General features: G+C 70.1%; 49 protein-coding genes and 2 pseudogenes (1 of these 51 running past the window's edge). 35 read left to right on the top strand and 16 right to left on the bottom strand.

Features of this window, described 5'->3' with window-relative positions:
- On the bottom strand, positions 1-670 hold the 5' portion of the coding sequence (locus ACZ60M_RS19205; protein WP_465419872.1) for a GNAT family N-acetyltransferase. The gene continues 80 nt to the left of window position 1, outside the view; only the first 670 of its 750 coding nucleotides appear in the window; its start codon is at positions 668-670; its stop codon lies beyond the left edge, outside the window.
- Positions 671-673: 3 nt separating this feature from the next.
- Positions 674-2578, bottom strand: a complete 1905-nt coding sequence (locus ACZ60M_RS19200) for a GTP-binding protein (RefSeq protein ID WP_465419870.1) — start codon at positions 2576-2578, stop codon at positions 674-676.
- A 180-nt stretch (positions 2579-2758) separates the two neighbouring features.
- Here ACZ60M_RS19200 and ACZ60M_RS19195 point away from each other — a divergent pair, with 180 nt between their 5' ends.
- The 3 genes from ACZ60M_RS19195 (at position 2759) to ACZ60M_RS19185 (ending at position 6066) form a co-directional block, all read left to right on the top strand.
- The gene (locus ACZ60M_RS19195) at positions 2759-3943 is read left to right on the top strand and encodes a serpin family protein (protein ID WP_465419868.1); all 1185 of its coding nucleotides are present in this window, start codon (positions 2759-2761) and stop codon (positions 3941-3943) included.
- 83 nt (positions 3944-4026) lie between these two features.
- On the top strand, positions 4027-5223 hold the full coding sequence (locus tag ACZ60M_RS19190) for a serpin family protein (RefSeq protein ID WP_465419867.1): 1197 nt from the start codon (positions 4027-4029) through the stop codon (positions 5221-5223).
- A 102-nt stretch (positions 5224-5325) separates the two neighbouring features.
- Positions 5326-6066 (top strand): class I SAM-dependent DNA methyltransferase, encoded by a 741-nt coding sequence (locus ACZ60M_RS19185; RefSeq protein ID WP_465419865.1) that lies wholly within the window; start codon positions 5326-5328, stop codon positions 6064-6066.
- A gap of 3 nt (positions 6067-6069) precedes the next feature.
- Here the strand turns inward: ACZ60M_RS19185 and ACZ60M_RS19180 are convergent, their stop codons facing one another.
- Both ACZ60M_RS19180 and ACZ60M_RS19175 read right to left on the bottom strand, forming a co-directional pair.
- On the bottom strand, positions 6070-7809 hold the full coding sequence (locus tag ACZ60M_RS19180; protein ID WP_465419863.1) for an ABC transporter ATP-binding protein: 1740 nt from the start codon (positions 7807-7809) through the stop codon (positions 6070-6072).
- Positions 7806-9470: an ABC transporter transmembrane domain-containing protein gene (locus tag ACZ60M_RS19175; RefSeq protein ID WP_465419861.1), complete on the bottom strand. Its 1665-nt coding sequence runs from the start codon at positions 9468-9470 to the stop codon at positions 7806-7808. The genes ACZ60M_RS19180 and ACZ60M_RS19175 overlap by 4 nt, the downstream gene beginning before the upstream one ends.
- 179 nt (positions 9471-9649) lie before the next feature.
- Between ACZ60M_RS19175 and ACZ60M_RS19170 the strand changes: the two genes are divergently transcribed.
- The 6 genes from ACZ60M_RS19170 (at position 9650) to ACZ60M_RS19145 (ending at position 15998) form a co-directional block, all read left to right on the top strand.
- Positions 9650-10678, top strand: coding sequence for a FecCD family ABC transporter permease (locus ACZ60M_RS19170; RefSeq protein ID WP_465419860.1), 1029 nt, complete (start codon positions 9650-9652; stop codon positions 10676-10678).
- Positions 10675-11739 (top strand): FecCD family ABC transporter permease, encoded by a 1065-nt coding sequence (locus tag ACZ60M_RS19165; RefSeq protein ID WP_465419859.1) that lies wholly within the window; start codon positions 10675-10677, stop codon positions 11737-11739. The genes ACZ60M_RS19170 and ACZ60M_RS19165 overlap by 4 nt, the downstream gene beginning before the upstream one ends.
- Positions 11736-12545, top strand: coding sequence for an ABC transporter ATP-binding protein (locus tag ACZ60M_RS19160; protein WP_465419857.1), 810 nt, complete (start codon positions 11736-11738; stop codon positions 12543-12545). The genes ACZ60M_RS19165 and ACZ60M_RS19160 overlap by 4 nt, the downstream gene beginning before the upstream one ends.
- Positions 12546-12577: 32 nt before the next feature.
- On the top strand, positions 12578-13564 hold the full coding sequence (locus ACZ60M_RS19155; RefSeq protein WP_465419856.1) for an ABC transporter substrate-binding protein: 987 nt from the start codon (positions 12578-12580) through the stop codon (positions 13562-13564).
- A gap of 98 nt (positions 13565-13662) precedes the next feature.
- Positions 13663-14271, top strand: coding sequence for a phosphotransferase (locus tag ACZ60M_RS19150; RefSeq protein ID WP_465419854.1), 609 nt, complete (start codon positions 13663-13665; stop codon positions 14269-14271).
- 152 nt (positions 14272-14423) lie between these two features.
- Entirely contained in the window at positions 14424-15998 is a 1575-nt protein-coding gene (locus ACZ60M_RS19145) for an FAD-dependent monooxygenase (RefSeq protein ID WP_465419852.1), read from the top strand.
- 167 nt (positions 15999-16165) lie between these two features.
- On the opposite strand, the gene ACZ60M_RS19140 is transcribed toward ACZ60M_RS19145, so the two are convergent.
- From ACZ60M_RS19140 to ACZ60M_RS19130, 3 genes are read right to left on the bottom strand one after another with little or no spacing between them, the layout of a single operon-like run.
- Positions 16166-16687 (bottom strand): isochorismatase family protein, encoded by a 522-nt coding sequence (locus ACZ60M_RS19140; RefSeq protein ID WP_465419850.1) that lies wholly within the window; start codon positions 16685-16687, stop codon positions 16166-16168.
- Between the two features lie 13 nt (positions 16688-16700).
- Positions 16701-17540, bottom strand: coding sequence for a beta-keto acid cleavage family enzyme (locus tag ACZ60M_RS19135; protein WP_465419848.1), 840 nt, complete (start codon positions 17538-17540; stop codon positions 16701-16703).
- On the bottom strand, positions 17537-18979 hold the full coding sequence (locus ACZ60M_RS19130; protein WP_465419846.1) for a KamA family radical SAM protein: 1443 nt from the start codon (positions 18977-18979) through the stop codon (positions 17537-17539). Before ACZ60M_RS19130 ends, ACZ60M_RS19135 begins: the two co-directional genes overlap by 4 nt.
- Positions 18980-19166: 187 nt before the next feature.
- Between ACZ60M_RS19130 and kdd the strand changes: the two genes are divergently transcribed.
- The 13 genes from kdd to ACZ60M_RS19065 all read left to right on the top strand — a co-directional run bounded on the left by kdd (position 19167) and on the right by ACZ60M_RS19065 (position 34083).
- Positions 19167-20216 (top strand): L-erythro-3,5-diaminohexanoate dehydrogenase, encoded by a 1050-nt coding sequence (gene kdd / locus ACZ60M_RS19125; protein WP_465419844.1) that lies wholly within the window; start codon positions 19167-19169, stop codon positions 20214-20216.
- Entirely contained in the window at positions 20213-21769 is a 1557-nt protein-coding gene (gene kamD, locus ACZ60M_RS19120; protein ID WP_465419842.1) for a lysine 5,6-aminomutase subunit alpha, read from the top strand. Before kdd ends, kamD begins: the two co-directional genes overlap by 4 nt.
- Positions 21766-22509 (top strand): lysine 5,6-aminomutase subunit beta, encoded by a 744-nt coding sequence (kamE, locus tag ACZ60M_RS19115; RefSeq protein ID WP_465419840.1) that lies wholly within the window; start codon positions 21766-21768, stop codon positions 22507-22509. The genes kamD and kamE overlap by 4 nt, the downstream gene beginning before the upstream one ends.
- Positions 22506-22889, top strand: coding sequence for a 3-aminobutyryl-CoA ammonia lyase (gene kal, locus ACZ60M_RS19110; protein ID WP_465419838.1), 384 nt, complete (start codon positions 22506-22508; stop codon positions 22887-22889). The genes kamE and kal overlap by 4 nt, the downstream gene beginning before the upstream one ends.
- Positions 22886-24211, top strand: coding sequence for a glutamate mutase L (locus tag ACZ60M_RS19105; RefSeq protein WP_465419836.1), 1326 nt, complete (start codon positions 22886-22888; stop codon positions 24209-24211). Before kal ends, ACZ60M_RS19105 begins: the two co-directional genes overlap by 4 nt.
- Positions 24212-24292: 81 nt before the next feature.
- Positions 24293-25300 (top strand): serine hydrolase, encoded by a 1008-nt coding sequence (locus ACZ60M_RS19100; protein WP_465419834.1) that lies wholly within the window; start codon positions 24293-24295, stop codon positions 25298-25300.
- A 191-nt stretch (positions 25301-25491) separates the two neighbouring features.
- Positions 25492-27441: a phosphatase PAP2 family protein gene (locus ACZ60M_RS19095; RefSeq protein ID WP_465419832.1), complete on the top strand. Its 1950-nt coding sequence runs from the start codon at positions 25492-25494 to the stop codon at positions 27439-27441.
- 141 nt (positions 27442-27582) lie between these two features.
- Positions 27583-28476: a transglutaminase domain-containing protein gene (locus ACZ60M_RS19090; protein WP_465419831.1), complete on the top strand. Its 894-nt coding sequence runs from the start codon at positions 27583-27585 to the stop codon at positions 28474-28476.
- 53 nt (positions 28477-28529) lie between these two features.
- Complete coding sequence (locus ACZ60M_RS19085) at positions 28530-29015, top strand: cation:proton antiporter regulatory subunit (protein ID WP_465419830.1); 486 nt, start codon at positions 28530-28532, stop codon at positions 29013-29015.
- A complete protein-coding gene (locus tag ACZ60M_RS19080; protein ID WP_465419828.1) occupies positions 29015-30205 on the top strand; it encodes a cation:proton antiporter in 1191 nt (396 codons plus the stop codon). The genes ACZ60M_RS19085 and ACZ60M_RS19080 overlap by 1 nt, the downstream gene beginning before the upstream one ends.
- An 81-nt stretch (positions 30206-30286) precedes the next feature.
- Entirely contained in the window at positions 30287-31609 is a 1323-nt protein-coding gene (locus ACZ60M_RS19075) for a M20/M25/M40 family metallo-hydrolase (protein WP_465419826.1), read from the top strand.
- A 251-nt stretch (positions 31610-31860) separates the two neighbouring features.
- Positions 31861-33480, top strand: coding sequence for a ribosomal protection-like ABC-F family protein (abc-f, locus tag ACZ60M_RS19070; protein WP_465419824.1), 1620 nt, complete (start codon positions 31861-31863; stop codon positions 33478-33480).
- 57 nt (positions 33481-33537) lie between these two features.
- Positions 33538-34083 (top strand): histidine phosphatase family protein, encoded by a 546-nt coding sequence (locus ACZ60M_RS19065; RefSeq protein ID WP_465419822.1) that lies wholly within the window; start codon positions 33538-33540, stop codon positions 34081-34083.
- 89 nt (positions 34084-34172) lie between these two features.
- Here ACZ60M_RS19065 and ACZ60M_RS19060 read toward each other — a convergent pair whose 3' ends face one another.
- Positions 34173-35024 (bottom strand): AraC family transcriptional regulator, encoded by an 852-nt coding sequence (locus tag ACZ60M_RS19060; RefSeq protein ID WP_465419820.1) that lies wholly within the window; start codon positions 35022-35024, stop codon positions 34173-34175.
- Positions 35025-35096: 72 nt separating this feature from the next.
- On the opposite strand from ACZ60M_RS19060, the gene ACZ60M_RS19055 reads away from it, so the two are divergent.
- Entirely contained in the window at positions 35097-35579 is a 483-nt protein-coding gene (locus tag ACZ60M_RS19055; protein WP_465419818.1) for a VOC family protein, read from the top strand.
- Between the two features lie 41 nt (positions 35580-35620).
- Here ACZ60M_RS19055 and ACZ60M_RS19050 read toward each other — a convergent pair whose 3' ends face one another.
- Positions 35621-36595: an aldo/keto reductase gene (locus ACZ60M_RS19050; RefSeq protein ID WP_465419816.1), complete on the bottom strand. Its 975-nt coding sequence runs from the start codon at positions 36593-36595 to the stop codon at positions 35621-35623.
- Between the two features lie 130 nt (positions 36596-36725).
- Between ACZ60M_RS19050 and mshC the strand changes: the two genes are divergently transcribed.
- From mshC to ACZ60M_RS19035, 3 genes are all read left to right on the top strand, one after another.
- Positions 36726-37967: a cysteine--1-D-myo-inosityl 2-amino-2-deoxy-alpha-D-glucopyranoside ligase gene (gene mshC / locus ACZ60M_RS19045; RefSeq protein WP_465419815.1), complete on the top strand. Its 1242-nt coding sequence runs from the start codon at positions 36726-36728 to the stop codon at positions 37965-37967.
- A gap of 71 nt (positions 37968-38038) precedes the next feature.
- On the top strand, positions 38039-39694 hold the full coding sequence (locus tag ACZ60M_RS19040; RefSeq protein ID WP_465419813.1) for an enoyl-CoA hydratase-related protein: 1656 nt from the start codon (positions 38039-38041) through the stop codon (positions 39692-39694).
- Positions 39695-39757: 63 nt separating this feature from the next.
- Positions 39758-40645: a phenylalanine 4-monooxygenase gene (locus ACZ60M_RS19035; RefSeq protein ID WP_465419811.1), complete on the top strand. Its 888-nt coding sequence runs from the start codon at positions 39758-39760 to the stop codon at positions 40643-40645.
- Between the two features lie 53 nt (positions 40646-40698).
- Here ACZ60M_RS19035 and ACZ60M_RS19030 read toward each other — a convergent pair whose 3' ends face one another.
- The 3 genes from ACZ60M_RS19030 to ACZ60M_RS19020 form a co-directional block, all read right to left on the bottom strand.
- Positions 40699-41415: a PspA/IM30 family protein gene (locus ACZ60M_RS19030; protein ID WP_465419809.1), complete on the bottom strand. Its 717-nt coding sequence runs from the start codon at positions 41413-41415 to the stop codon at positions 40699-40701.
- Between the two features lie 52 nt (positions 41416-41467).
- Entirely contained in the window at positions 41468-43447 is a 1980-nt protein-coding gene (locus ACZ60M_RS19025; protein ID WP_465419807.1) for a TPM domain-containing protein, read from the bottom strand.
- Positions 43448-43563: 116 nt separating this feature from the next.
- Positions 43564-44199 carry an MSMEG_1061 family FMN-dependent PPOX-type flavoprotein gene (locus ACZ60M_RS19020; protein WP_465419805.1) on the bottom strand — a complete coding sequence of 212 codons (636 nt, stop codon included), beginning with the start codon at positions 44197-44199 and terminating at the stop codon, positions 43564-43566.
- 144 nt (positions 44200-44343) lie between these two features.
- On the opposite strand from ACZ60M_RS19020, the gene metH reads away from it, so the two are divergent.
- The 4 genes from metH to ACZ60M_RS19000 all read left to right on the top strand — a co-directional run bounded on the left by metH (position 44344) and on the right by ACZ60M_RS19000 (position 49854).
- Complete coding sequence (metH, locus tag ACZ60M_RS19015) at positions 44344-47898, top strand: methionine synthase (protein ID WP_465419803.1); 3555 nt, start codon at positions 44344-44346, stop codon at positions 47896-47898.
- 90 nt (positions 47899-47988) lie between these two features.
- Entirely contained in the window at positions 47989-48546 is a 558-nt protein-coding gene (locus ACZ60M_RS19010) for a thymidine kinase (protein ID WP_270114491.1), read from the top strand.
- Between the two features lie 74 nt (positions 48547-48620).
- Entirely contained in the window at positions 48621-49289 is a 669-nt protein-coding gene (locus ACZ60M_RS19005; protein WP_465419801.1) for an HAD family hydrolase, read from the top strand.
- A gap of 40 nt (positions 49290-49329) precedes the next feature.
- Positions 49330-49854 carry a DUF2087 domain-containing protein gene (locus tag ACZ60M_RS19000; RefSeq protein ID WP_465419799.1) on the top strand — a complete coding sequence of 175 codons (525 nt, stop codon included), beginning with the start codon at positions 49330-49332 and terminating at the stop codon, positions 49852-49854.
- A 56-nt stretch (positions 49855-49910) separates the two neighbouring features.
- Here the strand turns inward: ACZ60M_RS19000 and ACZ60M_RS18995 are convergent, their stop codons facing one another.
- Entirely contained in the window at positions 49911-50228 is a 318-nt protein-coding gene (locus ACZ60M_RS18995; protein WP_465419797.1) for a winged helix-turn-helix transcriptional regulator, read from the bottom strand.
- Positions 50229-50404: 176 nt separating this feature from the next.
- Between ACZ60M_RS18995 and ACZ60M_RS18990 the strand changes: the two genes are divergently transcribed.
- The 4 genes and pseudogenes from ACZ60M_RS18990 (at position 50405) to ACZ60M_RS18975 (ending at position 53084) form a co-directional block, all read left to right on the top strand.
- Positions 50405-51268 (top strand): NAD(P)-dependent oxidoreductase, encoded by an 864-nt coding sequence (locus ACZ60M_RS18990; protein ID WP_465419796.1) that lies wholly within the window; start codon positions 50405-50407, stop codon positions 51266-51268.
- Between the two features lie 19 nt (positions 51269-51287).
- Positions 51288-52190: pseudogene (locus ACZ60M_RS18985) on the top strand (NAD(P)-dependent oxidoreductase); the annotation flags it as partial.
- A 21-nt stretch (positions 52191-52211) separates the two neighbouring features.
- Positions 52212-52664: pseudogene (locus ACZ60M_RS18980) on the top strand (NAD(P)-dependent oxidoreductase); the annotation flags it as partial.
- A complete protein-coding gene (locus ACZ60M_RS18975; RefSeq protein WP_465419879.1) occupies positions 52644-53084 on the top strand; it encodes an imine reductase family protein in 441 nt (146 codons plus the stop codon). The pseudogene ACZ60M_RS18980 and the gene ACZ60M_RS18975, both read left to right, overlap by 21 nt.
- 24 nt (positions 53085-53108) lie before the next feature.
- Here ACZ60M_RS18975 and ACZ60M_RS18970 read toward each other — a convergent pair whose 3' ends face one another.
- Complete coding sequence (locus ACZ60M_RS18970) at positions 53109-53975, bottom strand: helix-turn-helix transcriptional regulator (protein WP_465419794.1); 867 nt, start codon at positions 53973-53975, stop codon at positions 53109-53111.
- 131 nt (positions 53976-54106) lie between these two features.
- Here ACZ60M_RS18970 and ACZ60M_RS18965 point away from each other — a divergent pair, with 131 nt between their 5' ends.
- Positions 54107-54850: an NAD(P)H-dependent oxidoreductase gene (locus tag ACZ60M_RS18965; RefSeq protein ID WP_465419792.1), complete on the top strand. Its 744-nt coding sequence runs from the start codon at positions 54107-54109 to the stop codon at positions 54848-54850.
- Between the two features lie 53 nt (positions 54851-54903).
- On the opposite strand, the gene ACZ60M_RS18960 is transcribed toward ACZ60M_RS18965, so the two are convergent.
- Complete coding sequence (locus ACZ60M_RS18960; RefSeq protein ID WP_465419790.1) at positions 54904-56196, bottom strand: KamA family radical SAM protein; 1293 nt, start codon at positions 56194-56196, stop codon at positions 54904-54906.
- 205 nt (positions 56197-56401) lie between these two features.
- Complete coding sequence (locus ACZ60M_RS18955; RefSeq protein WP_465419788.1) at positions 56402-56827, bottom strand: OsmC family protein; 426 nt, start codon at positions 56825-56827, stop codon at positions 56402-56404.
- Positions 56828-57374 lie beyond the last annotated feature (547 nt).

The following is a 57374-nucleotide window of genomic DNA, read 5'->3' as shown; positions in this document are numbered from 1 at the left end:
TCGCCGCGTCGCACTCGGTCGCCACCGCCGCATACCCGCGCTCGCGCAGCACCCGGAACACCGTGCCCAGCAGCGCCGCCGCGACCCCGCGCCCCCGGTACGGCCGCGCCGCCGCGACCGAGCCGAGGCGCGGACCGGACTCCTCCATCCAGACCCGCGCCATCCCGACGAACCGCTCAGCGGCCGGGTCCCACACCACCGGATAGACCGCGGGATCGTAGGCCGCCCCGGCGTGCTCGTTCACCCAGAACCCGTTGTCCGACCACCAGCCCCGCAGCCCCGGGATGTCGGCGCGCAACTCGGAGTCGAACAGCCGCACCCGGTGCATCCCGAAATCCTCGGGCGAACCGACTTGGAACCCGGCCAGCGCCGTATCGTCCCAGGCGGCCGCCGTCGCGACCGGCAGCGACCACCGGTGCTCGTACCGCTCGCCCACGAACCCGGCCTGCGCGAGCTCCCGGTGCTGGTCCTTCGCATCGGCGTCGGCCTCGGTGTACACCGGACATTCAGCGCCGATCACCTCGCAGAGCGCGGCGACCGCGCCCGCTTCGACCGGCTCGAACCACGCGAACCGCTTGAAGTCCGGGCGGTCCCACACGTACGCGGTCACGACCCGGCCCGCGCCGTCGCGGGCCTCCCAGCGGTACTCCTCGACCTGACTGACTTCCAAGACCTAACCTCTCCGGGGCGGCGTGCCGTAGACCGGCCGGTACTCGGCGAACTCGGTCGTGAACAGCGCCAGGCCCTCCGTGATGCCCGGCAGGCGCCGCTCGACGCCGTGCACGGCCTCGGTCGGCATGAACCCCGAGACATAACCTGTCGTCTCGGTCGAGAACTGGCCCTTGATGTTCGACCGGGCCTCGCCGAGCGTCTTCAGGACCGCGTTGCCGGTCCCGGCCGGGAACTCCACATTGAAGCTGTTCACCGGCTCGCAGACCTCGGTCCCGGCCTCCTTGAGCATCAGGTCCAGCAGGAACGCCGTGACCGCCCGGAAGTCGTTCGCCGTGCTCGCCTTGCCGATGTACCCGGTCGCGGTCAGCAGCACCCGGCAGTCGGTGACGGCCCACCCGTACAGGCCCCGCTTCAGGACCTTGTGGACGGTCTCCTCGACCGCGTTCCGCAGCGCCCGCGTCAGCGAGCCCCGCTCGACCTCCAGGCCGTAGCGCAGGCCCGAACCCGGCTCGCCCGGCTCCAGGCGCAGCCCCACGGTCGCGAGGTGCGGCGTCTGCTGCCAAGGCCCCATCTCGTGCAGCGCCTCGACCGTGCGGACCGGCCGCTCTATGTGGATCGCCCGCGTCTCCTCGAACTCGACGGCGATGCCGAACTCCTCGTCGAGCAGCGAGGCCACGACCTCCTTCTGCACCTCCCCGTAGAGCCGCACCGCCATCTCCTCTGACAGCTCGTCCAAGTGCGGGTCGACGAGCGGATCGCGCTCGGCCAGACTCAGCAGCGCCCGGTTCAGCCGGATGCGGTCGTGCGGATCGGCCGGGCGCACCACCGTCTCCAGCGTCGGCGGCGTGAAGAACCCGCCGCCCGCCAGCGCCTCCTCCGACCCGATCGCGTCGCCGATCCGGACCTCGGTGAGGCCCTTGACCTTCGCGATACTCCCGGGCTCGGCCACGGCCATCACCGTCTCCGTGCCCTGCGCGAACACCTCGACGCCGGTCACCTTGCCCTCGAACGACGCCACGGTCCCGTCGACCCGCCGGAACGTCCGCAACTGCTCGCGCGGCGCGATCCGCCCGCGATGCAACCGGACGTACGCGACCTTCTGACCCGCCGCGCCGTGCTCGACCTTGAACACCGTCCCGACCGGCTCGCCTTCCGAGTCCCGTTGCGGCACCGGCAGATACCGCCGGATGCCCTCGGTCAGGGCCGCCACGCCAGCGCCGGTCACGGCCGACCCGAAGAACACCGGGTGCGCCTTCCCCGACCGCACCTGCGCGGCCAATTCCGACTCGCAGTCGAGCGAGTCAGGACCGTCCAGGTACGCGGCCAGGAACTCGTCCGACCCGGCCGTCAGCATCTCGACCGCCCGCTCGGCGAACACCGCATCGCCGAACGCGAACGGCTCCACGGCGGCGTCCCCGCCGCCGATGCCGCGCACCGTGCCCATCGGCAGCAGCCGCGGGCTCAGCATCGCGGCCAGGTCGTCCAGCAGGTCCGCCTCGCGCGCACCGCGCCGGTCGACCTTGTTGACGAACAGGAGCGTCGGCACCCCGAGCCGCTCCAACGTGCGGAACAGGACGCGGGTCTGCGCCTGCACGCCCTCCACGGCCGAGACCACCAGCACCGCGCCGTCGAGCACGCGCAGGGCCCGCTCCACCTCGGCGATGAAGTCGGTGTGGCCGGGAGTGTCGATGAGGTTGACGGTGAGGTCGTCCAGCTGGAACGCCACGACCGCCGACTGGATGGTGATCCCGCGCCGCCGCTCCAGGTCCATGGAGTCGGTCTGCGTACTGCCGGAGTCGACGCTGCCGACGCGGTCGATGATGCCCGCGTTGAACAGCAGCCGCTCGGTCAGGCTGGTCTTACCGGCGTCGACGTGGGCGAGAATCCCCAGATTGAGATACGGCAAAGCAAGTCCTCGAGAGTGAGATCGTCTGGAATCGGCTGAAGCACTCCGAGGTTTGGCGCATGGCGATCTCCTGCAACGACGAGGACTGACACGTCTGAACCGACGATGAGCCCGAGGGTAGGACCGGTGAGGGGACCTCGCAAGCGAATTAGCGCGCAAGCGGCCGCTAGCATCCGGGGCATGGAGCAGACCACCCTGCAAGACGCGCTCAACGCCGACGAGATCGCGGCCGCCAACGAACTCACCCGCCGCTGGCTCACCGGCCGCACCGAGGTCCCCGCCGTCGCCTCCGGCCTCGGCATCTGGCCCCTCCTCGCCGTGCTCGCGACCGGCGCCGTCGAAGCCACCCTCGACGAACTCCTGGAAGCCGCCGGGCTCGACATCGGCCAGGCCGCCGACGTCCCGGCCGCCCTCCTCGACGCCGTCCACGCCGCGCCCGCCCTCCACCTCGCCCTGGCGGCCTGGTCCGGGCCCCGCGTCACCCTCGACCCCGACTGGGTCGCGGGCCTGCCCGTCGACGCCATCGGCTCGCTCACCGACGACGCCGCCGCCGACAAAGCGGCCCTCGACGAATGGGCCTCGCGCAACACCGGCGGCCTCATCGAGCAGATGCCGGTCAACCTGGACGAACCGATCGAACTGCTCCTCGCCAGCGCCCTGTCAGTGCGCACCAAATGGCGCACTGCATTCGACGAACGCGCGCCCTTCCGAAGCGGCCCTTGGAAAGACCGGGGCAAGGTCCTCACCGGCTCCTACGACTACGAGGTCCTGAGAGTCAGGCCCGACACCGCCGTGCTCACCTTCCAAGGCGACAACGATATCGACGTCCTCCTCGCCCTCGGCCGCGAGGACGCGCTGCCCCAAGAGGTCATGTCCACCCTCATCGACGCCGCCGCCGACCCGAACTGGGGCCGCCCCGCCACCGAAAGCAACGCGGACCTGGCCGCGATCGGCGTCACCTTCCTCAAGTACCAGGGCCCCACGCCGCAGACCTCGCCCGAGACCAACGCGGTTGTGCCCGCCTTCAACCTCAACAGCGACCTCGACCTCCTCGAAGACGCCGCCTCGCTCGGCCTCGAACTCGCCTCGGACGACGAGTACGCCCAGTTCGACCGCCTTGCGGCCCAACCCCTCTACGTCAGCCAGGCCAAACAGACGGCCACGGCGACGTTCAGCGCCACCGGCTTCGAAGCCGCCGCCGTCACCGCCTTCGGCATGGACTGGATGGGCGCCGCACCGCCTCAGAAACTCCACCCGCACCGGCGCGCGGTCGCCACCTTCGACCGCCCCTTCGCCTACCTCGCCCGCCACCGCCCCTCAGGCCTCATCATCATCGCAGGCTGGGTCAACGACCCGGGGGAGTAGCGCGCGGCCAAGCACGATCGCCCGGAGCTGCTGGGTCGCCGATCCGATGGAGACAGCGGCTCGGGCCCGCTAGCATCCAGGGGATGGGCACCGAGACGACACTGCAAGGCGCGCTGACCGCAAGCGAGATCGACGCCGCCAACGAACTCACCCGGCGGTGGTTCGCCTCGCGCGCCTCGATTCCGGCCGTCGCCTCCGGGCTCGGCATATGGCCGCTGCTCACCGCGCTGGCCACCGGCGCCGTCGGCGAGACCCGCGACGAGCTGCTCGCCGCCACGGGCATCGATGGCAAGCAGGCCGCGAAAGTCCCTGCCGCACTGCTCGAAGCGGTCCGCTCGACCCCGGCGATCAAGCTCGCCCTCGCCGTCTGGGCCGGAGCCCGCGTCACCCTCGACCCCCAATGGACCGCGAACCTGCCCGTAGACGCGGTCGGCTCACTCACCGGCGATCCCGCTGCGGACAAGGCGGCCCTCGACGCATGGGCCTCCCGGAACACCGACGGGCTCATCGACCGGATGCCGCTCGACTTCGGCCAACCCATCGACCTCGTCCTCGCCAGCGCCCTGTCCGTACGCACCACCTGGGCCACGCCCTTCGAAGACACCAGCCGCGCCTTCCCGAAAGGCCCCTGGGCGGGACTCGGACGCTGCCGAGCACTCACGACAACCCTCCACGATGACCTCCTCCGCGTCACCCCCGACGCCTCGGTCCTCACCGTCCCCGGCGACAGCGACATCGACGTGCTCCTCGGCCTCGGCCGCGAAGACCTTGCGCCGCAGGCGGTCATGAGCGCCCTCCTCGACGCCGCCACCGACCCCGCCTGGGGCCGCTCATCCACCGAACTCGCGGTGGGGGAGCGGGCCGCCGGAGTCGAAGTCACCGAGACCGCGGCCATGCAACCGCAGACCGGCCCCGAGATCGACGTCCAAGCCGTGCGCTTCAAGCTCGACAACGACCTCGACTTGATCGACGACGTCGCCGCCCTCGGCCTCCTCACCGCCTCAGACGAGGACCGCGCCCGCTTCGACCGCCTTGCCGCCGAACCGGTCTACGTCAGCCAGGCCAAGCAGACGGCCACCGCGATCTTCAGCGCCACCGGCTTCGAAGCCGCCGCCGTCACCGCCATCGCGATGCTCCGCACCGCAGCCTTCAGCAAGCCGCAGCACAAGCACGTCCGCGCCTCGATCCGTTTCGACCGGCCCTTCGCCTACCTGGCCCGCCACCGCCCCTCCGGCCTGATCCTGATCGCCGGATGGGTGGCACGCCCCGAACTCGACTGACCTTGCAGCAGCGCGGTAGCAGCAGTGCGGTACAGGTCCTCACAGGTGTGTCCATCCCGCAAACCGCTCGACACGGCTGCGGGCCTGAGGAATCCTGGGTCGATGGAATCGAACGACTACTGGGACGCCGAGGCAGCCCGCGGCTATGACACTCCTGGCGAGGGCATGTTCGCGCCGGAGGTCCTCGACCCGACCGTCGACCGGCTCGCCGAACTCGCCGAAGGCGGCCGCGCCCTCGAGTTCGCGATCGGTACCGGACGCGTGGGCGTACCGCTCACCGAGCGCGGCGTGCCGGTGACCGGCATCGAGCTGTCCCCCGACATGATCGCCGTGCTCCGCACCAAAGCCGATGAAGCAGCGCTCCCGGTGCTCGAAGGCGACATGACCACCGTCCAGGCCCCCGGCGAGTTCCGCCTGGCCTACCTGGTGTTCAACACCATCTCGAACCTGCTCACCCAGGACCAGCAGATCGAGTGCTTCCAGAACGCGGCCCGCCACCTCGCCCCGGGCGGGCGGTTCGTGATCGAGCTGTGGGTGCCCGAACTGCGCGCGCTCCCTCCGGGCCGCAAAGCCACGGTCGGCGTCGTCGAGGACGGGTACGTCCTGCTCGACACCTACGACACCCTCAACCAGCACGTGGTCTCCCACCACTTCACCTTCGACGAGACCCGGCAGGCCCGCCTCGGCCGCACCCCGCACCGGTACATCTGGCCCTCCGAACTGGACCTCATGGCCCGCCTCGCCGGCTTCGAACTCGAATCCCGCCATGCCGACTGGCAGGGCGGCGAGTTCACCGCCGACTCCCCGTACCACGTCTCGGTCTACCGGCTCCCCACCGTTTGACGGTCAGGCGCCCTGCCAGGCGTGCCAGAGTCCCGCGTACACCCCGCCCGCCGCGAGCAGCGCGTCGTGCGGGCCCTCTTCCGCGATGCGGCCGTCCTCGACCACCGCGATCCGGTCGGCCGAGGCCGCGGCCTGCAGCTGGTGGGCGATCGCGATGACCGTGCGGCCCGCCAGCGCCGCAGCCAGCGCGGCCTCCACATTCCCGGCGCTAGCAGGGTCGATGCCGGCCGTGGCCTCGTCGAGGATGACGATCGGCGGGTCGGCGATGACGACGCGCGCGAGCGCGATCTGCTGCGCCTCAGCCGTAGTGAGTGCGCGGTGCTCGGGGCCGACCATCGTGTCGAGCCCGGCCGCGACGGCCCATCCGGCGTCGACGCGGCGCAGGGCCGCGAGCAGGTGCGCGTCATCGGCGTCAGGCGCGGCGAGGATCAGGTTCTCCCGCAAGGTCGCCGTGAACACGTAGTGCTCCTGGGTCACGAGCACGACGCGGCGGCGCAGGTCCTCGACTGCGATGTCGCACACCGGGACCCCGCCGAGCAGCGCGGTCCCGGACCGGGGCCGGTCGATTCCGGCGAGGAGCCGTGCGATCGTCGATTTCCCTGCGCCCGAGGGGCCGACGACGACCAGCCGTTCGCCCGCGCGCGGGTGCAGGCTCAGGCCGTGCAGCACGTCGGGTCCGTCGCCGTACCCGAACGTCACGTTCTCGAGGACCAGGTCGGTCCCGTCCGGAGAGGCCTCGCGCGGCGCGGACTCGATGAGCCCGACTCCGGCGATGCGCGCGAGCGCCGCCGATCCCTGCTGGAACTCGCTGAGGTGGATCATGACCCCGTTGGTGGGGTTGGCGATGCGCACGACCACGGTGATCGCCGCGATCGCGGTACCGATGGTCAGGCCGCCGTCGAGGTACCACAGCCCGGCGGCGATGATCGTGAGCAGGAGCTGGACCCGGTTGAGCCACAGCAGGAGGAAGAAGAACTCCATCTGGAGCCGGATGAGCCGCTTGAACCGCTCGTACAGGGTCTCGGCCCGCGCGTAGCCGAGGTCGCGCCGTTCCGACTGCATCGCGAGCGCCGCCACCGTGCGGGCGCCGCTCCCGGAGGCCGCGAGCGTCTCGGCCGCTTCGCTCATGGCGGCGCGCTGCGCGGTGAACACGAGGCCCGCGCTCCGCAGGTACCGGCGCGCAGCGAGGATCAGCGGCGGCAGCGTCAGCAGCGAGACCAGGCCCAGCAGCGGGTTGACGACGAACAGCGCGAGGTACAGCACCAGCACTTCGATGAGGGAGGTGACGATCGTGGGTCCGTTGTCGCGCAGTAGATCAGCGACGGTGTTCACGTCGGTCGCGGTCCGCGTCCCGAGGTCGCCCCGGCCCGCCTGCTCGACGCGGTCGAGCGGCAGCCCGAGCACCCGGGTGATGACTTCTTCGCGCAGCCGCGCGGCGGCGCGCTCCCCGAACCGGTACCCGGCCCTGCGGCCCAGGCGGCTAAGCACGAACTGCACTGCGACGCAAGCGAGGATGATGCCGCAGACGAGGTTGACGTCGCCCGCGCCCCAGCCCGCGCCGATCCCGTCGACGACCCGTCCCAGCAGGACCGGGATGGCGACGCTGAACCCGGCCGCGAGCGTGTACATGACGAGGACCTGCGCGGCGGAGGCCTTGTCGGCGGCGAGCAGGCCCCGGAAGGCCCGCCGCACCTGCGCGGGGCTCGCAATCGGCAGTCGCGCTCGTGTGTCGTGGGCGCTCATGCGGACGCTCCGTGTGCGGTGAGGAGTCGGTATTCGGGCTCGGCCTGCAGTTCGGCGTGGGTCCCGGTGGCGTGGACCTTGCCTTCGACCATCCACACCACGCGGTCGGCGCGGGCCAGCCACAGCGGCGATGCGGTCACCACGAGGGTCGACAGCGCCGCGCGCGTCTCGGCGACGCGCGTGGCGATCAGCGATTCGGTGTGCGAGTCGACCGCAGAGGTCGGCTCGACGGCCAGGAGCGTCTGCGGTCCGGCGGCGAGGGCGCGGGCGAGGCGCAGCCGCTGGCGCTGGCCGCCGGAGAGGTTGCGTCCGCCTTCGGCGATGTGCCCGTCGAAGGTAGCGCCGAGCCCGGTGTACACGTCTGCGGCGCAGGCGGTCGCGATCGCGGCGCTAGCGGTTTCGGGTGCGGCCCTGAGCGTGTCGCCGAGGGTCGCTTCGAAGAGGTAGTCCTCGTCGGTGAGCAGCATGATCCGTTCGCGCACGTCGGCGAGGGCGTACGCCTCCAACGGCCGCGACCCCCACACCGCTTCGGAGTCGCGGTAGCGGGCCAGGCGCTCGCAGGCGTCCGCGGCCGGGGCGGTCTCGGCGGTGACGAGCACGGTGAGCCCGGCGGCGGGGACGGTGAGGCCCGAGTCGGGGTCGTGCAGCTCGCCGCTTTCGCCGGGCAGCGTTCCCTGGTCGTCGACATCCGTTGCGATGGCGAGGAACCGGGTGAGGCGGCCGGCGGCGACCCAGCTGGCGACCAGGTAGTTCGCGGAGATGATGAAGTTCCCGGAGACGGCGATGAAGATGGTCGCGAAGCTGAACGCGGAGGCGAGGCCGCCGATGGTGAGCGCGCCGTCCACGACGAGGAGCGCGCCGGCCCAGGTGATGGCGGCGACGAACACGATCGGCATGGAGCCGCGCAGGGCGTGAATCCACGAGCTGGAGTTGGCGACCGCGTAGCCGCGTTCGCGCAGCGCCGTCGACTGCTCCCGGTACCGCGCCGTGAACAGCAGGTCGCCGCCGATGCCGCGCAGGACCCGCAGACCGCCGACGATGTCGGCCGCCTGCGCGGTGAGCGAGCCGATCATGTCGCGGTAGTCGGCCTGGCGCCGCTGGAGGCTCTTGAGGAGCGGCCCGGCGACGAGGGCGGTGACGACGCTCCCTGCGATCACGATCCCGCCCAGCAGCGGGTGGATGGACCACACGAGTGCCGAGCCGATGGCGAACATCGCGAAGTTGTTGGTGAGGAAACCGATCTCGGTGACGGTGTGGGCCGCCTTGCGCATGTCCTCGCTCGGGAGGTTCACCAGCTCACCGGCGGAGACGCGCCCGCGCACGCCGGTCCCGGCCGCGTTCAGGTGGTCGGTGAGCCGCCGGACGATGACCCGCTGGCTCGCGGCGTCGGCGGTGTTGAACTGCCGGTAGCCGAGCACCCAGGACGCCGGCTGCACCGTGACCGCGATCGCCATGAGCGTCAGCCAGAACGCGAGGGCGCGGCCGTCGCGGGCGACGAGGCCGTCGTCGACGACCTGGCCGAGCATCCACAGCTGCGACATGGAGGCGCCGCCCGCGAGGAGGAAGAACAGCGTGCCGAGCGCGATGCGGCCTGACTGCGGCCGCGCGAGGTCGGTGAGGAACCGCAGCTGGGGTGCGCGCGGCCGTTGTCTGGAGGGCATGGGACCCAAGCTTACCGGCCGACCGGTATCTCGGAAACCGCTTAAACTGTCGCATTCCCGCCTGTGCCGGGTTCCGCGCGTCAGCCCTCTTGAATTGAAGTTTCAAGTTTATGTGCGCAGGGCCACGTTCCCAGGTGGCGCGCGCTAGCCATTAGGCATGCCTTACCTAATCTGCTCGCGTGTCCGACGCCCACCACCCGACCACCGCCCCGGTCCGCCGCCGCACCCCGGCGCGCACCACGACGGTATTCGCCATAGGCATTGCGGCCCTTGCCGTCTGCGTCGCACTCAGCCTCGCCCTCGGCACCCGACCCGTACCCCTGGACACCGTCGTCGACGCGCTCCTCGGCCGCGACGCGAGCCGCGACGCCCTCGCCGTCACCGGCATCCGCCTGCCCCGCACCGTCATCGGCATCGTCGTCGGTGCCGCACTCGGCCTCGCCGGAGCCGTCTGCCAAGGCGTCACCCGCAACCCCCTCGCCTCACCCACCACCCTCGGCGTCAACGCCGGAGCGGCGCTCGCCGTCGTCACCGCCATCCACCTCCTCGGCCTCACCCGCCCCGCCGAGTTCCTGCCCTTCGCCCTCGCCGGAGCCGCGCTCGCCTCCATCGCCGTCTTCGCCCTCGCCCGCGGCGCGGGCGACCTCGACCCGGTCCGCCTGGCGCTCAGCGGCACCGTGCTCGCCTCCGTCCTCGCCGCCTGGACCTCCGCGGTCCTCCTCACCTCCGAGCAGACCCTCGACGAAGCCCGCTTCTGGCTCGTCGGCTCCCTCGCCGCCCGCGACCTCGACATGCTCGCCCCCGTCGCCGCCCCGCTCGCCGCCGGGACGCTCCTCGCGTTCCTCGTCGCCCCCGCTATGAACGCCCTCAGCCTCGGCGACGACGCCGCCTCCGCCCTCGGCGTCCCCGTCGCCCGCACCCGGCTCCTCGGCGGCATCGCCGTCGTCCTTCTCGCCGCGTCCGCCGTCGCCGTCGCCGGACCCATCGCCTTCATCGGCCTCGCCGCACCCCACCTCGTCCGCGCCGTCATCGGCACCGACCACCGGCTCCTCCTGCCCGGCTGCCTCCTCGGCGGCCCGATCCTGCTCCTCGCCGCCGACGTCCTCGGACGCATGATCCTGCGCCCCACCGAGATCGAAGTCGGCATCGTCACCGCCTTCCTCGGCGCGCCCCTCCTCGCCGTCCTCGCCAGGAAGGCCGCCCGATGACCGCGCTCCCGAGGGCCATCGCCGCCCCGGCTCCCCGCCGCCTCGGCGCGATCGCCCGCCAGCGCCGCCGCACCGCGCTCCTCGCGCTGGCCGGACTCGCCCTCCTCGCCGCCCTGATGCTCGCCGGGATCTGCCTGGGGGAGAACGCGATCGGCCCCGCCCGCGCCCTGAACGCGCTCTTCCTCGGCACCGGCGACCGGGGGGACGTGCTGCTCGTCGGCCGCTTCCGCACCCCGCGCGTCCTCAGCGCCGTCGTCGCCGGTGCCGGGCTCGCCGTCGCCGGAGCGGTCCTGCAGCGCGTGGCCCGCAACCCGCTCGCCAGCCCCGACGTCGTCGGCATCACCGGCGGCGCGTCCCTCGGCGCGACCGCCGCGGTCGCCCTCGGCCTCGCCGCGCCGCTCACCCCGCTCGCGGCCCTCGGCGGAGGCCTCTGCGCCGCAACGATCCTCGGCCTCCTCAGCTGGAAAGCCGGAATCAGCCCGACCCGTCTCGTCCTCGTCGGCCTCGCCGTCCAAGCGGGCCTCACCGCCGCCGTGAACCTCTTCATCGTCCGCTTCCCGGCCGAACTCGCCTCCTCCGCGCTGCACTGGACGACCGGTTCCCTTTACGGCCGCAACTGGAACGAGACGATCATCGGCGCGATCGCAACGGGCGTCGCCATGGCCTTCGTCTTCGCGCTCGGCCGCCGCGCCGCCGTCCTCGACCTCGGCGACGACGCCGCCGGAGCCCTCGGCGTCCGGCCCGGCGCCGCCCGCCTCCAGCTCCTCGCGGCCGCCGTCGTGCTCGCCTCGCTCGCGGTCGCGCTCACCGGCCCGGTCGGGTTCGTCGCCCTCGCCGTCCCGCACCTAGTCCGCCGCCTCGCCGGACCCCCGACCGCCGGAACCCTCGCCCTCAACGCCCTCGCCGGGGCGCTCCTGCTGCTCACCGCCGACCTCGTCGCCCAGCACGCGCTGCCGCTCGACGGCCTGCCCGTCGGCGTCGTCACCGCCACCCTGGGCGCGCCGTTCCTGCTCGCGCTCCTGGCCCGCCAGAACCGACCCGACCCGAGGACCGCCCGATGACGCATGCCCCCAACGCGATCACCGCCGAGAACCTGCGTATCGGATACGGCCGCAACACGATCGTCGCCGACCTCGACCTCACGCTCCCCGGCGGCCAGGTCACCGCCATCGTCGGCCCCAACGCCTGCGGCAAGTCCACGCTCCTGCGCGGCCTCGCCCGCCTCATCGCCCCCGAGGCCGGGACCGTGGCCATCGACGGCGACGACATCCACCGCATGAGCGCCCGCGCCCTCGCCCGCCGCCTGGGCCTCCTCCCGCAGCAGCCCGTCGCCCCCGAAGGCATCAGCGTCGAAGCGCTCGTCCGCCTCGGCCGCTACCCCCACCAGCGGGCACTGCGCCCCTGGTCCGAAGCCGACAGCGCCGCCGTCGAGACCGCCTTGGCGCGCACCGGGACCACCGCGCTGCGCGACCTCCCCGTCGACCACCTCTCCGGCGGTCAGCGCCAGCGGGCCTGGATCGCGCTCGCGCTCGCCCAGGACACGCCGCTGCTCCTGCTCGACGAGCCGACCACGTTCCTCGACCTGCGGCACCAGCTCGACGTGCTCGACCTCGTCTCCGAGCTCAACGCCACCGCCGACCGCACCGTCGTCATGGTCCTCCACGACCTCGGCCAGGCCGCCCGGTACGCCGACCACCTCGTGGTCATGCGCGACGGCGCCCCTGCCGCAGTCGGCGCGCCCGCCGACGTGCTCACCGCCGAGCTCGTCGAAGACGTCTTCGGCGTCCCCTGCCGCGTCGTCCCCGACCCCGAGACCGGCACCCCCCTGGTGGTCCCGCGCGCGAGCGCCCGGCACCGCCGCCCCTGACACCCCCTGCACCCGAAAGGAACCCACCCAGAATGAAGACCACGATCCGAGCTGCCGCCGCCCTCCTGGCGGCCGCCGCACTGGCCGCCACGGCCGCCTGCGGCGCGGCGACCGCCACCGGCGACGCCGCCGAGCAGCAGGCCGACGCGACCGGCGCGTTCCCGCGCACCATCGCGCACGCCATGGGCGAGACCGAGATCCCGGCCCAGCCCGAGCGGGTCGTCGTCCTCGACTCCGGCGAACTCGACGACGTCACGCTTCTCGGCATCGAGCCGGTCGGCGCGGTCGCCCCGCACTTCAACAACGCGGGCGGGTTCCCCGACTACCTGGCCTCCATGACTGAGAACACTGTGGACGTCGGCCCGATGGAGGAGCCCGACCTCGAGAAGATCGCCGAGCTCGCGCCCGACCTGATCCTCTCCTCGAAGATCCGACACGAGGCCATCTATGCCGACCTCGCCGCGATCGCCCCGACCGTGTTCACCGAGACCACCGGTGTGGCTTGGAAAGAGAACCTCGCCGTCCACGCCGAGGCCCTCGGCCTCGAAGACGAGGCCGCCGCGGCCCTCGACGCCTACGAGACCCAGGCCGCCGACCTCGGCGCCGCCATCGAAGCCGCCTACGGCGAGATGCCCACCGTCTCGGTCGTCCGCTTCGTCGCGGGCCCGACCCGCCTGTACCAGAAGGCCACCTTCTCCGGCGTGATCCTCCAGGACGTCGGCGTCGCCCGCCCCGAATCCCAGGACGTCGACGACTTCGCCCTCGAAGTCGGCCCCGAGCAGATCGACCTCGCCGACGCCGACCTCGTATTCGTCTGCGCCGCCGACATCCCCGAGAACACCGAGCAGGAAGCGGCCCAGGACAACCCGCTCTGGACCGAGATGGAGGCCGTGAAGAACGGCAAGGTCTTCAACGTCAAGGACGAGATCTGGATGAGCGGCATCGGCATCCAGGCCGCCCGCCTGGTCCTCGCCGACCTCGCCACCGCCGCGGGCGTCGAACTCCCCAGCGCCGAATAGCAGCCCCGGCCGCTCCCCGCTCGAACAGGGGAGCGGCCGGTCACCATCGCGGCGAAACGGCGTTGCCTCACCGCAGCCCAGGTGACAGGCTTGCCTCCATGAACGACCCGATCGCCGAACTCCGCACCCGCTACCGGACCCACACCTGGACCCCGGTCGGCATCGGTCACTCCGACGCCCACGTCTGGCGCCTCGACGGGCCGACCCCGCTCTTCCTCAAAGCCGGCACCGACATCGCACGGGAGGCGAAGGCCCTCGCCTGGCTCGCCGGATTCGACCTCGGCACCCCCGAAGTGGTCGACGCGGGCACCACCCCCGACGGTCGCGACTACCTCGTCACCACGGCCGTACCCGGCCGCTCCGGCGCCGAGCCCTGGCCCGAACCGGACCGCAACACGGTGGTCGACGCGATCGCGAGCTACCTCCACCGCTTCCACGCCCTACCGGTCGACCAGTGCCCGTTCCCCGCACCCGAACCGGTCGACGACCCGGTCGTCTGCCACGGCGACTACATGCTCCCCAACGTCATCCTCGACCCCAACACCCTCGAAGTGATCGGCGCAGTAGACATCGGCACCCTCACCATCGGCCCCCGCGCCCGCGACATCGACGACATGGTCTGGAGCCTCACCGCCGCCGACCTCAACCCCCAATACGGCCCCGAATACGCGGACCGCTTCCGCCTCGCCGCGACCCGCAGGCCGTAGCCGACTGAGTGGGCAGGCCCCTGGGACTGGGGGCTCGGGGACCGGCACCGTCCACACGGTTGCGTGCAGCAGCTCGCATTGACAAGTGGGCACTTGCCCATTAATAATGGGCAAGTGCCCACTCGCGGGTTGTTGTGAAGGAGCAGAAGTCCATGGAATCTCCAACGATGACCGATGTCCTCATCGTCGGCGCCGGACCAGTGGGTCTCGCGCTGGCGTGCGACCTTGCCCGCCGCGGCGTGGGAGTGCGAATCATCGACCGCACCACCGCCTTCCCGGTTGGAACGCGGGCTCGAGGCGTCCGCGCCCGGACGCAGGAGGTGTTCGATGACCTCGGAGTGCTCGACCGTCTGACCGGGCACGCAGAGATTCCGCTGCCCACGCGCTTCTACGACGCCGACGGGAACGTGGTGCGCGAGGCGGTGATGTACGACGCGCCCCCGGTTCCGGGAGCGCCTTACCCAGGCAGCCTGATGGTGGGGCAGCAGTTCACCGAGGCGGCCCTGCGCGAACGGCTCGGGTCCCTCGGGACCCGGGTCGAGCTCGGTTGCGAACTCGTCGGTCTCGCCCAAGGCCGCGACCAGGTCACGGCGACCGTCCAAACAGGTGGACGCCGCGAAGACCTCCGGGCCCGGTATCTGGTCGGATGCGACGGCGGTGGCAGCAGCGTGCGCAAGCTGACGGGAATCAGCTTCCTGGGCGAGACATGGGAGCGGCAGCGGATGCTGTTCGGAAACCTTCGCGTCGACGGCCTGGACGGCTCGGTCGCGCACATGTGGGCGCAAGGTCCCGGCGGGATGCTGACCCTGGCGCCGATGCCCAAGAGCGGCACCTGGTTCTTCACCGCGCCGCTGCCCGAGGACGGCGACCAGCGCCCGTCCCCGGTCTCGGTGGAGACGTTCGCCGCCATCTTCGATGCGCGTGTCGGGCTGCCGCGGGTGCGGTTCTCCGACCCGGTCTATCTGTCCGTGTACCAGGTCAACATCCGCATGGTGGACCGCTACCGGGACGGCCACGTCCTGCTGGCGGGGGACGCCGCCCATGTGCACACCCCCGCTGGCGGCCAGGGCATGAACACCGGCGTGCAGGACGCCTACAACCTCGGCTGGAAACTCGCGCACGTCCTACGCGGCGCACCTGAGGCGCTACTGGACACCTACGAGGAGGAACGCCTCCCGATCGCCGAGCACGTGCTCGCCTCCACCACCGCTCGAGGCCGCCACTGGAGCGGTTCGGACACTGCGCGCGTGGCCGAACGCATCGTCGGCACGTTCCAAGGGCGGGACCCGTTCAGCGATGTCAGTCAGTTGAGCATCTCCTACCGAGGCAGCCGCTTGGCCCGCGACCTGGACGGGGCGATAGGCATTCGCGCCGGCGACCGCGCCCCGGACGCCTACGTCACCGACTCGGCGACCGGAGCGGAAGTGCGGCTGTTCGACGTGTTCCGCGGCCCGCATTTCACCCTGCTCGTTTTCGGCTCACGGCCCGTGCCGCGAACGGATGGGAGCCGGTTCGGTGAGGTCCGCGTCCACCGCATCCACGCAGAACCTCTCCATGGGGACAGTGAACATGCGCTTTTGGACACTACCGGGGAAGTGCACAAGCGCTACGGTGTCGACCAGGATGGACTCGTGCTGATCCGACCGGACGGCTACGTCGCCCTCACCGGCGGCACCTGGGACTACCAGTCCGTGTCCGCCTACCTGCAGCAGCTGGTCGGCGGCTAGGAGAAGGAAGCGGCGGAAGGCTGAACGACGCTCGGCAGAAGCAGCGCTTCGGTACGGCTGCGAGGAGGAGCAGATCCAGCGCTGGGCTGCTGAAGGCAGCGGGCCGCAGCTAACCAGACATGCGAAGGGACCGGCCGCAATGCGGCCGGTCCCTTCGCTCGCTTCTATCAGGAAGCGTTGCGCCAGTTGAGGTCAGCCGCGCTGACTACCTCGCCGAAGCGGGGGAGGTTGTGCTTCAGCGTCGCGGCGTGTTCGACCTCGAAGCGGGTGCTCATGGCGTCCTCCACGAAGACCAGCTCGTACCCGTGGTCTGAGGCCGCCCGTGCGGTCGATTCCACGCCGATGTTGGTTCTGATCCCGGCCATTACCAGCGTCTCGGCTCCGTAGCCCCGCAGGATCGCGTCGAGGTCGGTGCCGTAGAAGCCGCCGATGGTGCGTTTCACGACCACCGCGTCCGCGAGATCCGCAATAGCCTCGGCGAGTTCGCTGCCCGGGGGTTGCTCGGTGATGTTCGGTCGTTCCACACGGATCGCCACGACCGGGACGCCCGCCTTGCGGGCGTCCTCGGCCAGGGCGATCGAGGACTCGAGGACCTCGGCTCCCGAATGCGGCTCCAACGGCTGGGTGAGGAGCCGGGGCATGAGGTCGACAAGTACGAGTGCAGTCCTTTGGGGGTCAAGGGGAGTCATACCCTCACCCTACTCAGTCGGCGTCGCGCATCCGCAGGAGCTTTCGGGCCTCCACAGTCGAGATCGCCGGGCGCTGCGCCAGCGCTGCCGCCTCGGCGGCCCGCTCCACCAGCTGGTCGTTGCCCGTCACCGGCTGCCGCCGCGCGAACGAGACCGTGTCCTCCATGCCCACCCGCAGATGCCCGCCGTGGGCCAGCGAGGCGAACATGACCGGCAGCGTGGTCCGCCCGATGCCCGTGGCGGAGAACGTAGTCCCCTCCGGCAGGTACCGGCGCACGCCCTCCGCGAACGCGGACACGGTCGAGGCGTCACCGGCCGCGCCGCCAGGCACGCCCAGCACGAAGTCGACGTGCACATGCCCGCCGAACGGCAGGCCCTCCTTGTCGAGGAGCCGTTCCAGCCCCGCCAAGTGCCCTAGGTCGAAGAGCTCGTACTCCGGCACGACCGCCTTGTCCTGCATGCGGTTGTGCAGCTCGACGATGAACTCCCAGCGGTTCATGAACACGTCGTCGCCGAAGTTCACGGTGCCCATCGTGCAGGAGGCCATGTCCGGTTCGGCGTCGAGCACCGCGAGTCGGGCGGCCTCGCCGTCGTGGACCGAGCCGCCCGTGGAGAGCTGCACGATGAGATCCGTGGTGTCGCGAAGGGCCGCAACGGTGTCCCGCAGCCGCACCGGGTCGAGCGTGGGCTTGAAGGCATCGTCCCGCAGGTGCACGTGGATGATCGAGGCCCCGGCCTGCTCGCACCGCTTCGCGGTGTCGACCAGCTCGTCGAGCGTTACCGGAAGCGCCGGGACCTCGGCCTTGTCGACCTCGGCCCCGGTGGGCGCCACGGTGATCAGGGTGCCGGTCATGCGACCTCAGCCGCCTCGTCGTGGCGGGCGACGGCCTGGCGGGACTTCGCGGCCGCCGCGTTCCCGGCCTCCATCGCGTGCACCGGCGGGTGCATGTTGCGCCACCACTCCTGCCCGGCCTTCGGGAGCGTGTCGATCGGGTCGTAGAACGGGTACCGGCGCGTCAGAGCGTCGGGGTCGTCGGCTTCGATCGAGGTCCGGTAGTTCTTGGTCCAGTAGGAGATCCCGAGTTCGCGGTCGTACGCCTCGAGCTGGTGGACCCAGCGCTTGCCGACCATCGGCACGTCGCAGATGATGCGCGGCGTCGCGTACCCGGGCAGGTATCCCATGATCGCGGTCTGGAGCTCCTGCGCCTGGGTTACCGAGGTGCGCCAGTGCTCGGCGTTGGGGATCATGTCGCACATGTAGAAGTAGTACGGCAGGATGTTCGCTTCGCCTTGCAGCGCAAAGCAAAGGTCAAGGAGATCCGCTTGGGAGTCGTTGACGCCGCGCATGAGCACACCCTGGTTGCGCACGTCGCGCACGCCAGCGTCGAGCATCGCCGCCGCCGCTCGCGCCACGGCCGGGGTCACCGAGTTGACGTGGTTGATGTGGGTGTGGATCGCGAGGTTGACGCCCTGACCGGCCGCGCGTTTGGCGATGCGGGCCATGCCCTCGACGATCTCGTCCTGCAGCCAGTGCTGGGGGAGCCCCATCAGCGCCTTGGTCGCGAGGCGGATGTCGCGGATGGTCTCGACGTCCAGGAGCCGGTCGAGGAACCGCTCGAGCTGCTTCCAAGGCAGGTTCGCCACGTCGCCGCCCGAGACGACCACGTCCCGCACGCCCGGATGGGAGTCGAGGTAGTCGAGGATCGCCGTCTGCCGGTCGACGGGCTTCAGGGCGAGCCGCCGCTTGTCCACTGTGGGCGTCGAGTTGCCGACGAGGTCCATGCGGGTGCAGTGCCCGCAGTACTGGGGGCAGGTCGAGAGGAGTTCGGCGAGCACCTTCGTCGGGTACCGGTGGGTGAGTCCTTCGACGGCCCACATGTCGTGCTCGTGCAGGGAGTCGCGGGTCGCGAACGGGTGGGAGGGCCAGTCGGCGTGCCGGTCGGAGGCGACCGGGAGCATGTAGCGGCGCACAGGGTCGGCGTAGAACGCGTCGGTCCAGGAACCGGGGGCGGTCTCCTCGATCGCGGGCGCCATCGTGTTGAGCATCTGCGGGGGCAGCAGCATCGACATGGTCGCCGAGCGCTCCATGTCGGTCGCCAGGTCCTCGTAGAACGACTCGTGGAGCCGGTCGCCCACGACGTCGCGGAGCTGCTTGACGTTCTTGACGCAGTGCACGCGCTGCCACTGCGCCGAGGCCCAGTCGGCCTCGGTCACGTCCGCCCAGCCGGGGAACCGCGTCCAGTCCGGCTCGACCAGCCTGCGGCGCCGGTACTGGTAGGGCTGTTCGATCACGGGCGCTGTGTCTCCCGTTGGTCGATCCGACACCTTCTCACCTCCATGTCCGGGCTGTTGGCCCGGGGAAACCTCCCAGACGGGGATGACCGTCCTTGTGACGAGGATAACCTTCCGTTACTGTAGTGCGCTAGGTCCCGCATATTGAGACTCTATAAACACACTGCTACCAGGAAGGGCGGCAACGATGTCGACAGGCTCACCGGTCGGATCGCACCGAGTCGTCAGCCCCGCCGGGGCGCTGCCACAAGCGGCCGACCGGCTCGACCCCGACCCCGATATCGCCGAGGACGAAGTGCGCATCAGCGTCGAACGCCTCAACCTCGACGCGGCCTCGTTTCGGCAGCTCCACACGGCCCACCACGGCGATGGCGACGCCATCAGGGCCGAAGTGCGCGCCATCATCGAGCGTCGCGGCAAGATGCACAACCCCGTCACCGGCTCCGGCGGCATGCTCATCGGGACCGTCGACGAGGTCGGCCCGCGCTCCCCGCTCGGCCTCAAAGCCGGGCAGAAGGTCGCCACCCTCGTCTCGCTCACCCTCACCCCGCTGCACATTGATGATCAGCTGGTGCGCTGGGACGGCCGATCCGAGCAGGTTCCGACCAGCGGCCACGCGATCCTCTTCGGCCGCTCCATCGCCGCCGTCCTCCCCGACGACCTGCCGGAACACCTCGCACTAGCGGTCCTTGACGTCTGCGGCGCGCCCGCGCTCGTCCGCAGGGTCGTCGAGCGACGCGGCGAAGGCACCACCGTCGCCGTACTCGGCGCCGCCGGGAAGTCCGGCTCGCTCTCGCTCGCCGCCGCCCGCGACGCAGGCGCAGCCACGGTCGTCGCCGTCGTCCGCGACGAGATCGAGGACGCCCAGCTGCGCGGCTCCCACCTCGCCGACGAGATCGTCATCGCCGACGCCACCGACCCGCTCCGCCTCGCGAAGAAAGTGGGCCACGCCCTCGACGGACGCGGCGCCGACGTCACCGTCGTCTGCGTCGACGTCCCCGGCTGCGAACACGGCGCGATCCTCTCCACCGCCACCGGCGGCACCGTCGTCTTCTTCTCCATGGCCACCTCCTTCACGGCCGCCGCGCTCGGCGCCGAAGGCCTCGCCGCCGACGTCGAGATGCTCATCGGCAACGGCTACGTCCCCGGCCACGCCGACTACGCCCTCCACCTCCTCAGAGAGAACCGGCACCTCAAGGACCTCTTCATCGACCGCGTAGGGAAGGAAGCCGCGTGACCGCCGAACTCCCGCTCGACCCCGCCGTCGTCGCCCAGGCCCGCCGCCTCGCCGCCAAAGCCGCGCAGCCCGTCGTCGACCTGGCCCGCAGCCACACCACCGTCTCCGTCGAACGCGCCACCCTCCGCCTCGCCGGACTCACCGGCGCCGACCCCGACGGCATCCCCTGGGTCAACCGCCTCGCCGACGCCGTCCAGGAACAGGTCGGCATCGAACACGGCATCGCCCTCCCGGTCTTCCACGCACTCAAGGACTTCCCCGACCTCGAACGCCTCGCCCACGCCGCCGCAGCGGACGGCGCCAGATTCACCCTCCCCACGGGCGGTGACGCCGACACCGCCCGCCAGAGGGCCCAAACCGCCGTCCAGCACGGCTTCGACCGCATCGACCAGTCCCGAAGCAGGAGAGACGAACTCGTCGCCGAGATCGGCGACCCGCCGCAGCGCCCCTGGATCTACCTCATCGTCGCCACCGGCGACATCTACGAGGACATCCCGCAGGCCCAAGCGGCCGCCAAGGCCGGAGCCGACGTCATCGCCGTCATCCGCTCCACCGGTCAGTCCCTTCTGGACTACGTCCCCGAAGGCGCCACCCGCGAGGGCTTCGCGGGCACCTACGCCACCGGCGAGAACTTCCGGCTCATGCGCGCCGCCCTCGACGAGACCTCCCGCGAGGTCGGCCGCTACATCCGCCTCACCAACTACGCCTCGGGCCTGTGCATGCCCGAGATCGCCGCGCTGGCGGGAATGCACCGGCTCGACATGATGCTCAACGACTCGATGTACGGCATCCTGTTCCGCGACATCAACCCGATCCGCACCTTTGTGGACCAGCGGTTCAGCCGCCAGGTGCACGCCCGCGCCGGGATCATCATCAACACCGGCGAGGACAACTACCTGACCACGGCCGACGCGGTCGAGGCCGCCCACACCGTGACCGTCTCGCAGCTGCTCAACGAGCGGTTCGCGCACGAGGCCGGGCTCCCGGACCCGCTGCTCGGCCTCGGGCACGCGTTCGAGATCAACCCCGAAGTCCCCGAGTCGTTCCGGCTCGAACTCGCGCACGCGCTCCTGGCCCGCCAGCTGTTCCCCGATGCTCCTCTGAAGTGGATGCCGCCCACGAAGCACATGACCGGGGACGTCTTCCGGGGCAACCTCTTGGACGGGTTCTTCAACCTCGCCGGGGTCATGACCGGGCAGTCGATCCTGCTGGTGGGCATGATGACCGAAGCGGTCGTCACGCCCTGGCTCTCCGACCGCGACATCGCGCTGCAGAACGTGCGGTACGTGCTCAACGCGTGCGCCGGGCTCGCCGAGGACTTCCATCCGCCGAAGGACGGCTTCATCGCCAACCGCGCCAACCAGGTCCTCGGCGAGGCCGTCGACCTCCTCGGCCGGATCGTGGACGACGGCCTGCTCAACGCCATCGCCGACGGCACGTTCGGCATCATGAAGCGCCCCGCCGACGGCGGCCGCGGCCTCGACGGCGTCGCGAAACGCGCCGAGGACTACTGGAACCCCGCATCGGACATTCTGGACGGAGGCGAGCAGTGAGCCGCATCATCAGGCCCTACGGGGACACCACGGGCGACGGCATGGTGCAGCTCTCCTTCACCCTGCCCGTCCCGCACGACAAGCGCGCCGAAGGCGCGGCCCTCCAGCTCGCCGCGAAAATGGGCCTCGACGGCGCGATGCTCGTGCACGCCAAGCCCATCGGCGACGGCTACACCTTCTTCGTCGTCTACGGCGCCTCCACCCACCTCGTCAACCTCGACGAGGTCAAAGTGGTCGAGAAGGACTACCCGCACCTGAGCCCCAAAGACGTCAACGACGCCATCCGCGAGAAGCTCGGCCGCAAGCTCTGCGTCGTGGGCGCCTGCATCGGCACCGACGCGCACACCGTCGGCATCGACGCGATCCTCAACATCAAGGGCGTCGCGGGGGAGAAGGGCCTCGAGTACTACCGCGAGCTGCGGGTCGTCAACCTCGGCGCGCAGGTCGCCGTGCCCGACCTCGTCAACCGCGCGGTCGACGAAGAGGCCGACGCGGTGCTCGTGAGCCAGGTCGTCACGCAGAAGGACGCCCACCTCCACAACACCCGCGAGATGGCCGCCGCCTTCCGCGAGGCCCTGCCTCCCGGCAAACGCCCGCTGCTCGTCGTCGGCGGCCCCCGCTTCGACGAGGGCGCCGCCCACGAACTCGGCGTCGACCGCATCTTCACGCGCGGCACCACACCGTCCGATGTGGCCTCCTACCTCGTCCACCGGCTCGTCACTATGAAGGAGTCCGCATGAGCGCCAACCACGACGGCGTCTCGGTGACCCACCGCCGCTACATCTCCTACGGCCACGCCCACTACGGCGGGAACCTCGTCGACGGCGCCTACGGGCTCGGCCTGTTCGGCGACGTCGCCACCGAGCTGTGCATCCTCACCGACGGCGACGAGGGACTGTTCGCGTCCTATGCGGACGTGCAGTTCAAAGCCCCGGTGAAGGCCGGGGACGTCGTGGAGGCCACGGCCACCGTGGTCCGCACCGGCCGCCGCAGCCGCACGATCGAGTTCACGCTCAAAGTGGTCTGCCGGGCCGAACCGGAACGCGGCGACTCGGCCGCGGCCGTGCTCGACGAGCCGATCATCGCCACGACCGCGACAGGCACCGTGGTAGTCCCGTGACGAGGGCCGTCGTCTGCGTCGACGTCGGTTCGACCTACACCAAGGCCGCCGCCGTCGACGCGGACACCGGCGACCTCCTCGGCACCGCCTCGTGCCCCACCACGATCGGCACCGACGTGATGGACGGCCTGCGCGCCGCCGCCGGTGAAGCGACGCCGAAGGGCGCCAACGTCATCGACACCCTCGTCTGCTCCTCGGCGGGCGGGGGGCTGCGCCTCGCCGTCATCGGCAACGAGCCCCTGGTGACCGCCCGCGCGGCCTACCGGGCCGGGCTCAGCGCCGGGGCGCGGGTCGTCGACGTGCGCGCCGGGGACCTCGACGCCGGGGACTTCGTCGAGCTCGCCGCGTCCCGTCCCGACGTGATCCTCCTGGCCGGAGGCACCGACGGCGGCGACGAGACCGCACTGCGGGCGCACGCCGGAGCGCTGGCCGAGTCCGGCCTGCGCACGCCGGTCGTGCTGGCGGGCAACGCGAACGCCGCCGACCTCGCCGGGATGCTCGGTGCGGCGGGGATCGACACGACCACCGTGGCGAACGTCCTGCCGCGCATCGGGGTCCTCAACCCCGTCCCCGCCCGCACCGCGCTGCGCGAGGTGTTCCTGCGCCACGTGATCGCCGGGAAGCACCTCTCCGCCAGCGCCGACTTCACCCGCATGGTCAAGGCCGCCACCCCTGACGCCGTGCTCACCGGGGTGGAACTCCTCGCCGAGACCACCGGCGCGGACCTCCTCGTCATCGACGTGGGCGGCGCGACCACCGACGTGTACTCGGTGCTCACGCCTGACGCCGAACGCGAGGGCCCGCGCGCCGATGTCGCCGGGACCGCCTGGCGCTCAAGGACCGTCGAAGGCGACCTCGGGGTCCGGCACACCGCTGTCGGCATCGTCGAGGCCGCCGACGAGGAAGACCTCGCCACGAGCTGGGACCTCCCAGAGGCGGCGCGGCTGCGCGCCGCGAACCCCGCGTTCCGGGCGAGCGACCCGGCCGACGACGCCGAGCTGAGCGGCCTCGCCGCCCGCATCGCCGTGCGCCGCCACGCCCGGGGCGAGCGGATCGGCGGCCCCACGGAACCGCTGCGCGGCGGCAAAGACCTTGCGGCCGTGAGTCTCGTCGTCGGTTCGGGCGGCATCCTCCGCCGTGATCCCGACGCCGCGACCTGGCTGCGCGAGGCGGTAGGGGAGGACACCTCAGGGGGCGTGCGTCCCCCGAAAGACGCCCGCTTCGCGATCGACACGGACTACCGGCTCGCCCCGGCCGGGCTCCTCGCCGCGAACGGCCGCCGCGCCGCCGCGATCGGACTCCTGTCGTCCACTTCGTTCTGAAACAAGGCAACCGCTTGAACCCCGTTCGGCGTACATCCGGAGGACATCCATCAACACCTTGCACGCCAACGGAAGGCGACCATGGAACGACGCGATGTAATCAAGCTCGGCGCCGCGGTGACCGCAGGCGGGGCCGTCCTCGGCTCCGCCTCCGCCGCGCACGCGGAGCAGGCGACCGCGCAGGCCGCCGTCACCACCGCCTCGCAGATCAAGGCGGTCTGGGACACCGAGACCGCCAAGGCCGGCGGCACCTGGCAGGGGTACGTGACCCTCCTCAACGGCACCAGCGCGCCGGTGGTGGCCGTGAACAAGAACTCGAAGACCATCGGGACGGCCGCGAGCATCAACAAGCTCGGGATCGCGCTGGGCGTGCTCGACAAGATCGACCGCGGCGAACTCGCCCTGGACGACCGGATCACGCTGACCTCGGACATCATCCTCACCGGTTCGGGCTTCTACTTCCACCAGACGGCGTACGGCGACGAGATCACCGTCGCGAACGTCCTGGTCGCGATGCTCCTGACCTCGGACAACACCTCGGTGCGCCTGTGCGGCCTCGTCTGCCCGCCCGCCGAGATCAACGAGACCCTGGCGGCGAAGGGCTTCACTGACACGCGCGTGATCCCCAACCCGGCCAACCCGAACCGCATGTGGCTGGGCGACACGACCACCTTCGAGACGAACGACCTGCTCACGCGCCTGGCGAAGGGCGAACTGCTCTCGGTGGGCAGCACGAGCTTCTTCCTGAACGTCCTGAAGGGGCTCAACGGCTACCACGACGGGTTCCGCCGCAACATGTCCTCGCTCGAGCGCGCGCGCATCGCCATGAAGTACGGCGCGGACGACGCCACCCGCAGCGAGTCCGGCGTGGTCTACAGCGCCGCGGGCGCTCCGGCCCTCGTGTACTCGTTCATGGCCCAGTACACCGACCACTGGGGCAACTACGGCGCCACGCACCCGGCCGTGCAGGCCCACGCGGCCATGGGCCGCAAGATGTTCGACATCGTGAACGCGGCGGGGGTAGCCGCGACCGACGCGGTGACGCTCGAGGTGGAGCAGGAAGCCCTCAACGGCGGCCTGACCCAGTAGATCCAGGTCGAAGGCCCGGTCGCGACCTGCGGCCGGGCCTTCGTCTGCAAACGTTAGCCATCGTGCAGCCCCCGCTCACCGGCTCGCTACGATCCGTTCACCGCGCGCCGCGAGAGTGTTGCTCGCCAGCAGTAGCGCGGCGCCGCCCCCGAGCCGCGAGGCTTGCCCCACCGCACCGAATCGAGCACAACATGCCAGGACAACAGCACACGATCGGCCGCCGCGCGCTCCTCGCGGGCTCCGCCGGGATCGTCGCCGCCGCAGTCGCCAGCGAGCCCGCCGCAGCAGGCGAGTCCACTAGCGCGCTCCAGTCCACAGTAGACACTGTCGACACTCCCCGCATCGCCGCGCAGTGGGCCCAGTACGACGGGCCCGCGTTCGTGGACACGTACGCCACCAACATCACCGCGAACACCACGGCCGAGACGAACGCGGCGGTGCGCGCCCTCAGCGGCATGCAGGACCTCTGGCAGACCGGATCGGCCTGGAACAACGGCACCGTCCTCGACGAGGACGTCCTCGGCGACAACGTCGAGCACTGCGTCGAGGTCACCTCGAACCGCACCGACGCCGAAGCCAAGCAGGCCTTCATCTTCGACCGCCAGCACCAGAGCTACAGCGCCATCGGCGGCCTCGGCCCCCTCGAAGCCCTGTACAAGACCGGCGCGAAGGCCGTCACCGCGATAACCAGCGCCCCCGACGGCATCCCGGCCGGCCCGGTCAGCGACTCCGTCCCCGCCGGCGCCCCCGCCGGATCGGCCAACGGCTCGGGCGCGACCGACTCCGCCCTCGGGAAGGTCGCCCAGCTCGTCAACGCCGTTCGCGGCGACTTCACCTCCTCCAACCCCAGCAAGTTCGCCTTCCAGTACCCGCGGCCCTGGCGCATGAACGAAGACAGCGCGATCGTCGAGACCGGCGCCATCCCGGTCCTCGGCGTCCCCGCCTACGAGTCCGAGGTCAAGGTCGCCCCGCAGCTGCTGCGCCAGCGCTCCACCAAGCCCGCCGACGACGGCGGGTTCCCCTCCGGCCACACCAACGCCGCCTGGCTCGCCGCGATCGCCCTCGCCTACGCGGTGCCCGAGCGCTACCAGGAGCTCATCGCCCGCGCCTCCGAAGTGGGCGACTCGCGCATCGCCGCCGGAATGCACTCCCCGGTCGACGTCGTCGGCGGCCGCGTCCTCGGCACGGCCCTCGCGGCCGCGACCCTCTACAACCCGGTCAACGCCGAGCTCAAGGCCGCCGCCCGCGCGCAGGCCGTCGAGTACTTCACCTCGGTCACCGGCGTCTCGGCCGACGAGCTGTTCTCCTACGCGCACCGGGAAGGCGTCGACACCGACCAGTACGCCGACCGCGAGGCCAACCGCGCCGCGCACACCCCGCGCCTGACCTACATCCTCGAACGCGGCCGCTCCGACGCGGCCATGACCGTTCCCAAAGGCGCCGAAGTGCTCTTGGAGACGCGACTGCCCTACCTGGACGCCGAGCAGCGCCGCGAGGTCCTGCGCACCACCGCCCTCAAAGCCGGGTACCCGATCCTCGACGGCCCCGAGAACTGGGGCCGCCTCGACCTGTTCACCGCCGCAGACGGATTCGGCCGCTTCGACGGCGACCTCGTTGTCGCCATGGACGCCGCGAAGCACGGCTTCAACGTCGCCGACACCTGGCGCAACGCCATCGGCGGCACCGGCAAGCTCACCAAGGCGGGCACCGGCACCCTGACCCTCACCGGCGACAACTCCTTCTCCGGCGGCGTGCTCGTGAACGAGGGCGTGCTGCGCGCGGCCTCCGGGAACGCCCTCGGCCGCGGCGGCGCCACCGTCACCGGCGGCACGCTCGCCGTCGACACCGCCCAGCTCGAACTGCGCGCCCTCGCCGTCGCGAACGCCACCGTCCAAGTGGTCCTGAACGACGGCGGCGAACCCGCCCTCGACGTCGACAAGCAGGTCACCCTCGACGCGGGCGCGGTCCTGAAGATCGCCCTCGACCCGCAGCGCCCGCCCGCCGCGGGCGTCGACCTCCCGGTCATCAAGGCCAAGGAAGTCAAGGGCACGTTCGCCGAAGTCGTGCTCGACCTCCCCGGCTACACCGCCACCCTCGAGTACGAGAAGAAGCGCGTCAACGTCAAGATCGACGCCGCCTAGGCCGGGCGGGCCCGGCCCGGCGAGGGGCCGGGCCCGCCCAAAATCCCCACAAATTCAAGCCCGCACATTTGTACGATTGAATTTGGGCAATAGGGCCGAAATCTCCATAGGCTTCATGGCACCTCCCGAGAAAGGAACGCCATGAGCGCCAACGAAACCCTCGCCTACTACACCCAGCCCGGCCCGCTCACCGACGCCGGCATCCACCACGAAGCCCTGCTTGCCCTCCCCAAAGAGGTACCCGCCCTCCTCGCCGCCGTCCAAGGCAACCTCGTCCACCAGGACCTCACCCGCCTCTACGGCTTCGAACTCGCCGAAACCCAGCGCGAGACCGCCCACGTCCGGGCCGCCGACCGCATCCTCGGCCGGATCCTCGCCGACGACCAACGGCCCCTTGCCCAACCGCGTGAACCGCAGGACCGCTTCGCCTGCACCTGCCGCACCTTCACGCTCATCGCCGTCGCCGCCCTCCGCGCCCACGGCATCCCCGCCCGCGCCCGCTGCGGGTTCTGGCACTACGACCAGGACGCCGAGTGGTACGTCGACCACTGGGTCGCCGAGCACTGGAACGGCGAACGCTGGATCCTCTCCGACGCCCAGATGGACCCCGTCCAGGTCCAGGAGTTCAAACTCGACTTCGACCCTGTTGACGTGCCCCGCGACCGGTTCATCGTCGCCGGGCAGGCCTGGATCGCCTACCGCGCCGGCGAACTCGACGCCGACAAGTGCGGCCTCCCGCACCTCCCCGGCGAGTCCGGGCCCTGGTGGATCGCCGGGAACCTCGTCCGCGACGCCGCCGCCCTCGCCAACCTCGAACTCCTGCCCTGGGACGTATGGGGCCGCATGCCCGAACCCGAGGACGCGATCGACGCCGACCTGATCGCCCTCCTCGACGACCTCGCTGCCGTCACCGCCGACCCCGGCACGGCCGCCGACGTGCGCGCCCGCTACGAGGCCGACGACCGCATCCGCGTCCCCGAGCAGGTCCGCAACCACCTCCGCAGCCGCCTGGAGACCGTCATCCCGGTCGACTGACCGGTCCGTGCTGTACGGTTCGGTGCGTATCCCACACAAAAGGAGTCAGAAAAGTGGACGTGGAGCGCACCGAGCTGCCCGGAATCGGAGTGCGGTTCGAATTCGAGACCAAACGCCATGTGCGCCTAGGCATCGTCGCCCACCGCGAGGGCCGCCGCGACTTCATCATCTACGACCCCGACGACCCCGACTCGATGCTCGACTGCATCGTCTTCTCCGCCGACGAATCCGCCGCCATCGGCGAGCTCCTCGGCGGCGCCCGCATCGTCGAGAAGCTCAACCGCCTCCACCACGAGATCGACAACCTCGTCTCGCGACAGCTCAAAGTGGACGCCACCAGCCCGTACGCCGAACGGCCCCTCGCCGACACCCGCGCCCGCACCCGCACCGGCGCCTCCGTCGTCGCGATCGTCCGGTCCGACAGCGTCGAGACCGGCCCGGCCCCCTCCTCGATCCTGCACGTCGGCGACCGCCTGGTCACCATCGGCACCCAGGAGGCCGTCGACGAAGTCGACCGGATCCTGCGCGGTTCCGCCTAATGCACGGGACCGTCGAGCTCCTCCTCGAACTCGGCCTCCTCATCGGAGCCCTCGGCCTGCTCGGAGCCTTCGCAGGCAAGTTCGGCATCTCCGCGATCCCGCTCTACCTCCTCGCCGGGCTCGCCTTCGGGCACGGCGGCATCTACGAGATGCACGCCATCACCGGCTTCCTCGACGTCGGCGCCGAAGTGGGCGTCGTCCTCCTCCTGTTCACCCTCGGCCTGGAGTACACGCCGCGCGAACTGCTCGGCACCATGAAGACCTCCTGGCTCGGGGCCGTCGTCGACCTCGTCCTCAACGCCACGCCCGGCGTCGTCTGCGCGCTCCTGCTCGGCTGGGGACCCGTCGCCGCCGTCGTCTTCGGCGGCGTCACCTACGTGTCCTCCTCCGGCATCATCGCGAAGGTCCTCTCCGACCTCGGCTGGCTCGGCAACCGCGAGACGCCCACGATCCTCGCCCTCCTCGTCGCCGAGGACATGATCATGGCGCTCTACCTGCCGATCCTCACCACGATCCTCGCCGGGCTCGCGTTCGCGCAGGCCGCCATCGGCCTCGGCGTCGCCCTCCTGGCCGTCGCCGCCGCGTTCGTCGTCGCCTCCCGCTTCGGCGGACTGCTCTCGCGCTTCCTCGCCTCACCCAACGACGAGATCCTCATGCTCAAAGTCATGGGCATCGTCCTCGTCGTGGCCGGACTCGCCGAGCAGGTCCACGTCTCGGCCGCCGTCGGCGCGTTCATCGTCGGCATGGCCCTCTCCGGCGAGGTCTCACGCCAAGCCGAAGAGACACTGGAACCGCTCAAGAACCTGTTCGCGGCGGTCTTCTTCGTCAACTTCGGGCTCGAAACCGACCCGACAGCGCTGCCGCCGGTGCTCCCGGTCGCCATCGCGCTGGCGGTCTGCACGATCGCGACGAAGTTCGCCACCGGCTGGTGGGCCGCGGGCCGCACCGGCTCGGCGTTCACCGGCAAGCTCCGCGCCGGGCTCGTGCTCCTGCCGCGCGGCGAGTTCTCGATCGTCATCGCCGGGCTCGGCGTCACGGCCGGGCTCGACCCCGCGCTCGGGTCCGTCTCCGCTGCGTACGTGCTGATCCTGGCCGCCATCGGCCCGCTCGCGCCGCGCCTGGCCGGCCCGATCGTCGCCAAGCGCCGCAAGAAGAACCGGGCGAAACGCCTCGCGCAGTCAGCCGCCTAGCGCTGCGGTGGCGGGAGTGAACATTGCGACTCCCGCCACCGCAGCGAGCGAACCGTTATACGGGCTTGATAGAACTCTGGGATGGCTGAAACCGCGAACCCGCCCCGCCCGCAAGACGAGGTCGTCGACATCGCCCGCGACCTCATCCGCATCGACACCACCAACACCGGCGACAACGCGACCGCCAAAGGCGAGCGCGCCGCCGCCGAGTACGTCGCGGAAAAGCTCGCCGAAGTCGGCCTCGAACCCAAGATCTACGAGTCCGCGCCCGGCCGAGCCTCCGTCGCCTGCCGCTACCCCGGCGCCGACTCCAGCCGCGGGGCCCTCCTCCTCCACGGCCACCTCGACGTCGTCCCCGCCGAACCCGGCGAGTGGACCGTCCACCCCTTCTCCGGCGAGATCAAGGACGGCTACCTCTACGGCCGCGGCGCCGTCGACATGAAGGACTTCGACGCGATGCTCCTCGCCCTCGTGCGCGACTGGAAGCGCCGCGGCAAGGTCCCCCCGCGCGACCTCGTCCTCCTCTTCACCGCCGATGAAGAGGCGGGCTCCGACTACGGCGCCCGCTTCATGGTCGAAGAGCACCCCGAGGTCTTCGAAGGCGTCACCGAAGCGGTCGGCGAGGTCGGCGGCTTCTCCATGACCCTCCCCAACGACCTGCGCGTCTACGTGGTCCAGACCGCCGAGAAGGGCCTCGACTGGCTGCGCCTGCGCGCCACCGGCCGCCCCGGCCACGGCTCGATGCTCCACGACGACAACGCCGTCACCCGCCTGGCCCGCGCCGTCGCCAACATCGGCCAGCACGAGTTCCCGGTCGAGATCACCCCCACGGTGCGGCAGTTCCTCGAGTCCGTCTCCGAGCTCACCGGGATCGAGTTCGACCCGAACAACCCCGACGAGACGGTCGCCAAGCTCGGCCCGGTCGCCCGCCTCATCGGCGCGACCCTCCGCAACACCGCGAACCCGACCCGCCTCAACGCCGGTTACAAGACCAACGTCATCCCCTCCACCGCCGACGCGGTCCTCGACTGCCGTTCCCTCCCGGGCCGCAACGACGAGCTCGAAGCCACGCTCCGCCAGCTCGCGGGCGAGGGCATCGAGTTCGAGTACGAGATCCGCCAGCCCGGCTACGAGACCTCCTTCGACGGAGTCCTCGTGGACGCGATGGCCGAGGCGATCCGCCAGGCCGACCCGGGCGCCCGCACCGTCCCGTACATGCTCTCGGGCGGCACCGACGCCAAGGCCTTCGCGACCCTCGGCATCCGCTGCTTCGGCTTCGCGCCCCTGAAGCTCCCCGCCGACCTCGACTTCACCGCGCTCTTCCACGGCATCGACGAGCGCGTCCCGCTCGACGGCCTCAAGTTCGGCGTGGACGTCATGGACCGGTTCATTTCGCAGTCATAGAACCCAACGGGCCCTAGGCCAGTGAGCGCACTCACCGGCTTAGGGCCCGTCAATTCCTGGACACCCCGCCCCGATCGCAGCTAGAATCGGTGGCGATGTTGATTTTCCTTTAGAAAGCAGCCAGGTCCCGCGTAGAGCCGAGCTCCGCGAGACCGCCAAGGCACGCATCGCAATCCACTGAGCCAACGGGCTTCTCCTTGCGCGTGCCGTTCCCTTCCTTCCCCGAACGACTGCTTTCTGGAGGCGCGCATATGTTCCGCCATGCCCAACAACTCTCCCTTGTAGACGTCACCAAGCGCTACGCGGACAACCTCGTCCTCGACCGCGTCAGCTTCACCGTCAGGCCCGGCGAACGACTCGGCGTCATCGGCGACAACGGCTCCGGCAAGTCCACTCTGCTCCGGCTCCTCGCCGCCGTCGAGGAACCCGACAACGGCGACCTCACTGTCGCCTCGCCGGGAGGCATCGGCTACCTGCCGCAAAGCCTCGACCTGCCTGGACACGACACGGTCGCCGACGCGATCGACCTTGCCCTCGCCGACCTGCGTGACATCGAGCAGGCCATGCGCGAGGCCGAACAGCAGATCGCCGACGGCAACGAAGCCGCGGGCGACCAGTACTCGGAGCTATTGGCCCGCTTCGAAGCCCGCGAAGGCTGGGACGCGGACCTCCGAGTCGACCGGGCGCTGGCGGCCCTGGGCCTGCCGGGCCTCGACCGTGACCGTCCCCTGGGGACGCTCTCAGGCGGTGAACGCTCAAGGCTCATGCTCGCTGCGACCCTCGCCTCGAAACCCGCCCTGCTGCTCCTCGACGAACCGTCGAACGACCTGGACGACAACGCCGTCACCTGGCTCGAATCAGAACTGCGCGAATGGAAGGGCATGGTCGTCGCCGTGACGCACGACCGCGCCTTCCTGGAGGCCATCACCACGACCATGCTCGAAGTCGCCGACCGCAAGGCCCGCCGCTACGGCAACGGCTACGCGGGATACCTGGGCGCTAAGGAGATCCAACGCCAGCAAGCAGCAGAGGCCTACGAGGTCTGGAAGAGCGAACTCGACCGCCACCAGGGCATCGTCGACCACAACGTCGACCGCATGGGGGCGATCCCACGCAAGCTGGAGAAGCCCGGTTCAGGCGCAGGTGCTTTCCGCGCGCGGAGCCGTACGCACGGCGCTGGCAGCCGCATCAAGGTCGCGAAGCAGATGCTCGAACGGCTGAGGGCCAACCCGGTCCCGCAGCCGCCGGAGCCGATGCGCTTCGAGTCCGCCCTGGCGACCACTGGCGCGGCAACCGAAGCCCCCGCATTGGTGCTCAAAGGCATCCGAGTGGGGGACCGGCTCAAGGTCCATGACCTGTCGATCTCGCAAGGCGAGCGCATCCTGATCACCGGCCCGAACGGCGCGGGCAAGACCACGCTGATGCGGGTCCTCGCTGGTGAACTCGAGCCCGACGAGGGCACGGTCGAACGCAATGGCGCGATCGGCCACCTGCGTCAACTCGCGGGCCCCGGCTCGGACCGGAAGTCGGTGCTGCGAGCCTTCGCCGAAGGCCGGGTCGGCACCCTTGAGGAACACGCCGAAGCGCTCAACCGCCTGGGCCTGTTCGCCCACGAGGACTTCGGCAAGCCGGTCGCTTCCCTCTCGGTCGGCCAGCGCCGCCGCCTCGAACTCGCGAGGCTGGTGACAAGGCCGGTGGACGTGCTGCTCCTCGACGAGCCGACCAACCACCTGTCCCCGGTCCTGGCCGAAGAACTCCAAGAGGCATTGAAAGGGTACGAGGGAACCGTGGTCCTGGTCAGCCACGACCGCCGCCTCCGAGGCTCCTTCCAAGGCCGCCACCTGCACATGGACGCGGGCGCCATCCTCTGAATGGGCCGGGCCCGAGGTCTACACTCGGGCCCGCCCCGACATGAAAGCGAACCCCTTATGGCCGTAGCGATCACCTTCGAAACCCACTCGATCACCGAGGACAACGAGAACGGCATCGCGACCGGGCACCTGCCCGGCCGCCTCTCCGCCCGTGGCCGCGAGGTCGCCGCTGAACTCGGCCTCCGCCACCGCGCACCTGCTCCCGACGCGGTGTTCACCTCCGATCTCCACCGCGCGGTCGAGACCGCCCGCATCGCCTTCGGCGACACCGGCATCCCGGTCCACCAGGACCGCCGCCTGCGCGAATGCGACTACGGTGACCTCAACGGCCACCCGGTCAGCAAGATTGCCGAGCTCCGCGCCGCCTGCATCGACCAGCCGTTCCCCGGCGGCCAAAGCTACCGCCAGGTCATCGAGGCGACTCTCGAATTCCTCAACGAAATCGCGGCCGAACGCGACGGCCAGAGGATCGTTATCGTCGCCCACTCCGCCAACCGCTGGGCCCTCCAAGTACTCCTCGGCGGCGCCCGCATCGAAGACCTTGTCGACGAGTCGTTCCAATGGCAGCCCGGTTGGCGCTACCTCCTCGGCAGGAAGCTGTAGGAAAGGAACGGCGGGCCGCGTTGCGCGGCCCGCCGTTCCCCGCCATTCCCATGGAGGGACCAAAGCGAGTCCTTAGGTCCCTCAATGAGTTAGCGGCGGGCGAGGACGAGTTCCCTTCCTGCCGTGGCGCACTGGGCCGCGTACTCGGAGGGCGGGAAGCCGATGAGGTTCTTGAAGTCGTGGGTGAAGTGGGCGTGGTCGGACCAGCCGAGCTCGGCAGCGAGGCGGGCGAGGTCGGTCTGCGGGTCCTCGGCGAGGCGGTCGGCGGCGTCGTGGAGGCGGTAGCGCTGGATGAGGGTCTTCGGGCCGAGCCCGAGGTAGTCCTGGAAGAGCCGCTGGAGTGTCTTGGGGGACATGGCGAACCGGGACGCGAGCTGGTCCACGCGAGTGATCGAACGGTCCTCCAGCATCGCCCGCACCACCGCCAGGACCCGCCCGTACCGCTGGTCGGGATGATCGGGCACGCGCTCGGCGAGGAACCGCGAGACCACCTGGATCGCTTCGATGTCGTTGCGGCTCATCACGATCGCGTTCAACTCGTCGACCTCGGGCCCGAACACCGTCCCAGCGCCCGCCGACCAGTCCGCCAGCGCCGCCCCCTCGACCCCGGTGAAGGCGGTGAACCCGCCGGGCCGGAACTTCACCCCGAACACCCGGCCGCGGCCAGTGAGCGGGTGCCGCGAGACCGCGACCCCGGGCCCGTGCAGCTCCGCCCCGATGACGGGCATGAAGCTCAGGTTCACGCACGGGTGGGGGATCACCACCGACTCGTACGAGGCGCCCTCAGGCAGGTCCCAGTGGACCGTCCAGTACCGCTCCACGTACTGCCCGAGGAGCCCCGTCTCGCGGTATCGCCGCAGGTCGATGAAGTTCACGGCCTCCTGCGGTCGCAGCAGGCCCTTTTCGCTGGCGGTATCGCCGCGCGCGGTAGCTCCGTTCACGCCCTGAAACTACCTCCGGGGTGTGACGCTTTTTTACAAGCGCGCCCGGCCGGGCCCGGCGAGACTGGCCTCATGAGTGAGAACGAAGTCAACCCGATCCCCGACGGCTACCACTCGATCACGCCGTTCATCGTCGTCAACGAGGGCGCCAAGGCCGTCGAGTTCTACAAGGAAGTATTCGGTGCGGAGGTCCTCATGCGCAACGACATGCCGGACGGCACCGTCGCGCACTGCGAGCTGCTCATCGGCAACTCGATCCTGCAGCTGGGCGACGCGAACCCGGCGTGGGGCCTCGAAGCGCCCGACCCCGAGCACATCACCGCGTCCCTGGTCCTCTACGTCGAGGACTGCGACGCGGTGTGCGCCAAGGCCGTCGAGGCCGGTGCCAGGGTCAGGGAGGAGCCGAGCGTGTTCCTCACCGGCGACCGCTACGCCTCGATCGCCGACCCGTTCGGGCGCCGCTGGTCGATCATGACGCGCGTGAAGGACGTCCCGCGCAAAGAGGCCGAGCGCCGCATCGACGAGTGGATGGCCTCCATGGGCGGAAGCGAATAGCCGCAACAGGAAACCACAGGGCGGGCCGCACGGCCCGCCCTTCAGTAGCTCTCCGGGTACCCCACTGTCGGCGCCGACACGTCGTCCAGTGCGAGCCGGATCTCCGGCGGCAGGAACAGCTGCTCCGCCGCGAGCGAGGCCCGCAGCTGCGTCGCGTTCCGCGCGCCCACGATCGCCGAGGCCACCCCGGGCTGGTCGCGCACCCACGCCAGCGCCACTTCGAGCGGGCTCACCCCGAGCCCCTCAGCGGCCGTCGCGCACGCCTCGACGATCCCCGCCGAGCGCTCGTCCAGGTACACCCCGGCGAACCGCGACCACTGCGCCGAGACTGCCCGCGAATCGGCGGGCCGCCCGAACCGGTACTTGCCCGTCAGGACCCCGCGCCCCAGCGGCGACCACGCGAGCACGCCCATCTCCAGCGCCAGGCACGCCGGGAGCACTTCGCGCTCGACCCCGCGCTGCAGCAGCGAGTACTCGACCTGGTTCGCCACGATCGGCGTCCGCCCCGGCCACGCCGACTGCCACGCGAACGCCCGCGCCGTCTGCCACCCGGTGTGGTTCGACAGGCCCACATAGCGGACCTTCCCGCTCGACACCGCCGCGTCGAGCACCGACATGGTCTCCTCCAGCGGCGTGTCCGGGTCGTACACGTGCAGAATCCACAAGTCGATGTAGTCGGTCCCGAGCCGCCGCAGCGACCCTTCGAGCGACCGCATCAGCCACCCGCGCGAGGTGTCCCGCTTGCGCGGCGCCCCGTCCGTGCGCACCCCCGCCTTCGTCGCGATGTGCAGCTCCGAGCGGGCCACGATCTTGCCCATGAGCTGCCCGATCACCGCTTCGGCCGCGCCCTGCCCGAACACGTCGGCGGTGTCCACGAGCGTGCCGCCGGCCTCCACGAACGTCTGCAGCTGCGCTGCGGCGTCCTCGAGCCCGGCCTCGTCGGTGGTCCACGTCATCGTCCCCAGGCCTAGCGAGGAGACTTCGATGCCGCTGCGTCCAAGTGGTCGGCGTTCCATGACCACACAAGTTACATCGAGCAACCTTCGCATGAAAGCCTCAGGTGCGCTTGGAAGGACAACAAGTGCGTCTCGGTCGCGAATCACCGGCACTGGCCGCCCGGCCGGTATTCGAAATAAGATCGCGGGCATGGATTCCTGGACCGCACCGCACCTGCCCGCCCTCCCCGGCCACGGCCCCGCCCTGCGACTGCACGACACCGCCTCGGCGGACCTGCTGGAGACGGTCAAGCCCGGCGCCGAGCGCGCCTCGATGTACGTCTGCGGCATCACCCCCTACGACGCCACCCACCTCGGCCACGCCGCGACGATGATCACCTTCGACCTCGTGCACCGCTACTGGCTCGACCAGGGCATCGACGTCCACTACGCCCAGAACGTCACCGACGTCGACGAGCCCCTCTTCGAACGCGCCGAACGCGACGGCACCGACTGGCAGGTCCTCGGCCTGCGCGAGACCGCCCTCTACCGCGAGGACATGGAGGCCCTCCAGGTCCTCCCGCCCCGCCACTACATCGGCGCCGTCGAGTCCATCCCCTCCGTCGGCCGCGCCATCGCCCGCCTCCTGGAGACCGGCGCCGCCTACCGCCACGAATCCGGTGACGTCTACTACGCCGTCGAGGCCCACCCCGCGTTCGGCGGCGAATCCAACTACGACCGCGACACCATGCTCCGCTACGCCCGCGAGCGCGGCGGCGACCCCGAACGCGAAGGCAAGCGCGACCCGCTCGACGCCGTCCTGTGGAACGCCCCCCGCGACGGCGAGCCCTCCTGGGACTCGCCCGTCGGCCCCGGCCGCCCCGGCTGGCACATCGAATGCGCCTGCATCGCCCTCGACCACCTCGGCGAGACCATCGACGTCCAAGGCGGCGGCAACGACCTCATCTACCCCCACCACGAGTTCTCCGCCGCCCACGCCGAATCCCTCACCGGCACGGGCCCGTTCGCGCGCGCCTACGTCCACACCGGCATGATCGGCCTCGACGGCGAGAAGATGTCGAAGTCCCTGGGCAACCTCGTGTTCGTCTCCAAGCTCCGCGCCGAAGGCGTCGACCCCGCCGCCGTCCGCCTCGCCCTCCTCACCGACCACTACCGCTCCGACCGGCAGTGGAGCGCCGCGAAACTCGCCGAAGCCGAACTGCGCCTGGGGCGCTGGCGCGAGGCCGTCGCCCGCGAGCTCGCCGCCCCCGCCGGGGCGATGCTCAAGGCCGTCCGCGAGCGCCTCGCCGACGACCTCGACACCGCCGGAGCCCTTGCGGCCGTCGACACCTGGGCGAATGAGACCCTCACGAACGGTGGCGAAGACCCGTCCGCACCGGACCTCGCCCGCGACACGATGCGAGGACTGCTCGGCATAGACTGCACGCGCTGATTGTGCGAAATGCCGAGTATCGGTACGCTCACAGTTGAGCGTGGCCGACTCCCCATCCTCCTGGAGTCGAATTGAAGATCCTGCTGCTGGCGTCCGGGTTCAACGGACTCACCCAGCGCGTGTGGTGCACCCTGCGCGAACAGGGGCACGAGGTCGGCGTGGAACTCGCCCCGGCCCACAGCGCCCCCGAATCGCTGACCCGCGCGGTCGAGCGGATCGACCCCGACCTCATCCTGTGCCCGTTCCTCAAGCACCGTGTGCCCGAAGCGGTCTGGAAGCGCTGGACCACCGTGATCGTCCACCCCGGACCGGTGGGCGACCGCGGTCCGTCCTCGCTCGACCACACCCTGCTCGGCCAGGGCCCCCGCTGGGGCGTCACCGCGCTCTCGGCGGTCGAGGAGATGGACGCCGGGCCCGTCTGGGCCTGCTCCACATTCGACGTCCCCGCGGGCATCACAAAATCGTCGCTCTACAACAGCCGCGTCGCCGACGCCGCCATGGAGTGCGTCGCCACCGTCGTCCGCAAGGTCAAGAACGGCGAGCGGCCCGTCCCCGCCGCCGACCTGCCCCTGCCCGTCCCGGGCACCGGCGAGCTCCCGCTCCTGCGCCGCGACGCCTTCGCGCTCGACTGGCGCGCGCCTGCGACCGAGCTCGCCCGCCGCATCGCCGCCGCCGACGGCGCCCCCGGCGCCCCCGCAGTGCTTGACGGCCGCACCTACTGCCTCTTCGACGCCGCCGCCACGACCGAGGACACAGGCGCCGAACCCGGCACCATCGTCGGCCGCGACTGCGAGTCCATCGCCTTCGCCACCGGCCGCGGCACCCTCTGGGTCGGCTACGCCGCCCTCCTGGAGAAAAAACGCGGACCCAAACTCCCCGCGAGCATGGTCATCGACGCCACGAACGCGCCGTTCAAACCCGCCCCCGACGCCATCGCCGAATCCGTCTACCGCCGCGAAGGCGACATCGGCTACCTCACCATCCGCTCCTACAACGGCGCCATGCACACCGAGCAGTGCCGCCGCCTCACCGGCGCGGTCGAGAAGGCCCTCATCGAGGACACCCGCATCCTCGTCGTCACCGGCACCGAGCACGCCTTCTCCAACGGCATCCACCTCGGCGTCATCGACGCCGCCGAAGACCCCGCCGCCGAGGCCTGGGACAACATCAACGCCATCGACGAGCTGTGCCTGGCCATCGCCCAGGCCGACCAGCTCACCGTCGCCGCGTTCTCCGCGAACGCGGGCGCGGGCGGGGTCATGGCCGCCCTCTGCGCCGACGTCACCGTCGCCCGCGACGGCACCGTCCTCAACCCCTACTACGACATGGGCATCTACGGCTCCGAGCTGCACACCTGGTCGGTCGCCAACCGCGTCGGCGAGGAGGTCGCGGCCCGCCTCCTGGGGGAGAAGCTGCCGGTCTCCGCCGCCGAGGCCAAGCAGATCGGCCTCATCGGCGCCGTCGGCCCCCGCGACTGGGACGAGTTCCAGCGCTGGCTGCGCGCGGTCGCGATCGGCTACAACGAGCCGGTCACGCGCGGGCGCATGTTCGCCGCGAAGGCCCGCCGCCGCGCCGAGTCCAAGCCGCTGTCGTACTACCAGACCATCGAGCTGGCCGAGATGGCCCGCGACATGTTCGACGACCGCCACGGCTTCGACGGCAAGCGACGCGCGTTCCTCGGCAAGTCGGCCCCGGCCGAGACCCCCGAGAAGCTGCGGTTCCGCTAGGCCGGCGCTTGCCATTCCCGCCAGTGCGTTGACAGGTGCCGTCCCACCTGATGGACTGTTCCTATGTTCGAAGAAGGACAGTACTTCGCGCCGGTCAACACCGACGCCGACGGATCGGTCAGCGTGGAACTGGGTGAGAACCACCCGGGCTTCGCCGACCCCGAGTACCGCGAGCGGCGCAACGCCATCGCGGCCCTCGCCCTGGACTGGGAACCCGGCCAACCCATGCCGACGGTTGCCTACACCGACACCGAGCACGAGATATGGCGGCTGGTCAGCGCCGAACTCGCCGTGAAGCACCAATCCCTGGCCGTACACGAATACCTGGAGGGCGCCGAGCGCCTCAAGCTCCCCGCCGACCACATCCCGCAGCTCCACGAGGTCTCCGAGTCCCTCGCGCCGCTCACCGGCTTCAGCTACCTGCCCGCGGCCGGGCTCGTGCCGCTGCGCGAGTTCTACGGGGTGCTCGCCGACGGGAAGTTCCACGCGACCCAGTACATCCGCCACCACTCGGTGCCGCTCTACACGCCCGAACCTGACGTCATCCACGAGGTCATCGGGCACGCCAACGCCCTCGCCTCGCCGCGGTTCGCCGCGCTCTACCGGGTCGCGGGCGAGGCGGCCCGCCGCGTCCACTCCGAGGACGCGCTCGAGTTCGTCTCCCGCGTCTTCTGGTTCACCCTCGAGTTCGGGGTCATGAGCGAGCGGGACGGCCTCAAGGCCTACGGCGCGGGCATCCTCTCCTCGTACGGGGAGATCGACGAGTTCCGGGGCATGGAGATCATGCCGCTCGACCTGGTCACGATGGGCACCATCGACTACGACATCACGAAGTACCAGGACCACCTGTTCGACGCGGGCTCGATGGAGCAGCTGGAGGACGTGGTGGGGGAGTTCTGGGCGACCTGCGACGACGAGTCGATCGAGCGACTGAAGGCCGACAGGCCCTAGCCGCACAGCGAAGCGGCCGGGCAGAGGAGCCCGGCCGCACAGTCGCCTGAGTGCTAACTGCCGCTCTTGAGCGCGGCCATGCGCGCCTCGATCTCGGCGTCGTCGGCGAGCCCGTCGAGGCTCTCGAACTGCTTGTCCAGCGAGGACATCGACAGCTCGGCCTGGCCCCGGACCTTGGCCTCCTCGCGGCGGACCTTCTCCTCGAAGCGGTTGACTTCGCTGAGCGGGTCCATGATGTCGACCGAGCCGATCGCCTCGTTCACCTGCTTCTGCGCCTGCGCGGTCTTCGCGCGGGCGGCCAGGCTGCTGCGCTTGGACTGCAGCTCGGTGAGCTTGGTCTTCATCTGGTTGAGCGCGGTTTTGAGCTTCTCGACGACCTCCTGCTGGCTCTGGATGGTCGGAGCGGAGGCCTTGATCTCCTTCTCCGCTTCGAGCTGCTTGCCCAGGGCCACCTTGACGAGGCTGTCGAACTTGTCGGCCTCGGCGGTGTTGCCCGCCGCCCGCAGTTCGTCGGCCTTGCGGCTGGCGTTGCGGGCCTTGTTCTCCCACTCCTGGGCGGCCTCCTTGTCGGCGGCGGCGTCGTCCTCCATCATCCGGAGGTTGCCGATGGTCTCGGCGATGGAGCTCTCGGCGTCGGCGATGCTGTTCTTGTAGTCCCGCTCCATCTGGGCGAGCATCTTCTCCGGGTCCTCCGCGGAGTCGATGGCGTCGTTGATGTTCGCCTTGAGCAGCTGGCCGATACGGCCGAAGATCGATTGCTTCTGGGTCATTGGTCCCCATACCTTTCGGATCGGTTGCAGTGGTCGCGTGTCCTCGCGGTCGTCAGAATCGGCCACCACCGCCTCTGCGGCCCGCGCCGCCGAACGAGCCGGGCGAGGGGCCGCGCCTGCGCGACGGGCTCGGCGCGCCGAACCCGCCCCCGCGGCCGCCGCCGGAGCCGCCCAGCATCCCGCCGAGGAGGATGCCGCCGAGCATCGCCCCGGCGTTCCCGCCGCCGCCGAACCCGCCGCCCATGCCGCCGCCGGGCCCGGACTGGCCCCGGTAGGCGTTCACGTCCTGCTGCGCGAGCCGCGAGGCGGCCGCCGCGAGCTGGTCGGCCCGCTGCGCGTTCGCCAGGGCCTGCACGGGATCGGTGGCGGCGAGCGCGCGTGCGGCGTCGAGCTGCTGGTTCGCCTCGTTCAACCGGGTCCGGGCCTCGGTGCCGACGCCGCCCCGGTTGGTGTTGATGTAGTCCTCGACGGCCGCACTCGTGGCTGCGGCGTTCGCGATCGTCTGCGCCAGTTGGGCTTTCGCGCTCTCGCGCTGCTCCTGCTCGTCGCGCACGGCTTGCAGTTCGGCGCCGATGTCGGCCTGGGCCCGTTCGAGGCGGCGCACGGCGTCCAGCGGGTCCACCGGCCCGGCGGCCTTCGCGGCCTCGACCTCAGCGGCGACGGCCCGCGCGTCGGCGGCCGCGCGCCGCAGCCGGTCCCCTTCAGGCGCGCCTTCGGCTTTGCGTTCGGCTTCAGCGGCGTCCTGGCCCAGCGTGGCGAGCAGCCCCGGCAGGCCCTGGGCGGCCTCGGCGAGCTCGGTCTGCCGCCCGGTCACTGCATCGAGGAGCTGTTTCGCTTGGGCGAGACCGCCTTCGGCGGCGCGGACGCCCACGGCGGCCCGGCCGTTCTCGCCGCTGTCGAGCGCCTGGCGGGCCTCGGTGAGGTTCCGGTCGGCGAACGCGAGCCGGTCTTCCGCGTCGGCCACGTTGTTCGCGACGGTGTCGTACGCGGACGCCGGGTAGGCGGCCGCGAGCGACGCCAGCGCCTCCTTCGCGGCCCCGGTCCGCCCGGCCAGGCCCTTCGTGTCGGCCGTCAGCTTCTCGATCGCCTCGGGCGCGCGGCGGCCGAGGTCGCGCAGCTGGTCGAAGTCGGCGGCCTCGCGATCGAGCTCGGCGTCGGCCTTCGTGAGCCGCTCGATGATCCCGGTGAGCAGCGCGCGGCGCTGCTCCTCGGTCTCGGGCACGTCGTCGTCGAGGGTCTGGCGCAGTCGGAACGCCTCGGCGAGTTCGCTTTTGGCGGTGTCGAGGGCGGCGGCGAACTTCGCGGTGCTCTCGGGCCCGAACTCGGCGACGGCGAACCCGAGGTCCTGGTCGCTGGTGCGGATCGCGTCGTCGCCTTCGACGAGGAGGCGGCTGGCCTCCCGGTCGAGGTCCTGCGTCGACATCCGCTGCACCTGCTTGCCGCTGGGCGCGCCCTGCTTGGCGCGGCGCTTGCGCCAGATCAGGAAGACGACGACCGCGATCACTACGAGGACGAGCAGGAACACCAGCCACCCCGCGCCGCTGCCCCCGGTGCTGGCGCCGTCCGCTGCCTCGGCCCGGTACCCGTCGGCGGCCGCGATCGCCGCGCCGGCCCAGTCGTCCGCGGAGAGCCGGGGCTCGATCTCGGTGGTGGCGACCTCGTTGAGCTGCGCGTCGGTCAACGGAAACCCGGACTCGACCGACCACGAGTAGCGGCGGTCGCCCGTGGCGATGGCGAGCAGGATGTCGTTGGCGCCCAAGCCGCTCTGCACCGCGGTCTGGTTCGCCCAGTCCTGCGGCGTGTACCCCGAGAACGAGTCCACATAGGCCACATAGAGGCCGATCGCGGCGTCGGACCGGAGTTCGTCGATAGCGGCGTCGACCTCGGCACCCCGGTCGCCGACGGCGCCGACCTGGTCGGTCACCGACCCGGAGTCCAGGTCGATGGGCTCGACCGCGAACGCGGCCGTCCCGGACAGGGCCAACCAGAAGGCGGCCAGTACGGCCGCCGCGTACCTCACTGCTGCCGCCATCGGCGCCCCTGTGTCTTCCGGTGTCCTGAACTGCGGATATCGCGAATTCAGATTAGGGAAGAAAATTCAGGTGCTGCTCGATTCGGCGAAACAGCCCGCGCCGTCCCGCTCTAGCGCTAGTAGAGCTCCGATTCGTACTTCGGGCCGTACTTGTCGACCAGCTGCTCCAAGGTGGCCTCGACGACCTGCGTGTCCTTGACCATCTGCGCGTGCGGCGGCAGCGTGTCGCCCCACGTCTCGGGTTTCCAGATCCCCGAGCGCATCGCGGACTTACCGCAGTGGAAGTAGATCGTGTCGATCTCGACCACGAGCGCCAGGATCGGCTTGTGGCCCTTCACGACCATGTCCGCGAAGAACGGCGCGTCCGAGACGACCCGCGCCCGGCCGTTGATCCGCAGCGTCTCCCGTCGCCCCGGGATCAGGGACAAGAGCCCGACATGGGGATTCGCGAGCACATTGTGATACCCGTCGACACGCTTGTTGCCGCGCCGCTCGGGGATCGCCACCGTGGTGTCGTCGAGGACGTGCACGAGCCGCCCGGCCGGGTCGCCTTTGGGGGAGGCGTCGCAGTTCCCGTCCGCGTCCGAGGTCGCGATCACGCAGTAGGGGGAGGCGGCGAGCCACTCGCGGTCGCGCTCGTGGAGCCGGAAACGCTCCTTGGTAGCCGCCTGCGGCATCACGTCGCCGACGATCTCCCGCAGCTTCCCAGGATCGGTCACTTCGGTCCACAGCGCCATTTCCGCAGCGTCCATGTGTGTCCCTTCTCAAAAGAGGGCGTTACGTGCCGAGCCTACGCCCGGAACGACCCCCTGACCAGGGCCCCGGTCACAGGCACCGACTCTCAAGGGCTGAAACCCGATTCCCACTTTCCGGCACTCCCCAGTACCCTTGACCCCGTGTCTGAGAAGAGTCTGTTCCTCGAAACCCTGCAACGTCGCGTCGTGATCGCCGACGGCGGTATGGGCACGATGCTGCAGACCTTCGACCCCACGATGGAGGACTACGACGGCTTCGAAGGCCTCACCGACATCCTCTGCCTCACCAGGCCCGACATCGTGCTCGGCATCCACGACGCCTACCTGGCCGCCGGGGCCGACTGCATCGAGACCAACAGCTTCAACGCCAACTACGGCGGCCTCGTCGAGTACGAGATCGTCGAACGCGCCCGCGAGCTCGCCCGCGCCGCCGCGAGCCTCGCCCGCCAGAAGGCCGACGAGTACGCCACCCCCGAGTGGCCCCGCTTCGTCCTCGGCTCCATGGGCGGCGGCACCCGCCTGCCCACCCTCGGCCACGCGCCGATGGCGCTCCTGCGCGACCACTACCAGGAATGCTCCGAAGGGCTCATCGAAGGCGGCGCCGACGCGCTCCTCATCGAGACCGCCCAGGACCTCCTCCAGGCCAAGGCCGCCGTCATCGGCGCCAAACGCGCCAATCAGGCCCTCGGCACCAACGTGCCGATCATCGCCCAGGTCACCGTCGAGACGACCGGCACCATGCTCGTCGGCGGCGAGATCGGCGCGGCCCTGACCAGCCTCGCCGCCCTCGGCATCGACCTCATCGGCCTCAACTGCGCCACCGGCCCGGCAGAGATGAGCGAGCACATCCGCTACCTCACCCGCCACTCGCCGGTCCCGATCTCGGTCATGCCCAACGCCGGCCTGCCGACCCTCGGCCCGAACGGCGCGCTCTACCCGCTCACCCCCGAAGAGCTCGCCGACGCCCACGAGGACTTTGTCAAGAACTACGGCGTCGGCCTCGTCGGCGGCTGCTGCGGCACCACCCCCGACCACATCCGGGCCGTCCGCGAACGCCTCGGCGGCGACCCCGAAGGCCCCGACGCCGCGAACGTGGTGAAGGCCAAGGAACGCACGCCGATCCTCGAATCGGGCGTCTCCTCCTCCTACCACCACGTCCCCTACCTCCAGGACGCCTCGATCCTCAACGTCGGCGAGCGCACGAACGCCAACGGCTCCAAGGCCTTCCGCGACGCCATGCTCGCCGCCGACTACGACCGCTGCGTCGAGATCGCCCGCGAGCAGGCCGGCGGCGGCTCCCACGTCCTCGACCTCTGCGTCGACTACGTCGGCCGCGACGGTGCCGAGGACATGCGAGTCCTCGCCTCCCGCTTCGCCACCGCCTCCACCCTCCCGATCATGCTCGACTCCACCGAGCCGAACGTGGTCGAAGCGGGCCTGGACTCCCTCGGCGGCAAGTGCATCGTCAACTCCGTCAACTTCGAGGACGGCGACGGACCCAACTCCCGCTACCAGCGGATGATGCCGCTCGTCGCCGAGCACGGCGCGGGCGTCGTCGCCCTCTGCATCGACGAAGAGGGCCAGGCCCGCGACCGCGACTGGAAGGTCCGCGTCGCCGCCCGCCTCATCGACGACCTCACCGGCACCTGGGGCATGAAGGTCCAGGACATCTTCGTCGACGCCCTCACCTTCCCCATCTCCACCGGCCAGGAGGAGACCCGCAAGGACGGCATCGAGACCATCGCGGCCATCCGCGAGATCGCCCGCCTCTACCCGGGCGTCAACTTCACCCTCGGCGTCTCCAACATCTCCTTCGGCCTCAACCCGGCCGCCCGCCAGGTCCTCAACTCCGTGTTCCTCAACGAATGCGTCGAAGCGGGCATGACCAGCGCCATCGTCCACTCCTCCAAGATCCTGCCGATGGCGCAGATCCCCGAGGAGCAGAAGCAGGTCGCCCTCGACATGGTCTACGACCGCCGCGCCGAGGAATACGACCCGCTGCAGAAGCTCATCGAGATCTTCGACGGCGTCAGCCTCGCCGGGACCAAGGAGGCCCGCGCCGAGGCCCTCGCCGCCCTCCCGCTCGACGAGCGCCTCGCCCAGCGCATCATCGACGGCGACAAGAACGGCATGGACACCGACCTCGACCAGGCCCTCGCCGAAGGCAAGCGCCCGCTCGACATCATCAACGACAACCTCCTCGAAGGCATGAAGGTCGTCGGCGACCGCTTCGGCTCCGGCCAGATGCAGCTGCCGTTCGTCCTCCAGTCCGCCGAGGCCATGAAGTTCGCCGTCGCGCACCTCGAACCGCACATGGACAAGGCCGACGGCGCAGGCAAGGGCACTATCGTCCTCGCCACCGTCCGCGGCGACGTCCACGACATCGGCAAGAACCTCGTCGACATCATCCTGTCCAACAACGGCTACACGGTCGTCAACCTCGGCATCAAGCAGCCGATCAACGCGATCCTCGACGCCGCCGAAGAGCACCAGGCCGACGTCATCGGCATGAGCGGCCTCCTCGTCAAGTCGACGGTGATCATGAAGGACAACCTCGCCGAGATGATGGCCCGCTCGATGCACACGCGCTGGCCGGTCCTGCTCGGCGGCGCCGCGCTCACCCGCGCGTACGTCGAGGACGACCTGCGGGAGATGTTCGAGGGCGGCCAGGTCCACTACGCGCGCGACGCGTTCGAGGGCCTGGACCTCATGAACAAGGTGATGACGGCCCGCCGCACGGGCGTGCCCATCGTCGACGCCGAGAAGGAGGCGAAGATCGCCCTGCGCCGCGAACGCCGCGCCAAGCAGGCCACGATGGTCGCCGACTCCCTCCCGGACCTGAACGACACGTCGGTGCGCTCCAGCGTCGCCACGGACGTCGAGATCCCGGTGCCGCCGTTCTACGGCTCCCGGGTCGTCAAGGGCATCGCGCTCGCCGAGTACGCGGCGCTGCTCGACGAGCGCGCCACGTTTCTCGGCCAGTGGGGCCTCAAGCCCGCCCGCGGCGACGGCCCCTCCTACGAGGAGCTGGTCGAGACCGAGGGCCGCCCGCGCCTGCGCTACTGGCTCGACCGGCTCGCCACGGACAACGTGCTCGAGGCGAAGGTGGTCTACGCGTACTTCCCGGCGTACGCCGAGGGGAACACGCTCGTCGTCCTCGACGAGAACGGCCACTCCGAGCGGGCCCGGTTCACGTTCCCGCGCCAGCGCCAGGGCCGGCGCCTGTGCCTGGCGGACTTCTTCCGCAACAAGGACGGCGAGCAGCTCGATGTGCTCGGCATGCAGCTGGTCACCTTGGGCTCCAAGGTCTCCGAGTACACGAACGAGCTGTTCCAGGCCAACGCGTACCGCGACTACCTCGAGGTGCACGGCCTGACCGTGCAGCTGACGGAGTCGCTGGCCGAGTACTGGCACCGGCGCATGCGCCGCGAATGGGTGCTGCCCTCGGGCGGCACCGTCGCCGACGCCGACCCGAGCGACGTCAAGGGCTACTTCGACGTGGACTTCCGCGGCTGCCGCTACTCGTTCGGCTACCCGGCCTGCCCCGAGCTCGCCGACCGCGCGACCCTCGTGGAACTCCTCGGCGCCGAACGCATCGGCGTCGAACTGTCCGAAGGGGACCAGCTCCACCCGGAGCAGTCGACCGACGCGATCGTCCTGCACCACCCCGAGGCGAGCTACTTCAACGCCAAATAGCGAACGCGAGTGCCCGGCACCAATGGGGTGCCGGGCACCGCGCCGAGTGCCGATGCAAACGCTCTGCCGCCGGTTAGGCACGATAGGGCCATGTCGCACGAACTCGTCGCCTACCTCGGAGTCATGGACGCAGGCAAGTCCACCCTCGCGCTCCAGTACCACCACTCCCTCGGCGGCAAGGGCGTCGTCTACACCTCCATGGACCGCGGCGGCGAAGGCGTCGTCTCCAGCCGCATCGGCCTCAGCCACGAGGCCCGCGAGGTCAAGCCCGGGTTCGACATCTACGACGACCTCGCCGCGACCCGGCCCCCGTACGTGATCGTCGACGAGGTCCAGTTCCTCGAAGCGCCGAAGCAGATCAACCACCTCGCCGACGCCGTCGACGGCCTCGAACTCGACGTCTACGCGTTCGGGTTGAAAACAGACTTCCTGGGCCGCCTCTTCCCGGCCACGCAGCGGCTCATCGAGCTCGCCGACCGCGTCGAGGAGCTGCCCGTGCGCGTCAACTGCTGGTGCGGCGAGCGCGGCACCCACAACGCCCGCCTCCGCGACGGCGTCATGGTCTTCTCCGGCGACCTCGTCGAAGTCGGCGACATGGACTCCTACACGGTCCTGTGCCGCCGCCACCACCGCGCGGGCCTCGCCTAGGGGGTGTGTGAGCCGCCTCGCGGCCGGGCCTCGAACCGGGCCGCCCCACGCGTCGCGCCCGTACTGTTGACCCCGTGACTGACCGAACGGAAGCCGCGTTCCCGCAAGCCGTGCTCTTCGACATGGACGGCACGCTCGTCGACAGCGAGATCGTCTGGGACACCGGCATCGAGGAACTCGCCGCCCTCCTCGGCGGCGCCCTCGACCCCGAGGTCCGCTCCCGCATGGTCGGCACCAACGAGGACGCCTCGGTCGTCATGCTCCTGGAAAGCCTCGGCATCCCCCTCACCGAGGCCCCGCACCGCCAGACCTGGCTGCGCACCCGCATGAAGGAGCTCTTCGCCCAAGGCGTCGACTGGAAGCCCGGCGCCCGCGAACTCCTCCTCGAATGCCGCGCCGCGGGCATCCCGACCGCCCTGGTCACCTCGACCCCGCGCGAACTCGCCGACATCATCATCGGCCTCGTCGGCCCCGAGAACTTCGACCTCACCGTCTGCGGCGACGAGGTCGAGCGGCCCAAGCCCGACCCGGTCCCGTACCTGACCGCCGCCGACAAGCTCGGCGTCGACATCGAACGCTGCGTCGTCCTGGAGGACTCCGTCTCCGGTGTCGGCTCCGCGCTCGCCGCCGGTGCGGTCACCCTCGCGATCCCCAACGACGTCGACCTCCCGGCCGACCTCGAGGTCAAGCGCCTCGACTCCCTCGAGGGCATCGACCTGGCGTACCTGCGCAGCCTGGGCTAAACCCTTTGACGCCCAGGGCGGTCGGTAGAAGGCTGTCCCAATGGAGCCAAGCCATCTGATCGTCAAAGCCCTGGCCGACCCTGAACGCCTCCGCGTCTTCGCCGACATCGTCCTGACCGACTCGGGCGCAAGCGTCACCGAACTGCGCGAGCGCCACCCGCGCGCCGAGAAGGCCCTCCACCGCCTCTTCGAATCCGGCCTCGTCACCCGGGAGGACGGCAAGGTCCGCGCCGCACCCGACGCCTTCAAAGCCGCCGCCGCGGCCGCCCGCGAATCCCGGCCCGACGCGCCGCCCGGCGTGAGTCCCGAAGTGGCCCACCTCTACTCGAACGGCCGCATCACCGCCCGGCCGGTCAACCGCCGCACCCGCGTCGCGCTCCTGCGCGACCTCGCATCACGTCACTTCGAGTTCGGCCGCGCCTACACCGAGCGCGAGATCAACGAACCGCTCGCCGCCGAGTTCGACGACCCGCTGCAGCTGCGCCGCGACCTCATCGACGAACTGCTCCTCGAACGCGACCTCGGCGGCACCGAGTACCGCCGCCGCGAGGCCCCGCCGATCTAAAGGGGGAATCCCCGGAACGCCGGGGATTCCCGCACAGCACTACGCCCGCGGCTCCGCTACGCCCGCGACTCCGCGAGCCGCGGCGCCAGCGCGTCCCGGTTCGCGTCGCCCCACACCTCGAGCGGCGCCAGCGCCCGGTTCAACTGCTCGCCCAGCGGCGTCAGCGAGTACTCCACGCGCGGCGGCACCTCCGCGTACAGCTCCCGGTGCACGATCCCGTGCGCCTCCAGCTGCCGCAGGTTCTCCGCGAGCACCTTCTCGCTCACCCCGTCGAGCTTGCGCCGGATCTGCCCGAACCGCACCGGCCCCTCGGCCAGCACCCACATCAGGTGCATCTTCCATTTGCCGCCCACGACATCGATCGCGATCGACATTCCGCACGTTTGATCTGCGTCACTCGTCGCCTGCACCGCGGCCCTCCCGACCATATTTCGAACGTCTCGGTAAGTAACCCCACCTGGAAGTGCGGTCTTGCGAAGCCTACCCCGGCCGACCGACGATAGACCCCGTCGAAGCAAGCAAGAAACCACCACTTCCCAAGGGGCACAACATGACTGCCAAGTACTCCGTCTCCGTTCTCGGCCTCGGCCCGATGGGCCGCGCCACCGTCCGCATCCTCCTCGACGCGGGCGTCGACGTCACCGTCTGGAACCGCAGCCCCGGCAAGACCGAAGAGTTCGTCGCCCTCGGCGCCAAAGCCGCCGCGACCTCCACCCAAGCCGTCGCCGCCAGCGACACGATCCTGCTCTCGCTCATCCACTACGACGCCATGTACGGCGTCCTGGAAGGAGCCGACCTCAACGGCAAGACCGTCGTCAACCTGTCCTCCGACTCCCCGGCCAACACCTCCAAAGGCGCCGGCTGGGTCCTCGACCGGGGCGGCCGCTTCCTCACCGGCGCGTACATGACCCAGAGCGACGACATCAAGCACCCCGTCTCCCGCATGTACGTCAGCGGCCCCGCCGCCCTCCACAAGGAACTCCGGGAACTCCTCGAGATCCTCACCCCCACCGAGTACCTCGGCGAGGACTACGGCGTCGCCCAGCTCTACTACCAGGCCAACCTCGCGATGTTCCACGCGTTCCTGATCTCCCTGGAGCAGGCGCTGGCCATGATCCAGCGCTCCGGCGGCGACATCGACCGCTTCCTCGCCCTGCGAGGGAACGAGCCGCAGAGCCAGCACGACTTCGCGCTGTACTTCGCCGAAGCGGTCAAGCAGGGCGGCTGGGGCGACGTCGCGAACTTCAAGATGATGCACGCCGGGGCCCAGCACGTCATCGACGCCAGCGACGAAGCCGGCGTCGACGCCGAGATCACCAAGACGATCCAGCAGTACTACCAGCGCGCGCTCGACGCCAGCGAGAAGGCAGGACGGCCCGTCCCCGTCCACCAGATCTTCAGCCAGGCCGAGTAACCCAGCCCGGGCCGGGCGGCACCGCCCGGCCCCGAACCCGTTGAGAGGCAACACCATGACGAAGCCCGCCACCACCGTCCTCGGCCTCGGCGCCATGGGCTCGGCCATCGCCGCCCGGCTCCGCGAGACCGGCCACACCACCACCGTCTGGAACCGGACCGCCGCCAAGACCGAACCGCACGTCGAAGCCGGATCGAAAGCCGCAGCCACCGTCGCCGAAGCCGTCCAGGCGAGCGACACCGTCCTGGTCGTCCTCCTCGACCACGCCAGCGTCCGCGAACACCTCGACCCCGTCGCCGCCGAACTCAAAGGCAGGACCGTCGTCAACCTCGTCACCACCACACCCAACGAAGCCCGCGAAACCGCCGCCTGGGCCAGCGCCAACGGCATCACCTACCTCGACGGCGCGATCATGGCCGTCCCGCAGATGATCGGCCAGCCCGACGCCCGCCTCCTCTACTCAGGAGACCAGCACGCCTACAGCACCGCCGAGCCCGTCCTCGAAACCCTCGGCGCCGCCGAGTACACGGGGGAGGACCCCGGCCTCGCCTCGCTCAAGGACATGGCCCTGCTCTCCGCCATGGACCTCATGTTCCTCGGCTACCTCCAGGCCATCGCCATGATGCGCACCGTCGGCACCAGCGCCGCCGACACCGCCGCCGAAACCGAGGCCTGGCTCACCGCCATGCTCCCGCACGGCAAAGGCCTCGCCGCGATCATCGACGGCGGCACCTACGACACCGGCGGCCAGAGCGTCGACTTCGACCGCTTCGGCATCGCCTCGCTCATCACCGCCAGCCGCGAACAAGGCATCCGCGCCGACCTCCTCGAACCCCACCGGCAGCTCCTCGACGACCTCACCGCCACCGGCCGAGGCGACAGCGACTGGCCCCGCATCATCGACCAGCTCACCATCCGTTAACGCACCCAACGCAAAGGAACCACCATGGGCAAGGGCAACATCACCATCCTCGGCCTCGGCGAAATGGGCTCCGCCATCGCCGCACGCCTCCGCGAGACCGGCCACGACACCACCGTCTGGAACCGCACCACCGCCAAAACCGAACCGCACGTCAAAGCCGGAGCAAAAGCCGCAACCACCATCACCCAAGCCGTCCAGGCCAGCGACGTCGTCATCGCCGTCCTCCTCGACCACGCCAGCATCCACCAGAACCTCGAACCGGTCGCCACCGAACTCAAAGGCAAGATCCTCGTCAACCTCACCACCACCACACCCAACGAATCCCGCGAAACCGCCGCCTGGGCCGCCGACAACGGCATCACCTATCTCGACGGCGCCATCATGGCCGTCCCCCAGATGATCGGCCAGCCCGGCTCCCGCCTCCTCTACTCCGGAGACGAGAACGCCTACGCCATCGCCAAACCCGCCCTCGAAACCCTCGGCACCGCCGAATACGAAGGCACCGACCCCGGCATCGCCGAACTCAAGGACATGGCACTCCTCACCGCCATGTACCAGATGTTCAGCGGCGTCCTCCAAGCCGCCGCCATGATGCGCACCGTCGACGTCGCCCCCAGCCAGACCGCCGAAGACACCATCGCCTGGCTCGGCGCCGTCCTCCCACTCGCCCAGAGCTACGCCGCCGTCATCGACGACCGCCAGTACGACCCCGCCCCCGGCCAGAACGTCGACTTCACCCGCGCCGCCGTCACCTCGCTCATCACCGCCAGCCGCGAACAGGGCATCCGCGCCGACTTCCTCGAACCGCTCAAAAAGCACCTCGACGAACTCGCCGCCACCGGCCGAGGCACCGCCGACTGGATCAGCGTCATCGAACAGCTCACGGTCAACTAACCCGCAGCCGAGGGCGGACCGGCACTACCGGTCCGCCCCCAGCAGCGCCAGCTTCTCGTAATCATCAGTCCCCGGCGCAGCCGTCAACGCCACCAGCATCTGCCCCGAACCGTCCGCCACCCGGAACTGCTCCTTGTACAGCTCCAACGCCCCCACCATCGGATGCTCGAACCGCACCGTCCCGATATTGCAGTCCCGCACCTCCGCCTGCGCCCACAACTCCGCGAAGAACCGGTGCCGCACCGACAACTCGCCGATCAGCCCCGTCATCTCCTTGTCGTCCGGGAACAGCGCCGCCATCTTCCGCAACTGCGCCACCGTCTCCAACGAGCACACCACCTCCCAGTCAGGGAAGTACGCCCGCGAATCATCGTCGAACAGCAGCCGCACGAAGTTCGGCCCCGCCTCCAGATCCCACCCGAACCCGCCGTACAGCAACTGCGCCAAGCGATTCGACGCCAACACGTCCTGCCGGTGGTTCATGATCAGCGCCGGGAACGCGTCGATCGCCGCCAGCATCGTCTGCAGCGACGGCCGCACCCCCGCGCTGGCCTGCAGCGGGCTCAGCCGCGAGTTCCCCGCCAGGCGGTGCATGTGCGCCCGGGTCGTCTCGTCCAGCCGCAGCGCCCGCGCGACCGCGTCCAGCACCTGATCCGACGGGTGCTTCGCCCGCCCCTGCTCCAGGCGCGTGTAGTAGTCCACGCTCACCCCGGCCAGCAGTGCCAGCTCCTCCCGCCGCAGCCCCGGGACGCGCCGCCGCGCGTCCTCCCGCAGCCCGACGTCCCCCGGGTTCACCCGCGCCCGCCGCGCCTGCAGGAACTTCCCCAGGTCCACGACGTCCTCGAGCTTGTGGATCTCGGTCGTCCGGGTCTCTGTCGCATCAGGTGTCATCACGCAAACCTCCGCGGCAAGTATCGCCGCGATCCCGCGCGAGTGCCTAGGTCTGTCAGTCCTAGGGTCGAACGACCCCAGGTCGAACAGACGTCTGGCAGCCCCTCCGGAACGCCCGCACCATGGTCCGCATGAACATTCACATCGTCTCCGCCCACCCCTCCGCGACCTCCCTCAACGCCGCCCTGCGCATCGAGATCGCCAAGGCCGCAACCGAACACGGCCACCAGGTCACCGAAAGCGACCTGTACGCCATGAACTGGAAGGCCGTCGCCGACTACGAAGACCTCGGCACGAGCAAACCGAGCTTCTACGAGGCCTCCATCGAAGGCGCCCGCAACGGCACCATCGCCGCCGACATCGTCGCCGAACAGGAACGCCTCCGTGCCGCCGACGCCGTGGTCTTCCAGTTCCCGCTGTGGTGGTTCTCCATGCCCGCCATCCTCAAAGGCTGGTTCGACCGCGTCTTCACCAGCGGCTTCGGCTACCTGCACCCCGACGGCTCCTACGGCGCAGGCGAACTCACCGGCAAACGGGCCATGGTCGTCACCACCACCGGCGCCAGCGCCGAAGGCCTCTCCGACCGCGGCATATCCGGCCCGATCGACGCCCTCCTCTGGCCCCTCCACCACGGCGTGCTGTTCTACACCGGCATGGAGGTCGTCCCTCCCGTCGTGATCAGCTCCGCCTGGAACATGGACGCCGACCGCTTCGAGTCCGTCGCCGCCGACCTGCGCGAGCGCATCGCCACCATCGGCACCGCCGCACCGATCGCCTACCGCACCGCCACCAGCGGCGACTACGACGAGGCCCAGCGCCTCCTGCCCGGCGTCGAGCGGTCGGGCGCCACCGCGTTCGACCTGCACAACGCCTGACAGCAAACAAGAGGGCCGGAGCGGAAACCGCTCCGGCCCTGTCCCCATACCTACTACTCGAACGGGAACTTGTCGGCGAACGCCGGCTTCAGGTCGTCGACCCACACCGCGTTCTCGTCGAACTTCGCATAGAACGGACGCCCCACCAGGTCGGGATTCCTGGCCTGCAGCATCCGCAGCGCGAACACCTTCTCCTCGCCGATCTCCACGACCCCGTCCACCGCGATCTTGCCCGGCGTGGCCGACATCGACGGACCGCGCACCGTCCGGCACAGCCCCGACACCCGGCTGAACGCGTCGCGGAAGATCTCCCACGCCCGCACCAGCGGCACCGAGAAGTAGTCCTGCGGGCCCGTGTCACGCTCGACGAACATGTAATACGGGATCATCCCCAGCTTGTGCTGGGTCCTCCACATCCCCGCCCACTGGTCCGCGTCGTCGTTGATCGTCCTGATCAGCGGCGCCTGCGTCCGGATCACCGCGCCCGTCGAACGAATCCGGCGCACCGCCTCGCGCACGATCTCGGAGTCCAGCTCCTTCTGGTGCGAGAAGTGCGCCATGAACGCGAGGTTCTTCCCCGACGCCACCACCCGCTCGAACAACCGCAGCGTGTCGTCCGCGTCGGGGTCCGACACGAACCGCTGCGGCCAGTACGCCAGCGCCTTCGACCCGATCCGGACCGACTCGACGTGCTCCATCTCCAGCAGCGGCTCGATATACCGCCGCAGCACCGGCTCGCCCATGATCATCGGGTCCCCGCCGGTCAGCAGCACACTGCTCACCTCGGGATGGTCACGCACGTACCCCGTCAACTGCTCGACGTCGTTGTTCGCCATCTTCAGGTCGGCGATGCCCACGAACTGCGCCCAGCGGAAGCAGTAGGTGCAGTACGCGTGGCAGGTCTGCCCCTGCTGCGGGAAGAAGAGCACCGTTTCCCGGTACTTGTGCTGCAGACCCGGGATCGGCTCCTCCCCGGCCTTGGGGATGTTCAGCGCCAGCTGCCCGGCCGGATGCGGATTGAGCTTGAACCGGATCTGGTTCGCAGCGCCGGTCACCTCCTCCTTGGAGGCGCCCTTCGAAAGGAGCTCGGCGATGTGGTCGACGTCCTCGGCCGGCAGCATGTCCTCCTGCGGGAACACGAGCCGGAACATCGGGTCCTCGAACGGGTCGTCCCAGTCGATGAGCTCATCTACGACATAGGAGTTCGTCCGGAACGGCAGTACAGATGCCACCGCCCTGGTCCGAAGCCGCTGATCCTCGGTCAGCGGCGCTCGCTGGAGCAGTTCGTCCAGGTGGCGAATGGTGTAGGCGTGGAAGCGCCTACCGGTGTTTTCAGGAGCAGTCACGAGACCCCCTCCTTTGCGATGTCGGTTTGCAACTGGGCAGGCAGGCCTGGTTACAAACAAGTGCGCGAAACCAACGACCACCGTGCCGCCCGACAGGCGGTACCGCCTGTGCTCGGCTCCGTGACGTTTCAGCCACGGATGGTGCACCCGATGCTTTCGCGCACACTGTGCGTGAATATGAAATTTTCAGGCGTTTGTGACGACCCTAACCCAGCGTCGCCTCAAGCGAAATCGGGACCGCCTTCAGCGCCTGGCTCACCGGGCAGTTCTCCTTGGCGCCGTGCGCGATCTTCTGGAACTCGTCGTTGTCGATTCCAGGGATGACGGCGTTGACCGTCAGCACGATGTCGGTGATGCCGGTGCCCGGCTTGAAGGTGACGCCTGCTTCGGTGACGATCTCGTCCGCGGTGTACCCGGCCTTCGCCAGGGCGCCAGAGAACGCCATAGAGAAGCAAGAAGTGTGCGCCGCGGCGATGAGCTCCTCAGGGCTGGTCTTGCCCTCAGGGTTGTGCGTGCGGGCGGCCCACGTCACCGGCGTGTCCGGGAGTCCGGAGGACACGAAGCTGGTGACGCCGTTGCCGTCTTGGAGATCGCCGGTCCAACGGGTGCGTGCATTGCGAGTGGCTGACATGCCTTCTCCTCTGATCGGAAGTCCTTCGCTCGCAGGCTAACAGCCGCCAGTGCGAGCAAAAGACATTCCGCGACGGCGGTCGGACCTGGGGCCCGGCGGCCGTCTTTCCGGAAGCTCTTGATGTCTTCGCTGGTCAAGCGTATCGTTGAACGGAAGGCGACCCCCCTGGTTTCGGCCCCTTCGGGGGTGTGTATATTTGTCTTTGCCCGCGGGGGAACGGAACGGCCGAGGAAAACGAAGCCGGTCCGGAGATCACGGAGACACGCGACAAGCTCTCAGAGTTATGGCGCGGTCCGGATCGAGACGCGGGGATCACCTGAGGCTTCATAGAGGCTCAATTGCGTGTGACGAGGGTCAATGACCCCCAGTTAGACATCGCGGTTCGAGACTAGTAATGTTGTTCGGGTTGCTCCGGCTGAGGCCGAATCCCTAATGTGGATCGACTTGGGTTGGCGTGTTGTTTGAGAACTCAACAGGGTGTTTGGATGGTCAGCGTGCGGGCTGATCGAGGTCACTGGACAAGGTTTCGGTGATGCTTGGTTGGTAC

It is taken from the genome of Glycomyces sp. NPDC050141 (assembly GCF_055586545.1).
This window is presented reverse-complemented; position numbering and strand designations above follow the sequence as displayed.

Coding starts and splice junctions, on each gene's coding strand:
- ACZ60M_RS19000 (WP_465419799.1), top strand. CDS start 49,330: ATGGAGCCAAGCCATCTGATCGTCAAAGCCCTGGCCGACCCTGAACGC.
- ACZ60M_RS19180 (WP_465419863.1), bottom strand. CDS start 7,809: ATGAGCGCCCACGACACACGAGCGCGACTGCCGATTGCGAGCCCCGCG.
- mshC (WP_465419815.1), top strand. CDS start 36,726: ATGGATTCCTGGACCGCACCGCACCTGCCCGCCCTCCCCGGCCACGGC.
- abc-f (WP_465419824.1), top strand. CDS start 31,861: ATGTTCCGCCATGCCCAACAACTCTCCCTTGTAGACGTCACCAAGCGC.
- ACZ60M_RS19010 (WP_270114491.1), top strand. CDS start 47,989: ATGTCGCACGAACTCGTCGCCTACCTCGGAGTCATGGACGCAGGCAAG.
- ACZ60M_RS18955 (WP_465419788.1), bottom strand. CDS start 56,827: ATGTCAGCCACTCGCAATGCACGCACCCGTTGGACCGGCGATCTCCAA.
- ACZ60M_RS19025 (WP_465419807.1), bottom strand. CDS start 43,447: ATGGCGGCAGCAGTGAGGTACGCGGCGGCCGTACTGGCCGCCTTCTGG.
- ACZ60M_RS19185 (WP_465419865.1), top strand. CDS start 5,326: ATGGAATCGAACGACTACTGGGACGCCGAGGCAGCCCGCGGCTATGAC.
- ACZ60M_RS19195 (WP_465419868.1), top strand. CDS start 2,759: ATGGAGCAGACCACCCTGCAAGACGCGCTCAACGCCGACGAGATCGCG.
- ACZ60M_RS19175 (WP_465419861.1), bottom strand. CDS start 9,470: ATGCCCTCCAGACAACGGCCGCGCGCACCCCAGCTGCGGTTCCTCACC.
- ACZ60M_RS19165 (WP_465419859.1), top strand. CDS start 10,675: ATGACCGCGCTCCCGAGGGCCATCGCCGCCCCGGCTCCCCGCCGCCTC.
- ACZ60M_RS19100 (WP_465419834.1), top strand. CDS start 24,293: ATGGAACGACGCGATGTAATCAAGCTCGGCGCCGCGGTGACCGCAGGC.
- kal (WP_465419838.1), top strand. CDS start 22,506: ATGAGCGCCAACCACGACGGCGTCTCGGTGACCCACCGCCGCTACATC.
- ACZ60M_RS19075 (WP_465419826.1), top strand. CDS start 30,287: ATGGCTGAAACCGCGAACCCGCCCCGCCCGCAAGACGAGGTCGTCGAC.
- ACZ60M_RS19095 (WP_465419832.1), top strand. CDS start 25,492: ATGCCAGGACAACAGCACACGATCGGCCGCCGCGCGCTCCTCGCGGGC.
- ACZ60M_RS19020 (WP_465419805.1), bottom strand. CDS start 44,199: ATGGACGCTGCGGAAATGGCGCTGTGGACCGAAGTGACCGATCCTGGG.
- ACZ60M_RS19190 (WP_465419867.1), top strand. CDS start 4,027: ATGGGCACCGAGACGACACTGCAAGGCGCGCTGACCGCAAGCGAGATC.
- ACZ60M_RS19135 (WP_465419848.1), bottom strand. CDS start 17,540: ATGACCGGCACCCTGATCACCGTGGCGCCCACCGGGGCCGAGGTCGAC.
- ACZ60M_RS19065 (WP_465419822.1), top strand. CDS start 33,538: ATGGCCGTAGCGATCACCTTCGAAACCCACTCGATCACCGAGGACAAC.
- ACZ60M_RS19145 (WP_465419852.1), top strand. CDS start 14,424: ATGGAATCTCCAACGATGACCGATGTCCTCATCGTCGGCGCCGGACCA.
- ACZ60M_RS18970 (WP_465419794.1), bottom strand. CDS start 53,975: ATGACACCTGATGCGACAGAGACCCGGACGACCGAGATCCACAAGCTC.
- ACZ60M_RS19090 (WP_465419831.1), top strand. CDS start 27,583: ATGAGCGCCAACGAAACCCTCGCCTACTACACCCAGCCCGGCCCGCTC.
- ACZ60M_RS19055 (WP_465419818.1), top strand. CDS start 35,097: ATGAGTGAGAACGAAGTCAACCCGATCCCCGACGGCTACCACTCGATC.
- ACZ60M_RS18965 (WP_465419792.1), top strand. CDS start 54,107: ATGAACATTCACATCGTCTCCGCCCACCCCTCCGCGACCTCCCTCAAC.
- ACZ60M_RS19160 (WP_465419857.1), top strand. CDS start 11,736: ATGACGCATGCCCCCAACGCGATCACCGCCGAGAACCTGCGTATCGGA.
- ACZ60M_RS19035 (WP_465419811.1), top strand. CDS start 39,758: ATGTTCGAAGAAGGACAGTACTTCGCGCCGGTCAACACCGACGCCGAC.
- ACZ60M_RS18995 (WP_465419797.1), bottom strand. CDS start 50,228: ATGTCGATCGCGATCGATGTCGTGGGCGGCAAATGGAAGATGCACCTG.
- ACZ60M_RS19080 (WP_465419828.1), top strand. CDS start 29,015: ATGCACGGGACCGTCGAGCTCCTCCTCGAACTCGGCCTCCTCATCGGA.
- kdd (WP_465419844.1), top strand. CDS start 19,167: ATGTCGACAGGCTCACCGGTCGGATCGCACCGAGTCGTCAGCCCCGCC.
- ACZ60M_RS19050 (WP_465419816.1), bottom strand. CDS start 36,595: ATGGAACGCCGACCACTTGGACGCAGCGGCATCGAAGTCTCCTCGCTA.
- ACZ60M_RS19155 (WP_465419856.1), top strand. CDS start 12,578: ATGAAGACCACGATCCGAGCTGCCGCCGCCCTCCTGGCGGCCGCCGCA.
- ACZ60M_RS18990 (WP_465419796.1), top strand. CDS start 50,405: ATGACTGCCAAGTACTCCGTCTCCGTTCTCGGCCTCGGCCCGATGGGC.
- ACZ60M_RS19030 (WP_465419809.1), bottom strand. CDS start 41,415: ATGACCCAGAAGCAATCGATCTTCGGCCGTATCGGCCAGCTGCTCAAG.
- ACZ60M_RS19140 (WP_465419850.1), bottom strand. CDS start 16,687: ATGACTCCCCTTGACCCCCAAAGGACTGCACTCGTACTTGTCGACCTC.
- ACZ60M_RS19150 (WP_465419854.1), top strand. CDS start 13,663: ATGAACGACCCGATCGCCGAACTCCGCACCCGCTACCGGACCCACACC.